Here is a 57,671-nt window from a genome sequence, read left to right as displayed (position 1 = left end):
AGACAGCATTTTTGTTCTTTTAAACAAGTTTGGCTGAATTTTATTTCAATTCAATATCGTATAACCACAGATGTTTATAGTTAAAATCGAAATAGTTGCAATTCAGATATAACCCATTGCTAGTTGAGGATTAAAGTTAGTTTTACCATCTAGATTTTTATATATATTATTTCCGATTGATAATTCATTTTGTGCAAAGACAGCATAAGTTATTGAATTTCTGAAAATTAATTCAAAATAAAATATAGTTAATGAAATAATTTCTCTTTTTAAAGATGGAATAATAAATTTTAAATATATTTGGTTGTTTGAATATCCTTGCATACGCATGTTAGTAATAATTTCCTCATCCAAGTTATCAACCGCTTCAACTAATTGTTTAGATTTTGAAGACATTTCATGAAGCCCTAAAATTATGATAATTAGGAAAAATGGAGAAGCAGTTAAAATTGGTAGAAAAACATAAAAATATACCACCGTAGGAATTAAGCGAATTAACGCATTAAAACCTCTTCAAAAAACTGAAAACCAAGCTTTATTTAGCCTAATTGATTGCAACCTTACAGAAATAAAAGTGAAAAATGTACAAATTGTAAGAGCCATGATTGTGAAACTAATAGACTCTCAAATCATTAAGAACGGATTAAAATTAAGATCTCAACTATTTAACTTAAATCCGCTAAAATCTGGGTGAAAGAAGGCATTGAAAAATAATTTTGTTTCTGAAAGATTAAAAAATCATATAGGTGTAGATGTAACTGTTCATATTGTAATTACAGTACAAATCAGAAAAATAGAAGTCATAATAAGTTTTCTGAAATTAATAGTTTTTGCAAGTCTTTGGTATTCGAGTGTCTTAAATTTATATTTTTGAATATACGATTTTGATTTAGTCTCGAATAAATAATTCTTAAATAAAATATTTATTATTTCTAGAAAAATTATAAAACCCATTAATACTAACAAAGGTATACCGAGTTGAGTAAAACGAATAGTTTTCTCTGAAGCATAGTTGATTAAGACACCAATTCCTGGTAAACTTAAAGCTCCCAGTATTGCTGCTCATCTTATATTTGATTCAAACGAAAAAATGAATAGCGCAAAAATTCTGTTATTTATTCTCGGTCAAATTTCCTTAATAAATGCTTTAAATTTCGTATTTCCTTGATTTATTGATAAATAGTATGGATTTAAATCTACGTTTTGTAATATTTCTATATAGTATTTGTGTAATCATAATCAAGTAAATCATAGGTACACAATCATTAAACTGATTTCATTTCGAAAAGTGTTGGTAATTAATAAAATAAATACAATTTCAGGTATCGCACGTAAAAATAAAATAGTTAGTTTAAAGACATAAGCAACGAATTTGTTTGTTACAGCTTTGAATGATAATACGGCTGTGATTATAGCAAGTGCAAATCCAGTGAATGTACCAGCAAGCGCCAATTTTATTGTTATTCATAAAGAGTAAAATGAATCTTTTCATAGATCTGTATAAATACCTGTAGCGCTCCCGTTGACAGTACTTTTATTACTGAAAATGAATAGTTTTCATAATTTTTTTAGAATTAAATCAGAATTTGTAAAGTTAATATTTTTAACTTGAAACGCGATTAAAGTGCATATTCCTGCGACAATTAAGAATATAGCTATACGTTTGAAAATTGGGTTAATTTTTCAACCAGTTGTTTTATCGCTATATGCGCTTATGTACTGATATTTGTAAAATTTTGATATTTTAGCTACTGAGTTTTTTGTACCGATTCTATTAGTTCTCATAGTTCAACATCATCAACTTTTTTGTTTAAAATAATATGTTTATTATTAATTGCTATTACTCGATCGAAATATTGTTTAATAAGACTTAAATCGTGTATATTGACAATCAAAGTTTTATTTTTGTGTTTTAGATTCAACAGTAAATCTAACACTTCTTTGCTTGTGTGGTTATCAAGGTTTGCTGTAGGCTCGTCAGCAAGAATTAAATCAACATCTCTAATCAATAATTTGGCAATTTCAACTCTTTGTTGTTGACCGCCACTCAAATCTGATACACGAGAAAAAGATTTATCAAGAATATTTAATTCATCTAGTGTTTGAAATATTTTAGTTTTTTGTTTTTTGTTTAGAATACCGAAGATTTGATAAAAGAAATTTGAATATTTAGTGTGAGAACGTCTTATATTCTCATAAACATTATCAGTATTTATAAGGTTTGGTTTTTGGGTTAAAAAACCAATTCTATCAATTATTTTTTTTCAATGTTTAATTGGTATTTTTGAAATCTCTTTTCCAAATAGTTTGATTTCACCACTCCGGGGTTTAATTGCTTTGACAAACATTTTAAATAGAGTTGATTTACCTGCTCCACTTGGACCAATAACAGCAATCATTTCTCCCTCATAAACATTTAAATTTATGTTTTGCAGAACATCTTCGGAATTTTTTTTATAAGTAAGATTGATATCTTTACATTCAATAATTTTGTTCATTAGTTAATTTCCGGTATATCATTAACTAAATCTTGAACACTCTCAGCTTGAACCTGCAATTTGACAAATTTTTGAAATAATTCGTTAGATAGCAGTTGGAATTTATTGTATCCAGTATAGATTCCGTATGTATTTTCTTGTACGGTAAGAGATGTAAGTGCCTTCGCAATTAATTCAACTTGTTTATCGTGTAGGCCTTTTCTTCCAAGAACTACATCATATGCAGCTGGATTGGTTAAGGTTAATGTTCTGATAACATCATTTTCCTGATCTTCATAGCTTTTATTTGATTTAAAGCCTTGAGGTTTGTAATAATTGTTTTTACCATTATTTTCAGTTCAGTTATACGAACCTTCATCATCGAAGGCAATATGAGGAACAATTTTTTCTCCTTTTGAATTTTGTGATTCTTTACCCAATTGTGATTTAGGCTTAGACCCTTTAAAAACATATTCAGAGTTTGAGTTTAAATATTCCAGTATTTCAGTAAGAGGTTTATTGAAATGACGAGCTAATAGTGCCGCTTGATATTTAAAACCGCCTGCGCTAGTGTTTTTGCTGTAAACAATACCGTGAGAAACAAATTTTTCTCAATTTCTATCTTCTCAATCTTTAGTAATTTCGGTTCGTTTAGCAAAATTTCCTGATATTAATATTGCACCGTGATAAACATATGTTAATTTATCTTTTGAATAGAATGTATCGTATTTCGAACCATCAAAATTGATTTTGTTTTGTTTAATTGCTTCTGGTCAGTCCGGATATTCAAAACCAGTGTTTTTTACTCAAACTTCATTATTTTTTATTGCCGCAATTCTTAGCGGATCTGTTGAAGTTCCGTCTTTATATAAATCGTTGTCTGAAGATTGTCAATTAAATTTTAATGTACTGGTTTGAGCTACCAATTTTGGATTATTATCATTCACAAATTTTCCGTCTTGTCAAAAGTTTTCTGAAAAAACTGTGTAATTTGCAATTAATAAATCATTTTTTTTATTATCGTTTTCAATGTCTTGAATGTATGTGCTTTTATCTTTGGTTTCAATGTTAAATTTAACATCTGGCAGATGTTTTGTGCTTTTATCTTTATTCTTTAATTCATTGAATCTTTTACTTAATAAATTCAAGAAATCGGTTTCTTTCTTAGTTTTTTGAAAACCTGGATTTATTCATGAATTAGTTATAGTAATCTCTGTATCTCACAATAAATCTAAGTTTTCTTTTGTTTTTTCGGTCGTTTTGTTATTGCAACTAGCAGACAACAATGTCGCTGTTGTCAAAGTAAGTGGTGCCGACGCACTCATTATTTTTTTAATAAATTTCATAAAAAATACTCCTTTGACAAGGAATCAAATTAAATAAGAACTTAGCCACGCATGAATTACCATGATCTGCTAATAGGTATGTTCTCAGCCACTTTCGTAGCACCCTTGTCAATTTAATTATAAACCAGTATAGTACAAATAAAGAAATATTTACACACGGGTGTTAACGTAAAATGTAAATTAGTGAAAAACGTGTGATTTTATTACAAATGATATGAACATCTATGATGTTAAATTAATAAGTATTATCTACATAAAAAAATCAAAGTTGATATAATATTAATATTAAAATATATATTTATAGGAGCAAGAATGTCATTTAACGAAAAAGATAAAGAAAAAGTATTAGACGAAAAAGAAGAATTAAACAAACCAATTATTGAAGAATTTGATGAAAATTATATTCCCGATGAAGAATTATTTGTTGCCTTCAAACAAGAAGAAAATACAGAAATTGAGGATGAAGAGGAAGAACAAATACCGCAAAATAAAGAAGATTATGTTGTTCAGAGCCAGATTATTGAAAAACCACTAGATGGTCTTCATCCAATTGATATTGACAAAGAAATGAAAAATTCATTCCTTGAGTATGCAATGAGTGTTATTGTTTCGCGTGCTTTGCCTGATGCTAGAGATGGTTTAAAACCTGTTCACCGTCGTATTTTATATGATATGAGTGAGTTGGGCATTACTCACGCTTCACAACATAGAAAAAGCGCACGTATTGTTGGTGACGTTCTTGGTAAATATCACCCACACGGTGATTCATCAGTTTATGATGCTATGGTTCGTATGGCGCAAGAGTTTTCTATGAGATATCCATTGGTTGATGGACATGGAAACTTTGGTTCAATTGACGGTGATGGTGCGGCTGCGATGCGTTATACTGAAGCAAGAATGAGTAAAGTTGCTTCTGAAATGTTGGATGGAATTAAAAAAGACACAGTTGATTTTGTGGACAACTATGATGCAAGCGAAAAAGAACCAGTTGTGTTACCAGCTCGCTTTCCAAACTTGTTAGTTACTGGTGGATCGGGTATTGCTGTCGGTATGGCAACTAACATCCCACCTCATAACTTAGGAGAAGCAATTGATGCAACTATAGCGCTAGCTAAGAATCCGGATTTATCAATAGAAGAGATGATGGAATTTTTACCTGGACCTGATTTTCCAACGGGTGCTATGATCTTAGGCAACGAAGGAATCAAGGAAGCATATACTACTGGTAAAGGTTCAATACCTATTCGTTCAATTGCTAAAATTGAAGAGTTTAAAAACGGAAAAAGCAGAATTATTGTTACTGAAATCCCTTATGAGATCAAAAAAACAGCAATCATTGAAAAAATCGCGGATTTAGTTAAAGATAAATCAATTGAAGGCATTGCAGATTTAAGAGACGAATCTAACCGTGAAGGTATTAGAATTGTTATAGACTTGAAGCGTAATATAAATCCACACATTTTGTTAAATAAACTTTATCGCCAAACAAATCTACAAGTTAATTACAATGTTAACTTTGTTGCTTTAGTGAGCGGTGAACCAAAACTATTGAATATTAAGCAAGCTATTGAAGTTTATTTAAAGCATCAAGAAGATGTCGTTACACGTAGATTAAAATTTGATCTTGAAAAAGCTAAAGACAGACTTCATGTTTTAGAAGGTTTAAAAATCGCTGTTGAAAATATCGATGAAGTAATTGCAATCATTAAAAAATCTAAGAATGACGCTGAAGCCCAACAAAGATTAGGCGAAAGATTTAATTTAAGCGAAAGACAAACAAAAGCTATTGTAGATATGCGTTTAGGCCGTTTGACTGGTTTGGCTATTGAAAATATGATTGAAGAAATGAATCAATTAATTGCCGAAATTACACGTATTGAAGAAATTTTGGCTTCACATGAAAAATTGGTTCAATTAATTATTGATGAATTAACTGAAGTTAAAATGAAATATGCTGACGAACGTAGATCGACAATCAACCTAGAAGCCGGTGGAAGAATAACAGATGAAGACTTAATTCCCGAAAGAGATATTGTTATTACAACATCTGCTAAAGGATATGTAAAAAGAATCGATCTTGAAGAATACAAAACTCAAAGAAGAGGTGGAGTTGGTATAACAACAATGAAAACCTATGACGACGATGATGTAGCTTCATTAATAACTTGTTCAACTCACACTGATTTATTGTTATTTTCAAACCATGCGAGGGTATATAGAATAAGAGCTCATGAAATACCTGAATTATCAAGACAATCTAAAGGAACTCCTTTTGTGAATTTAGTTCCAACTTTAAATGTTAAAGACAATGAAAAAATAGTTTCAATGTTACCTATAAATGACTATAACGAAAACGAATTTTTATTCACAGCAACAAAATATGGAATTATTAAAAAAACACCTTTAACACAATATCAAACTATTTATGCTAGTGGTAAATACGCATTTAGTTTGCGCGAGGGTGATGAATTAGTAAGAGCAATGATAGTTAAAGAGGATTCGTTAATTATGTTGGCTAATAATGACGATAGAATAGTTAAATTCCAATCCAAAGATTTTAGACCATTGTCTAGAACAGCATATGGCGTTAAAGGTATTAATTTAGAAGAAAATCAAGAAGTTGTTTCTGCTTCGAGTGATTTAGAAGGCGAATTAGTATTAACTATTGGGGCTGAAGGGTTTGGTAAATTAACTCATCATGATCAATTTAGACTTGTGAAACGTGGCGGAAAAGGTGTTAAAGGTATTAATTCTAAATTAGCCGGTAATATTGTCTTTTCACGTTTTGTTAACCCTCAGGATGAGTTACTAATTATTACGACAAGTGGCTTAACAATTAGGGTGCCTATTGAACAAATAAACATTAGCGGTCGTGCAAGCAAAGGTGTCAAACTTATTAATCTTAAAAATAAAGAAAATATACAAGCAGTAGAAGTGATTAAGGTTGACGATAAAATTGACGAGCAAGTATCTCTTAAAAAAGCTGAATTCATTAAAAAAGTTCTTGAACAAACACCGGAAGATGGAATAGATGATACTGATGATTCTGAAATTGATGAAGAAAGAGTCACCGCTGAAGAAATCGAATAATTTTAAAGAAGGACAAAGATGACTGACAAAAATGTTTTAAAGAAAGACAAATTATTACATATTAATAACAATTATGTTTTTTTAAATAAAACAGAAAAAGATCCAGTACGTCTTTGTTCTTTTTTGCTACTTGCTCAAGCTATTCATGAAAATATCAAACCTAAATCTAAGATTTTAATATCTTTGGAAGGTGAAACCAGAAATAAATATCTTACCAAGGTAGCAAAATTTTTGCAAAGTCACGGACACATTATTTATGAATACGATAAGCATAGTTCCGCCCCCATGATACTTGATGAATATGCAATGAAGGTCAATCCGCTTGATTATTTACTAAAATTGACAATTAATACAGAATTTAAGTACTTACAGGTAAATATTAAAGATTCAAAATTTGACGATTTAACTCCTGAAAAACAATCGGAAATTTATGAAATGTATGTTAACAATCACGAGTTTAATTTTGACTGGGATGTTAAACCATTTATAAAATTAAATTTTGACAAATACGTAAGCGAATTATGTTCAAAGAATGAAATTTTAAAACCTTTTGCTAACGTCAAGCAGCGATATAAATCGCTAAGTTTATTGACGCATAAAAATTTAACTTCATTGGTTTTAATGAGAAATTTATTGCAAAATTATGCTAACAATTTTAAAACAAGAAAAAGAAGTCATGGTCTAAAATGGGTTAAAGTCGTTTCTAAACTATTTAGAAAATCAATGATAAAAAGAAAGATTTCTAATATTTTTCATTTCGGCGATTCTTCCAAAATCAATGTTGGATTGTTATTGAATAATAGATTCAATTTTGCTGACTCTAATACACTTGCATTAATCTATTTAGACTTTTATTTAGAGGAATATAAACGAGTAAAAAAAGATATTTCAGACTTCAAAGTTATGATTCCACATAGTTCGACCTATGCGGTAAAAGATCTATTAAAACAATATGGAGTAGGTTGGACTTATTTTGACCATTCCAATTATAAATCTGTACTTAATGACAAAAATTATGTATTTGCGTACACTGAAAATAACTTTATTGCGAACCCAAAATATTCTCCTGAATTTAATAATTATTATTTCTTTATTTGTTTAATTTGAATGCTTAATTCCTATGCAAACCGAAACAATCTTTTAAGCTTTAAATATAATAAATTAGTAGAGAGTTTCGGTAGTATTAAGACTATTAAAAAACGTTATAAATTAGATTTCGAAGAAACAAAAAAGATAACTAATTTCATTTCAACTGCAATAATGAAGGACAAAAAAAATAAATCAAATCTATGATTCAATTTTGAGGCCATAGACAAATGAGACCATAATAAATATTTTTTTATAAAATTAACAACATCAAAAAAACACGAAGTAATTTTTTATTATGATTTTGATTCGAAAAAATTGTGTGTTGATATTATTATGTGCATGGTTTACAGATATAAAGACAATTATTCTTTCTTAGAACAATGTTCAATCGCGATAAAAATTAATTGAATATTGCATAAGTTTAAAAAATTACTTAGAAAATTACGGAAAACTACAAAAAATAATACTGAAAATGATGAGTAATAATTTTGATTATTTAATCTTTTATATATAATAAAAAAGCATATTACAGCCGGCAATCATAACTAAATGTTATAACACTTCAGTGGAGTTGAAAGTAGGGATGCTGAAAACCGAAATCATTAAAGTTTTATTAATTAGTTAGAGATTACCCCTTTTGATGTTTTATGCAGAAAGAGGAAAAAACATGAGATATACAGGTCCAGTTTTCAAAAAGGCTCGTCGTTACGGCTTTTCAATTCTTGAAACAGGAAAAGAGTTCTCAAAAGGTAAAAAGAGAACTTACGCACCAGGTCAACACGGCAACAAACGTGTAAAATTATCAGACTATGGTCTACACTTATACGAAAAACAAAAAGTTAAATTCGTATATGGCATGAGTGAAAAACAATTAAGAAAATTCTTTGAGAGAGCTGCAAAGATTAAAGGTGTTTTAGGTACAAACCTAATCCAACTTTTAGAAGTTCGTTTAGATAACCTAGTTTACCGTGCAGGTTTTGCAAATACAAGAAGACAAGCAAGACAATTAGTTGCGCATAACCACTTTACAGTTGATGGTAAAAAAGCAAACATTCCATCAATGACTATTAAAGTAGGACAAGTTATTGCTTTAAAAGAAAAATCACAAAAGAATTCACAAATTATTGCAAACTTAGCTGAAAAAACAACGGCTGCTTGAATTACCCTAAAAGGTTTTGAAGCTACTTTAGATCGTTTACCTGAAAGAACAGAAGTATTACCTGAAATTAAAGAAAACCTAGTTGTTGAGTTCTACTCAAAATAATTAACTAAGGTATAAGGAAGTATTATGAAAAAAGATATTCACCCACAATACAATGTTGTTAAAACAACATGTTCAACATGTAATACAGAATTCGAATTCGGTACAACAAAAACTTCAATTTCAGTAGACGTTTGTTCAGGATGTCACGTAGTTTACACAGGTGACAGAGCAAAAACAAAAGCAACCGGTATGATTGACAAATTTAATCAACGTCTTGCAAAATCAGTTAAAAAATAATCACTCATTAATAACATCGAGTAATCGATGTTTTTTTATTTTAATTAGATAGGCACTGGGAATTTTTTTAAAAAATTTTCAATTTTGTTAAAAAGAAATTTAGTTAGATGACTGCTTTATTTTATGTTTTTTTACTAAGACTCAAAAACAAGAAAAAGTAACGATAAATAATTTAGCAGTCGAATGCTAAATTTGCTAAAAAATGTTATAATTTTCATATGAATAATTTAGAACTAACAAACGATAAACAAAAGATTTTGAAATGTGTTGTAGATTTATATATTGAAACTGGTCAACCAGTTGGATCTTCAACATTAGTTACGCGGTTTAACCTGTCATTTTCAAGTGCAAAAGTTAGATATTTAATGAACAATTTAGAAAAAATGGGGTATCTCGAAAAGACTCATACTTCATCTGGACGTATTCCCTCGATAGAAGGTTATAAATTTTACGCAAAACATTTAATTACGCAAGACTCAAAATCATTAAGAGAAAAGATAAAGGATATATTCGCAAAAAGAAGAACTAGTGTAGATGAAACAGTTAAAGAAGCATGTAAAGTTATTTCGGATACGGTTGGTATAACATTAGTTACAAGTGAAACTAATGAATCATCTACTTTAAAAAGTATTCAATTGGTACCTCTAACTGAAAATCAAGCCACTATAGTTTTGGTTACTTCATTTGGTGAAGTCACACATAGAACTATTACTCTTGATTTAAACAGCACTGACATGAATGATTTGAGAATAGCTATTAGAATTTTCAAGGAACGTTTGATAGATGTCCCAATTTTGAAACTTCGTGAAACTGCGGACAGTTTAGCTCCAATTCTAGCCGGTCAAATTAAAAACTATGAATCAATATTGGAAAGTTTAGTTAATAATGTGTTTGACTTTGAATTGCAAAATAAAAATGTTGTCTACGGTAAAGATAAAATTATTTTGGCGGATGAAATATCTAGACAAGATTTAACTAAAATTCTGTATTTAATTGAAAATCAGTCAATTTGGAAAACTCTAGAGAGAGAAATTGATGACGATGCTAAATTAAAAATTGCTGTTAGAGATGACCATTGTTCAATAATTACAAAAAAACTTGAAACTGATGGAAAAATTAAGGAAATAAGTTTGGTTGGTTCAAACAGAATGGACTATCATAGAAGTTTAACTGCTATTAAGCTGTTAGAAGATTTAATTATAGATAGCGATAAAAATAAGGAGTAATTATGAGAGACAAAGATTTAAAAACAGGAACTATAATAAAAACTAATGTTAAAGTATTTGAAGGGAAGAAATTTATTAAAAAATTATCAAAACGTAATTATTTAATTAAATTAGGTGAAAGTTCAATAAATTCTCAAATAGATGAATCAATAATGAATACGGGATGAGCACCTCGTTACAAGATAATAGTCACTTTTGATGAAAATGCCAAGAGTGATTATGCAAAAAAAACGCTTACTTTTGATATAGAAAACCTATCATTTGAATCTAGCAAAAAATTCAAAAACGACAAAGAAAAAGAACAAAAATCAATGGAACTAGAAAATCTTAAAAAAGAATTGGTTGATTCTAAACTTGAATTCAAACTACTTGCTGACAAGTTTTTCGCATTAGAAGAAATCAATAATACATTGAAGGAAAAAATCAGAGAATTAAATAATAAAGTTAACGAAAACAAACGAATTACAGTACCTGAAGAAGAAATTAAAAGAATCAAAGAATATGCGCTTCAAAAATTCTTCGAAGATTTTACCAATCCTTTTGCCACTCTTAAACTTGCGATCGAATCTGGTTTAAATAGTACTGAGCACAGTGTAAAAACGTACGTTACTGGGTTTAAGATGGTTCTTGGAATGCTTGAATCCGTTTTCAACTCTCACGGACTTAAAACATTTTTACCAAAAGTCGGTGATATATTTGATCCGAATACTCAGAAACCGATTGATTTTGTAATTGATCCGGATGTAGAACCAAATACAATCAAAAGAGTCGACTGCGAAGCATATTTATTGAATGACCGTGTTATCAAGTATGCTTTAGTGGTTGTGAGCAAAAAAGAATAATTAAACAAGATAGTCTTGTTTTTTTATAATTTTGAAATGACTGTGTATAATAATATTATGTTTAAAAAAGCAAGCAAAGATGCGTGAGCTGTTGTTAAAAAAAGTAACATGTTCATGCTAGCTATTGGATTATTGATTGGAACGTCATTTAACGGAGTTGTTAAATCACTCGCTAATGATGTTATACTTCCCCCTATAGCAAAACTCACTGGAGCTGAAACTCTGGAAAAATGAAAAATTGGAGAAATTTTAATTGGGAAATTTTTAGCTGCTTTATTTGCTTTCATTATTGTAACATTAGTCATTTATTTATTATTGATGATTGTGTTCTTAATTAAGGCAGTAGTTGATTTCAAAAAAATACTAAAAATAAAAGACCAACCTCAACCAATTCCGGAACCAACCACAGAGCAATTAATTTTAGCTGAACTAAAAAAAATGAATGAAAATTTTGAGTCAGCAAAAACCAAGAAAGAGGATAAAGAATAGCTCGGGCTATTCTTTGTTGTTTATTTTAAGCAAAAATGTCATTTTTTTCCTTCATTTAATTATTGCCATAATTATGTGTTATATAAAACAGGAGGTGGAATGAAGTATCAATTTAAGAAAATTTCTATTGCTGAACAAGTTAATATTTACGGTGGTAGTATATTAGCAGTCGTTACTGCTGTAGCTCCGATTGTATTTGCAGGTATAAGTACAATAGCAAATGTAGTCAAAATGTTTATGTCATCATCAGGTGAAACAAAAGTTGGAAATAACTCGATTAAATGAAACGATAATAATCAAAAATCAGAATCTGCAACTCAATACAAAACAATTTATTTAAGTTATTAAGCCCAGGGGTAAAAAATGCTTTTATTTTAGTATTTTTGTACTATAATGACATTGTTACTTTTTGTAACCATTCTGAACGGGTCTTCAAGTATATTTATTATCACCCTTAAGATGAGCCACAAAAAACAGGAGATTAATAGACATGTTAGCTATTATTGAAACTGGAGGCAAGCAAATTTTAGTCAAAGAAGGACAAACAATTTTCATCGAAAAAATTGAAGGTGAAGAAGGTTCAGTTGTAAAATTTGACAAGGTTTTACTAGTTGGTGAAAAAATTGGTAAACCATATCTTGAAAAAGCATATGTTGAAGGAGTAATCCAAAAACAAGGCAAAAGCAAAAAAATCATCGTATACCGTCACAATGCTAAATCTACACACAAAAGAAAACTAGGACATCGTCAACCATATACACGTGTTGAAGTTAAAAAGATTGTAGGGTAATAGAAAATGGCAAAGACAAAAGCTGGTGGATCAACTAAAAACGGTCGTGACAGTCGCGGCCAAAGATTAGGCATCAAGCTAGGTGATGGTCAATTCTGTACAGCAGGGTCAATTATTTTCCGTCAAAGAGGAACAAAAATTTTCCCTGGTACTAATGCAGGTATTGGTAAAGATGACACAATTTATGCTTTAATTACAGGATACGTAAAATTTGAAAAACGTAGAAATCGTACATATGCCTCAGTATATGAAACAAGAGTTGTTACACCTAAAAACAACTAAATATAAAAAAACTGGTTTTCCGGTTTTTTTATATTCATTTAATTGAATTTTTATACAAATTATGAAGATTTTTTCCTTTTTTATAGATTTTAGAACTTTATGGCTTATAAACTATGGAGGTTAAAATGAATGAATTATTAGTATATCTTTCCTATGTAAATAAAGGAAACAATTATGAAATTTTTAAAGACTTAGTCAAAAAAAGAAAAGTGGGCGAAAGTCATATAAAGCAAGTTCTCAACATTTTAGAAAAAAATAATATTAAATATATAACTGTTTTTGACGACCAATACCCTGAAGAATTAAAACTTTTAAAATATTCTCCTTATGTGCTTTACTACAAAGGTAAATTAAGTTTATTGAACCGAAAAAAAATCACTTTAACAGGAGATTTGGATAATGAAAGAGTAAAATCTTTTATTAATAATTCCTTGAATAAATTCATGTCGGAGTTTGTGTTAGTTACTAGTGATTTTACTAAAATTGATCGTGAAATAGCACAACTATATCAGTCAACTAATAAAGGAGTAATACACGTTTTAGTTAGCGGTCATGATTTTATAGATATTAACGCAGAACTAAATAATTCTTTATATATTTCTCAATATCCGCCTTATGTTAATCCAAAATATATAAGATTTAAAGAAAGAAATATATTGATTGCCTCAATTAGCAAGTTTTTGGTAATCTATGGTGCAAAACAAGGGTCCGGGATAATTAATCTTGCAAATAATTTTGTAGATTTCAATAAAGAAGTTTATTGTTATCCAGGCTTAAACATCGATGAAGCAACAAATTTTTTAATAAAAAACGGCGCAAATTTAATTACGCATGTAGCTGATGTGATTGATTATTAATTTAAATTTAAAAATCCTAAAAATTCAAATCTGGTAAAAAATGTGTTTATTAATAGTGCAGAAAGTAAATAAAAACCTTATTTTAGCTTAATAATTAGACTTAAAAAGCGTTTTTTAGTATATAAAATTTAATTTACAAAAATAAATATAAAAGTTTTATTTGTAATTATAATATTCATATGAACGATCAAGGGAAAATTACTAAAAAATCTGAACCATTAGCGGTCAGAAAAGTTAATCAAAAAATTAAAGAATATAAAATGGGGGCTCACGCCTATAACCTTGAAAATCCTCACGAAAAAGATGTTAAACAAAAAAGAGTGCAACAATATTTCATTAGAACTTGCTTCATGTTTTTAGCAGCATTCATGTTTAACTTTGGAGCAGTAGTGTTTCTTCAACGTTCAGAAACCATTCCGTCAGGACTATCGGGTGTGCCAATGTTGATTTCGTTGATTTTTCATCAAACGAAACCATTTTTTGGTCTTATGTATTTAGCGTGCAATATTCCTTTGTTTTTTATTCTGTGAAAAAAAACAAAGTTATCATTTAATTTACACACATTAGAATTCATGATTTTTCAAACTTTAATCAACTTTGTGTTAACGGGCGGTAATGAGGGCAATACTGTTGCAGATTGATTTCATAATGTATTTAATGTTGCGCCGGGTTGAGAAAGAACTGTGTTAATCGATGGTGTAAATTATGAAAATCCGGTAACATGACCAATTTTAGCTAACGGGTTAATTGGTTCCCTGTTTGTTGGTATTGCTATTTCTCTGGCATGAAAATCGGGCGGTTCAACAGGCGGAACCGACATTGTTGCTTACTTTTTTTCAATGAAAAAACAAAAGAGTGTTGGAGGGATATTAACAATTGTATCGCTTGCCACATCAATCACATTTTTAATTATATTTGCATTCGCTCAACCGCACAATGAATCGATTGTTATAGTTTATAAAAAAATTGGGGATAATCATTATGTTACTTATATTAGTTCAGGCAAACGTGTAATAATCGGAATGAGAGAAATCACTTCATTTGTTTATATCGCAGCTGTTAACGGCTTAATATCTGTGCTTTATCCTAAATATAAAAAAGTGAATGTTGAAATTTCTTGTGTCAAATCATTTGACAAAGTTATGCAATATTTTAACGATATCAACTACTGACACTCTTATTCAATTTATGCGACAACAAGCGGATATTCTGGTGAAAAAGTTTACAAAATTAATACAACGATGTTGTTATTAGAAACTAAAAATATTATTCAAGATTTAAGAGTTATTGATCCTAAAATATGAATAAGCATTAAACCAATATTAAAAATTCACGGTAACTTCAATACACGTTTCGTTGATGATAATTAAAAGGCAGATTAAGCCTTTTTTTATTTAAAAAATGCGCTTGAAGCGCATTTTGGTATTTATTATTCACCATCTGGAATATCTAGTTCGATTTGTTCATCATCAACAAGTTTTTTAGCCTCTGCCAACTCTAGACTGAAGAATGTTGTAATTCCACGGTTTTGCATAGTTGCACCAAATAGAGAGTCAACTCTTGACATTGTTCCGTGACGGTGTGTAATAACTATAAATTGAGTTTTTTCTTTTAACTCTTGTAGATATTCAGCATATCTTACGACATTAGCTTCGTCAAGCGCCGCTTCAACCTCATCTAATATACACAATGGAAGTGGGCGAGCTTTTAGAATTCCGAATAGCAATGATATCGCAATTAGAGATTTTTCTCCACCAGAAAATAATTTAAGGTTCGCAATGTTTTTTCCTGGAGGTTGAGCTTTAATTTCAATACCTGATTCCAATATATCATTAGGGTCAGTTCAATATAATTCGGCGCGTCCACCACCAAGCATTGTGGCAAAAACTTCGTTGAATGGACCATTAACATCGTTAACAATGTTCACTAATCTAGTGGTAATAACTTTATCAATGTCAGCAATAGCATTTTCAAGAGTTTGTTTAGCTTCAGAAAGTTCCCTTTCTCCTTCGGCTAACTTATTGTATCTTGCTTCTTCTTCAATTAATGTTTCAAGAGATTCAATATTAACTGAACCTAATTTATCGATTTCTTCTCTTAGGGTTCAGACAAAGTCTTCTGCATCTTCTTGATTCATAACTAAATTGTATTGTTCCGCAGCGGCTTCAAATGTCATTTTATATTGACTTGCTAGACGCTCTCTTGATTGATCTAATAGCATCTTAGATTTATCTTTTTGAGTCAGTTTTTGAGCGAATGATTGAATTAATTTATTAAGAGTTGAACTATAGTCATTTTTAACAATGTTTAGTTGGTCTAAATCAATGGTTAAACTTCTAATTCTTTTTTCTTTTGCGTTTAATTCTGAAAGTAAAGTTACTTTACGAGTGTTTAAAAGTTCTACATCAGCTTTAGAATTTGCTAATGAAGATTCTTTTTCTTCGCTTAATTCAACAATTCGAGCGTTTAAATTCGATAATTTTAGATTTAACTCATCTAAAGTGAATTGTTCATTAACTTTTTTACTTTTTAAGGTTGAAATTTCATTTTGCAATGATGTTGCTAAATCAAAAGCTTGTTTTCTTTTGTTTTTAACTTCATTTAATTTAGTGATAGCCAGTTGTATTTGAGCATTTAATCCTGGAATAAGTTTTTTTAGTTCTTCAATTTTTTCTTCGAATCCTAATAAGCTTTGTGTTTGAACTTTTGCTCCACCAACAATAACACCTCCGGCTCTTATTGTATCGCCTTCTAACGTTACAATCATATAACGACGTTCAAGTATGTTTGAAATTTTATTGGCTTGCTCGATGTCAGATGCTACGATAACATTGCCAAGTAAGAATTTTTTAAGTATTTCGTACTCAGGAGCAGAATATACCAATTCAGATGCTACGGCAACGAAACCGGGATGACCTTGAACTGCAAGCAAATGATCGTCTCTAACAGATTTTGGTTGAATTGATGAAAGAGGGATAAAAGTTGCACGACCACCATCGTTTTGTTTTAAGAAGTTAACAGCTTTAACAGCGGTTTCGGATTTATCGACAACTAAATGTTGTGCTGCGCTGCTTAAAATAACATCAATAGCACGCAAGTATTCATTATCAACTTTAATTAAATCAGCAACAGTACCCTTTAAAGGTTTTCCAAAGTATGTTTTATTTTCCAAAATAGTCTTGGTTCCTTTATAAAGCATCGTGTTTCCTTCGCGTTGTTGTTCTAAAACGTGAAGATGAGTTCTTACCTTAACTAGGTCGCTATCCTTTTTATTTTTTTGAATGTTCAATAATCCAACTTCTTCATCAAGTTTTGCGATTTCTACGTTATTTTCTTGATATCTTAAATTTAACACTTCCATTTGTCTTTCAATATTTTTAATATTTCCAGTGTGTTGTGTTGCTAATTTTTGAAAAGCTTTAATTCTCTCTTCGACGCTTACTTCGATTTCGCCTTGAGCAATCAATCTTTCACGAGCGGTTTCCTTTGCTAAGACTAAGTCAATGTTACGAAGTCTTTCTTCAACTTCTTTTAATTCTTTGCTTAATAGATCAGCATTTTTTTGTTCTTCAATTCTAAATCCAGTATTTTGTGAAATTTTAGCTTCGGCTTCCTTGATTCTTTCTTCAAGGTCAATTTTGGTTTCAGAAACTCCTTCAAGCTCTTGAGTTAGGCTTTCATATGTTGCACCGTAAGTTTTAATATTATGAACTAATAAACCAACTTCAACTTCTTTTAATTCTTCTGTTTTAGCAATATAAATTTTTGCCTTCTCGGCTTGTTTTCTTAAAGGTATTAGTTTTCTTTCGATTTCAGCAATAACTAATGTTATTTGATCCAAACCTTCTTGAGTTTTTGCTAACTTGCTTAAAGCTTCTTTTTTCTTGAATTTATACTTTGAAACTCCGGCAGCTTCTTCAAAAATTGCTTTACGTTGTTCTGGTGTTGATTGAGCAATATCTGAAACTGTCCCTTGAGAAATAATAGCTAAAGAAGATTTTCCAATTCCTGATTCCATAGCTATTTCCAATATGTCTTTTTGACGACATTCTTCACCGTTTAAATAATATTTATTTGTGCCGTTACCTCTTTCAAGAACACGGGATATTGTAAATATTTCATGAGGTATTGAATTTTGACCATCTTTATTATCAAATGTTAATGTAACTTCTGCACGATCCAGTGGCTTTGCGGTTTGAGAACCTTGGAAGATAACATCATCCATTTTATCTCCCCGTAATTCTTTAGCACTTCTTTCCCCAAGAACCCATCTTATTGCGTCATTAATATTAGATTTACCAGAACCATTAGGACCAACGATTCCAGCCACTCCTCCATCAAATCTTAAAGAAATTGGATCGGCAAACGATTTAAACCCGTGGGCTTCAACTTTTATTAATTTCATTTTTCCTCCGTTTTGAATAATTCAAGGTTATTCATCAGTATTAGCAAGTTTTGATAATGCATTTTTAGCAGCTTGCTCTTCTGCTTCCAACTTGTTTTTACCTTCACCTTCACCATAAATGTTGTTATCATGTATAGCTTTTGAGTGAAAAGAATTTGAATCATTTTGAGTTGTATTATAAGTCACTGAATTTCTCGAAAATGATTGGATGTATTCTTGGAATAATGTTTTAGAGTCTTTGAGATTAGACTCATCTATTTTTGTTTTAAATAATGTTTGCTGTAAAAAACTATTTACTTTTTGCAGACCTTGATCTAAAAATAATGCTCCTATAAACGATTCAAAGATATCCGCTCCAACTTTTACTGATTTTAGAATTTCTTCGTGCATTAATCCAGGTCCGGTTAGAAGAAATTGTTTAAGGTTTAATTTTTCGCTTAAATTATTGAGACTTTTAGTTGATACTAATTTAGTTCTCATTAGTGATAAATTTCCAGGGTTACTATTTTCATATTCTCTATATAAATATATTGAGGATAAGAATTGTAGAATTGAATCTCCTAAAAATTCCATACTTTGATAATCTTCGAGTTGTTTATTTTTATTGGTTTTGGCATAGCTTGGGTGGGTAAAAGCAACAGCATAATATGACATTTTTTTAGGTAAAATTGAATATTTGTTTAAAAATGCAAAAAATTCTTCTGTAGCTTTTTTATTCATTTAAATCCTTTACAGATTCTTTTACCTTGGTTAGAACATCATTTTCTAACGCAATTTTAATTTGATTCAATGCTCCGGTGTATGCTTTATCATCACTACTACCATGTGATTTTATTGCGACACCATTTACTCCAACAACTCATGCAGCCCCAACATTTCTGTAGTCTAATGTTTCTGCAACGTCATTGAATGCGTTTTTTGCTAGCATGTAGCCTAATTTTCTTATTGGTGAAGCCAATATCTTGCTTTTTAATAATGATTTAAAACTTAAAATTGCTCCCTCAAGACTTTTTAAGACTAAATTACCACCATAGCCATCAATAACCGCAACGTCACAAACCGCATTCAGTATTTCGCGTGGCTCTCTAAAACCAATGTAATTTATTGTTTTGGATTCATTTAACATTAAATGCGCTTGCCGAATGATTTCCAAACCTTTATTATCCTCGGTACCAATATTTATCAAACTGACACGAGGTGTTTTAATTTGCAACATAATTTTTGCGAAAACATTCGCAATGTTGGCTCACTCAACTAAATATTCAGGTTTAGTATCTATATTTGCACCGACATCTAACATTAAGAATTTTCTTCCCGTTATAGTAGGCATTATCGGCATAAATGCTGCTCTTGACACGTTTTCTAAACGTTTTAGTTTAAATGTATTTAAAGCTAGATACAAACCGCTATTGCCTGAACTTAAAACAGCATCAGCTTTATTATCTTTAACTAATTCAATAGCGATATTCATTGATGTTTCTTCGTGGAGCGAAGCTCTGATATTTTCAGGATTTAAAGCAATTTTATCATTGTCTATTATTGAGATATTTTGGGGTTTTTCTTTAATGCCAGGTACATCAATGTTTCGAATTTCATTTTTGGGCCCAACTAAAATAATTTCAAAATTTGGGTTTTGTAAAGCAAATTGATACGACGCGACAACGCCGGCTTTTATTCCATTATCATTGCCGTTTATATCAAATGCTATCGTATATTTTTTAGTTTTATCAGCCATAATTATTCAAATCCTATAATGAAGTGGTAATTTGGTTGTGCTCCATTTACGATTTCTACCTCTACATCATAACGGCTTTCGATAAAGTTTTGAATTTCGTTCGCATCCATTTCAGAGATGTCATTCCCATAATAAATAGTTATTAATTCATGATCTGGTTTAATTGTTTTCTTTAGTAAGTCTTTAGTTGCCTCAATGTATGAGGGTTGACAAGTCACAATTTTATGATCTGTTAAACCAATAAAATGTCCTTCTTTAATCTTTACATTGTTTAGTTTTGTTGTTCTTGTGGCTTGTGTTATTTCACCAGTTTGAACAGTTTTGATAGCTTCAGTTAATAAATCTAGGTTTTCTTCTGCGCTTGATTCGTGATTGAAGTTTAACATCGCACTTATGCCTTGAAGTTGGCTTCTTGATTGAATAATATAAACATTTTTATTATTAATTATTTTACCGGCTTGTTCAGCTGCTAGGAATATATTTGAGTTGTTAGGTAGAACAAAAACATTTTTAGCATTAACTGAATTAATCGCATCAACAATATCTTGAGCAGATGGGTTTTGCGTTTGACCGCTTTCAACAATTGCATCACAACCTAATTCCTTCATTCTTGAAATAATTCCATTACCTAGGTTACATGAAATAATTGCGCATTCTTTTTCGTCCTCATCACTTGAACTGATAATTACGTTTTTATTTCTTGCTTGCTCAGCTTGTAAGCTCATATTCTCTGATTTAATTTTGATGAATTCCCCATATTTTTGACCAAAATTCAATAATTCACCAGGTTTTAATGTGTGGCCATGAACTTTTACAATTTCGTTATCTTGTACAACAACTAAACTTGTAGCAATTTTGCCAACAGATTTTTCGAATTGAGTTTTTTTGAATTCGTCTACTTCATTTAATTCAATAATAAACTCTGTACAATAACCGAATTCACCTTCGTATACTTCACCATTTTGAATAAACGAATCTGATGATGAATTATTTTCTACGATTTGAACTGGTTGTCCTTTTAAGAATGAATTCATTCCAGCGATTATTGAGTAAAAACCTTCTCCGCCAGAGTCGGTTACGCCAACCTCACGTAAAATTTTTAATTTATTAGGTGTGTTATCACATGATTTTCTTGCAAATTTTTCTGCTAATTCAAAAAATACCTCGAATGTTGTTTTCTTGTCTACAATTTTTTCTAGCTCTTCGGTCGTTTCTCTAATTACGGTTAAAATTGTACCTTCAATTGGTTTTAACACTGAACCATATGCTTTTTCGGTAGCTTTTTTAAATCCATTTAGCAGTCCTTCGACATCAACGTTTGTTTTGCCTTCGAACGCCATTGAGAATCCTTTGAAAATTTGACTTAAAATAACTCCCGAGTTTCCACGAGCACCAAATAACATACTTTTACTAAATTTTTGAGAAACTAATCCCAAATCATTTGAATCGCGGTTAATACCATCTATTGCTGATTTAACTGTCGATGACATATTTGTCCCTGTATCTCCATCTGGGACCGGGAAGACATTCAAGGCATCGATTTTATTTTTATTATTTATTAAGTTGTTTGCACCTGATAAACACAGATCATAGAAAATTTTACCGTCTAATTTATTAATCATTATTTAGACCTCCTATAAAAATATTTAGTTTTCCTAATTTTTGGTTATTCTTTCTAAGAGCAAATCTTAGCAAAGAATGTATTGATGACACAATATTTTTGCAATTACTATTTTTAATTAATGTTATAGTTGCGGTAAAATCCCATGTCGTATCATATTGATTTATTATGACGCATTCAGAACATTGATTCGTCTCATCTTGCTTGCATTGAATACTATAGACACCCGGCGTAGATTCCAAAATATCTATAAAAATCTTGCTGACTTCTGATTTATTCACGTCGCCTCCGTTTTATTAAATTAATATCTTAGCTTTAGAGTTGAATCTTAATTTAAAACTAAGTTTTTATATTATATAATTAATTTAATTAATTGGAGAAAATTATGGCCGAAACAATCGAAAAAGTTATTGTAGTTAATATTTCGGATTCTCCAACAGGTTCATTAGACGGACTTGTTGATTTTTTTGGTCCCGATGGTCCAATCAGGCTATTGGCAAAAGGGATTAATAAACCGGAATCAAAAAACAGAGCTAATTTATTATTGGGTTCGTGTGTGGAAATTGAATATTTTAAAGCGAGACAAAAAGGTTCAATCGGAAGGCTAAAAAAATCAACAACATTATACTCACTAGATTATTCAAATAACTTGAACTTAGTCTTTTTAACTAGATGTTTAAAAATCGTAAAATCAATAAAATCCAAATCTTTAGCAGTTTATAATGCATATTTTCAAATTATTCACCGACTAGGTGAAGGATTAAACAGGAGATTATTGTTATTTATTCTTGCACAATCACTGAATTATTATGGTATTGCCCCAATAACGACAAAGTGTTGTGTGTGCTCTAGTTCATTTAATTTATGTGATTTTAGCTATTATCAAGGTGGTTTTTTATGTTCGAAACACAGTGTAAAACCAAGATGAAACAAAGAACTAAAATCAATTTATTATTTGTTTAGTGACCTAGAAAAATTCTTAGCTATATCAAACGATGCAATAGTAAATTATTTATATGGTGAATTATTAGATCATTTGCATAATAACGGGATTTCTATTAATTTTTAAAGAAATTAATTTTACTAATACACAGATTTTCTAGTAAAAAAATAAAATCATGAAACTCGATTACTGAATTATTTTTGTGTTAATGTTTCCTTATTTAATGTTTTATATATTACCTATTAATTGATTAAAAGGTATAATATAAAAACTTAATTAAATATAGAAATAAAAGGAGATATTTATGAAAATAGGATCTAGTTCGGTTGCTATTGAAGCAATCAAAAAACACAAGAATATTATCATTTTTCATCATGTTCGTCCTGATGGGGATTGTTTAGGTTCTCAACACGGATTAGCACAAATGATTAAAGATAATTTTCCTGACAAAAATGTTTTTACACCTGGCGATAATAATGATACATACAATTTTATGAATTATCAATTTGACCCTGTGGAAATTATTGATTTCAACGATTCGTTAGCAATTGTTGTTGATGCGTCAAGTTCAGATCGTATTCAAAACGGTGATTTATTATTAACTGATAAATTTACTGCTAAATTAAGAATTGATCATCACCCAAACGGCAGTGATGTTGAATATGATTATCTTTTCGTTGATGAACACTATGTTGCGGCAGCGGAACAAGTAGCACAAATTGCTTTCGATGCAGGTTGAAAAGTTAGTGAAAAAGCTGCTAAACATACATTTTTAGGAATAGTTACTGATTCTGGTAGATTCATGTATGCAGACACATCACCTAGAACGTATAGATTGGCCGCATTCCTACAAGAACAAGGAGGAATTGACCCTTCTCAATTACACAGAGAACTAGCAAGAAGAACTGTAAAGGATATTAAATATTCTGGATACATTCTTTCTAATTTTAAAAAACAAGGAAGAGTACTTTATTTCTTAGCAACTAAAGCTGTTCAAGAAGAATTTGGTTTCAATGATCTTAAAGCTGCAGTTTCAGTAAATGAATTAGCAAATATAGAAGATAACGCATGTTGAGCATTTTTTGTAGAACAATCAGACGGTTCAGTTCGTTGTAGATTGCGTTCAAATGGACCATTAGTTAATGAAGTCGCTAATAAATATGAAGGTGGTGGACATGCCAATGCTGCCGGATGTACAATAAAATCATTTGATGAAGTCGACCAAGTAGTTCGTGAATTAAATGATGCAATTACAAGATGGGAGGCTAAATAGTGAAAATGCAAAATACTGGCAGATGACAAGATGCCGCAAAAAAAATTGAGGAATATGACTCAATCGTAATTTTTCATCACGTTCGTCCTGATGGGGACTGTTTAGGAAGTCAGTTTGGCCTTAGAGAATTATTGAGAGAAAATTACCCTAATAAAAAAGTTTATGCTATTGGAAATTCAAACGGTTTATTCAGTAATTTTTTGAATTTAGATTTTGATGAAATTCCGTCAGATGAAATTTTGAAAAAATCACTTGGTGTTGTTGTAGATGCAAACCAAAAGGAAAGAATTTTTAATCGTGAAGTTTTGGACAAAAATTTATTTGCTGAAACATTAAGAATTGACCATCATCCAAATGAAGACGATTTAGATAAAGTTACTGTTTGATTAGAAGAAAACAGAATCGCGGCTGCAGAAATGATTGCTGAATTAGCATTTCAAATGAAGTGAAAAATTACAGAAAAAGCCGCAAATTTTGTCTTTCTTGGAATAGTTACTGATTCAGGTAGATTTCAGTTCTCTGATACATCTGCAAGAACTCACGAATTAGTTGCGCACCTATATAAAAATAATTTAAATGCAGAAAAAATATTTTTAGGACTTGCACAAACAACTTTGGAAGACTTAAAAGTTCAATCAGCTTTAATGTCATCATTAAAAACCAAAGGTCAAGTTGCATATATTCAAGTTGATTACAAAACAACATTGGGTTTAGGAAAAAAACCTAACGATATGGCTCGTCCAAATATGATAGGTAATATTAAGGGATACCCAATTTGAGTATCATTTAATGAAGAAGAAAGCGGCATGATTCGTTGTGAATACCGTTCAAACGGACCAATTGTTAGAAACGTAGCTTTAAAATGAGGCGGCGGCGGACATGACCGTGCTTCAGGTTCGATGATTTCAACCTTTGATGATGTTGAAAAAGTTATCGATGACTGTAATGAAGAAGTATTACGTTGACAAAAAGAAAATAAATAGGAGTTATTATGGCAAAATTTAATCGTATTTTTATGATTGTTACAGACGGTTTAGGAATTGGTCCTGATCGCGATCAAACAGCATTTGGTGATAAAGGGGCTAACACCATTTTATCCGCTTCAAAAAGCGCAATGTTTTTCATAGATAATTGAAAAAAACTTGGTATTGGTAACGTAACCACATTGGAAGGAAATTACCATGTACGTAAACCATTGGCATACATGTCAAGAATTCAAGAAGTTTCAAATGCTAAAGATACTTTAGCAGGACACTGAGAAATGATGGGTATCAAAACATTAGTGCCATTCCCAACATTCACCGAAAATGGATTTCCAGAAGACTTGGTTGCTGAATTATCAAAAGCATTTGATGGACGCAAAATTATTTGTAACAGAAGTGGCTCTGGAACAGAAATCATTGATGAATTTGCTCAAGAACAAAAAGAAACCGGAGCAATTATTATTTATACTTCAATGGACTCAGTTTTACAAATTGCTGCTCATGAAGAATGAATCGGATTAGACAATTTATACCGTTATGGTAAAGCTGCCAGAGAAATTTGTTCATCTAGACCAGAATGAAATGTTGGTAGAATTATTGTTAGACCTTTTATTACAGATGAAAACGGAAAATACAAGAGAACATTCAATCGCCACGACTACGCAAACCAACCACGTGAATTGATTCTAAATGATTTACAAAGAGCTGGTGTTGATGTTGTTGCTGTTGGTAAAATTAATGATATTTTTGTTGGCCAAGGCGTTTCAAGAGCTATTCACTCAGATGGGGATGCTCATGCAATGGATATAACAATTGAAGAAGCAATGAAAGACACAGTAGACAAATTTGTTTTCACAAACTTAGTTCAATTTGACTCACACTATGGACACCGTAGAGATGTAGATGGTTATGCTTCAAACATTGCTTTATTAGACTCAAAAATCGGTGCTTTAATTAATGCAATGAAAGAAGACGATTTATTGATTATGACATCTGACCATGGGAATGATCCATTATATCCTGGATTCAACCACACAAGAGAAATGCTACCTTTAACTATATTCTCTAAATCATTTAAATCTCCAAAAGTGTTAAAAGATGTTGAAGGATTAGGAACAACCGGTAACATAGTCGCAAGAAACTGAAATTGTCCAATTGTTACCGAAACAGGTGATGATATCTTTGATCAATTAGTTTAATTAAATTTTCTTTAAACACGTGCAAAACGTGTTTTTTGTTTATTATACAGAGTGGTTTTCGTGATAAAATACTCCCAACAAGGAGGAATATGAATAAAACTATTTATTTAGCTGGGGGTTGTTTTTGGGGGATTGAGGCCTATTTTTCAAGAGTACCCGGAGTAATAGATTCAGTTTCTGGATATGCAAACGGATTAGATAAAAATGCAACATATAAAAATTTAAAAAATACATTACATGCTGAAACTGTGAAAGTTGTCTACGACTCAAATTCAGTATCTTTGGGAGAATTATTACTGCATTTTTTTAGATTGATAGATCCTGAATCTTTGAATAAACAAGGAAATGACATTGGTACACAGTATCGAACCGGAGTGTATTACACCGAAGGGGAAGATATTACAATTATCGAAAAAATATTTGCACTAAAAAGAAGAATATTTAAGAATTTTTGTGTTGAACTAGCACCACTAAAACATTTTATTTTAGCAGAAGATTATCACCAAGATTATTTGGAAAAAAATCCTGGCGGTTATTGCCATGTGAATTTAAACACAGATTATAATCTTGATGACAATGAAAATAAAATCTTGAAACAAATAAACAATGAGCTTGCTTTATCCGAATTAAGCTTTGAAGTTTTAAAAAATAACGCAACAGAAAGACCTCATACATCAGAATTGAATAAAGAATATAGACGAGGCATTTATGTTGAACAAATTAGCGGTGAAGCATTATTCTCGTCAAGCGATAAATTTGACGCAGGCTGTGGCTGGCCTAGTTTTTCTAAACCCATTTCAAAAGGAAGTGTTGAATATTTAGAAGATAATTCGCATAATATGGTGCGTACAGAGGTAAGATCTGGTGAAGGAAACAATCATCTTGGCCACGTGTTCAATGATGGCCCAAAAGACAAAGGCGGATTAAGATATTGCATTAATGGTGCAGCATTAAAATTTATTCCATATGAAGAAATGGACGAAGCGGGATATTCAGAATATAAAAAATATTGTGAATAAAAACAAAAACCGGTGTGTTATTCCCGGTTTTTTAAATTCAACAGATTATTTCTATAATCTCTATAATTATCAAGTGTTCCATATTTTTTAATATGAATTCTGTCCTCAATTACTGTAGTTAAAAATATAAGGGCATTAAAAATCAATAACATAATAACCAACATTGTTCGACCAACTACCAATGAAATATAGTAATTATGCGCTTCAGCAATTGTCATATTTTTTGCTAATGAATAAGATTTTTCATCAAAACCAAAGACCATTAAGAAGTCAGCAATTGGCACAATTGTTTGAGCCAACATTGCCAGTCCGACAAAAATCACCGTGACATAGGCAAAGAAATTGAAAAAGCGTTGTTTGTGTTTTATTTCTACTTTATTGGTTTTTTTATTTTTTATTGCCCCAAGTATCGCAAATGCGATAAAAACAAAAGTAAATACAGTTATTCAGTTTGCTATTAAATCTGTAAAAGCATACAATCTGGACATTGCCTTAAATGAGTCACTACTATAAATTAAGTAAGACTCATTAACCGGAAGATATAATTGAGCACCGATAATAGTGAATATAATATTTGAACCCAAACCGATTATTAATGAGTATATTACGCCAAAAACTGGTTTGTTTGGATTTAGTTTTCCAATAGATTTTTTTCAAAATGGTAATTCACCCTCGGCTAGTAGTGATTCAATAAATCTTGGCATCCACATTGCGAAACCATTTATTATCCCCATAACACCAATTGCAATTGTAATATTGATTAAACCAAAAATAATTCGACCGGTGGTTACGCCCATTAAGTTCTCAATATAACTTCTCATATTGGTAAACGACCCACCATTAATTGACATTGAAATAGCAATTGCTACATAAATAATTGTTACAACAATTAATCCCAATGATAAAGCTAATGAAGTTTTTTCAGGTCGTTTCATTTCACTCTGCATTCCGGCTGCAATATAAAAACCATCATAAGCAAAAAAAATTGCTCCAACTGATAGAAATACCCCGATAAATCCTCCTAAACCACCATACTGAATAAATGTGCTACCCGTTTTAATATTAAATTCATGCTGTTTAATTCCTAAACTTATTTCGCTTACACCGCCTTTGCCAGTAAAAGCAAGAGTAAAACCAATTAGGGTAATAAAAACCAGCGGTAAAAATTTAATACATAGAACAACGATATTGTGTGCACTACCGATTTTTGAATTTAACCCAGGGAGTAATAAGAAATATAACCCCATTAATGTTGTGATTGAAAGTCATATAAGCCAGTCATAATTCGTACCAAAGGTTAAAGCTTGTTTATTTGCTAATGCTCCAGCCCCGTCTTGAATTGCCATTATTACATACACAGGCATATAAAAAAATGTTAATGGTAAAGTTAGATAAACCATGAAATTTTTGCTTGCTTTATAAACTCATCTTGAATTAAAAATTCTATTTCATCCTATTATTGATAAATTATCATTTTTAATTCCCGCTATTTCTGTGAGTGCTAAAGCCATTGAAATAACTGCAAATGAAGCAATAATTCAACATACAATGGCTAAAATTAATGAACCTCTCGAATTTTGTAAGACTTCTTCAGATTTAAAGAAAATTCCGGCCCCAATTGAACTGCCCATTACAATCATCATTGAACTAAAAAAACTAATTTTTTTCTTAGTTGATGTTTTAGTGTATGTTTGTTTATTACTTACTTTGTTCATTGAGCACCTCGCATATTAGTTTGAATTATACCAAAAACGATTTTTTTGAAGTTAGGTTATTTTTAAACGATATTTTTTACTTTTATGACTATAAATTCAATATTTTGGGTAAAAAAAAGAATAATTTATTTCCTATATTTATATTTGGTATTTATATTAGAGTATAATAATTAAATATATATAAGGAAGGTTAATATGATTAAAAAGATTAAAGGCACAAGAGATTTATCTCCAGCTGAAATGAATATCCAAGAATTCATAAGAGCAACATTTATTAAGGTTGTTAGAAATTACAATTTCAACTTAATCGATACACCAATTATTGAACAAGCTCAATTATATAAACGTTCGGTAGCGGGAAGCGACATCGTTAAGAAAGAAATGTATGAATTTAAAGACAAAGGTGATAGAGAAATTGCATTAAGACCCGAAGGGACTGCTGGTTTCGTAAGAGCTTTAATTGAAAACAAGTGATATGCAACTTTAAAAACCACTAAGTTTGCATATTTTGGTCAAATGTTTAGATATGAGCAACCACAGAAAGGACGCCAGAGACAATTTTATCAAGCTGGCGTTGAATCGATTGGGGAAGCTAACGTTTACACAGATGCTGAATTAATTATTTTAGCGCATTCTATATTGCAAATTTTAGGATTGAGTTTCATACTGAAAATTAATTCAATCGGTGACTTTGAATCGAGAAATAATTATCAAAAGGAATTAAAAAAATATTTAGAGCAATATCAAGACCAATTAACGGAAGACTCTAAAGCTCGTTTAGAAGGTAATGTTTTAAGAATTCTAGATGACAAGGTTGATGGAAATAAAGACTTTGTTAAAAAAGCGCCAAAAATTAATAAATTTTTATCTGAATCAAGTAAAAATCAATTCCAAAAGTTGGTTCAAATATTGGATGAAGCAGGAATTAACTACCAGATTGATTACTCATTAGTAAGAGGTCTTGATTATTATGATGAAACTGTTTACGAATTCGTTTCTACTGCTCAGAATACCGGGAGTCAATCGACGTTGATTGGTGGAGGTAGATATTCTAATTTAATTAAAGAATTAGATGGACCAGATTTATGCGCTAGCGGTTGAGGGTTTGGTGTTGATAGAACTGCTGAAATTTTAACTGAGCAAAATTTAGAAATCAATAATGATGATGTTGAAGTTGTAGATATTTTGATTGCTTCAACACAGGAAAAATACTTAACCCCTTTATTTTGTTTATCAAACGAATTAAGATCCTATGGCATCAAAATTGAATACTTAAAAGATGTTTCAAAAAGTAAAAAGATTTTTGATAAAGCCAAAAAATTAGGCGCAAAATATGTTATTTTTGACGATTTGTTCGATAATAATGAACTAATTGTTGTAAAACACATTGAGACAAATGACAGGATTTACTTTTCATTAACAGAAGAAGGATTTGTGGATTTACTAGATTTCCTAGCCGAATCTGGATTGCAAAGTGTACAAGACTTAGAATTATTTCTTGAATAAATACATAGGAGAAACAAATGAGTAATAAAGCAAGCCAAAATATAGAAACATGAAAAAACGATTTACTTGACTTAACATACAGAAATAAAGCGTTGAATTATTCACTAAAGACATCAAAAACGCAATCGAAATTAGAAGTTATTTGTCCAGACTTAAAAACAATATTAGATTACGTTGGTTCTGAGAAGATAGAAATCGCTAATTTAAGTTTTGATTCTGAGTTTAATGAACAGCAAAAAAACTTAAAAATAGTTAAATTAGATGATGTGATAGACAAAATTGGCGCTTGCAAACCCAATACTCTTTATTCAAACGTTGACTACGAAGACCAAGCAATAATATTGAAAAAGATTAACAAAAAATATCTAGATTTTATTGATCAATATTCAATTAATACATTGTTTTTAAGTTTTGGTCTTTTAAAGTGAAGCGAAGCAGAAAATAATACTTCTATTTCCGGGTTTGTTTATTCACCCTTAATGTTTCTTCAAGCAAATTTGAAATCAAAGAATTTAAAAAATCAAACACAGTATCATGTGCTTTTTGATGATGAATTTACTTTAACTCCAAATTTAGCACTAATCAGAAAACTTTCAGTTATTTATGGTATTAATATAGATATTAATGCTATTGATAACTGTGAAAATAATTACGCTAAGTACAATAATTTTGTTGAACAACTAACAACTAATTTTAGAAGTAATGATTGGCAAATAGATAACCGCATATTTTTAGATACTTTCAGTTTTTCAAAAATCAATATGTATGTCGATTTAGATGAAAATGAAGATAAAATAGTTGAAAATGAATTTATTAAGGCACTTTCAAATGAAGAAAATGATGGCATCAATGATTTTGATATTATCAATGAAGACAATGTTGAAACTAAAATCGATATTAATGAATACTATCATGTTCTTGATTCTGACTCATCACAGGAAGTTGCAATTCAATCTGCAATTCAAGGAGAAAGTTTCATTTTGCAGGGTCCTCCAGGAACTGGGAAGTCACACACAATTACAAATATCATTACTGAATTATTAGCCAGAAACAAAAAAGTTCTATTTGTGTCAGAGAAAAAAGCGGCTTTGGATGTTGTTTATAATAACTTGAAAAAAATACAATTAAACGATTATGTTATTCCTATTCATAGTTTAGATTTAGATAAAAAAGCAATTTTGAAGGATTTGGATGACACTCTTGAAAAAGGTAAACTGAATTATCAAGTTGCAAGTGATCCAATATCTAAATTTACTAATGATTATCTAGCCATAGTAGAGAGACTTAAAAAATATGGCTGAGAACTTTTAAAATTAAGAGCGCCTTTAAATAAAAGCTTATATAAAATGATTGGAAATTTTTATAAATTCGATAAGGTTTCAAATCTACAATTCAATATCAATAATTTTCTAAATATTGATTCTGAAAAGCTAGATGAATTAAAAATTAATATTAAAGAAATACAAGATTACATCAATCATTTTGATAAAAACCCAATTTTGAATGTCTGATGAGGGCTAAAATTAACTAGGTTAAGCGAAATCGAAAAAGAAAACTTCTTTTCACTAATTGAAATTATTGGTCGAAACATTGATGTTGTATATTCTGACTTGACAAATAATCATAAATTTATTACGTTTAATGATGTCTCTTATATTAAGAATATCAAATTTCTTTTTGAATTATTCACTCATTTAATGAGTATACAAGGAAAAATTGATACATCTGTATTTCAAATAAACAATTATGACAATGAAATAGCTCAATATTCAAATATGACTTTAAATCTAGAACAAAAAATTAAATTATTAGAGAAAAACAAGAATATTTTTAGAGAATCAATTATTTCGGAAAATATACTTGAATTTGAAACAATTTTTAACAAGTATCATAACAAGTCATACAGATTCTTAGTTTCTAAGTGGCATAAAGCTAAGAAAATTATCAAAAAACATTTCTTGACCAAAGATAAATCAGTCATTGAAAATGTTCTACCCGATTTAATTGAATTAAAAAGATGTGAAAATAATTTTTGGAGTTCTTATAATAATTCTAATTTCAAACCCAAAAACAAAAATTTACAATATTTACAATCTATATATAAAATGATTGTCTTTGCTTCAAAAACTAAACTTTTTTCTGCAATTTCTGATTTTTCAATAGATATACAAAAAATGGTTTATATTTTTAATGAAGACATACGCTATAGAAATGAATTATTGAACAGTTTAAACAAATTGAAAAAGTTTCAAGATGATTTCAAGAGAATTTCAGATGTTTTTGACGAAAATATTGCTAATTTCGATTCATTAAGTAAAAATGATTTAAAAATAAAATTATCTCAATTTGCTGTTTATAAAGACGATTTTACTTCAATGTTATCCCTTGTATCTTCAATCAATAATATCAAGAAATATTCGTTAGATGATTTTGTTGAAAAAGTGTTAAATGGCAATTACAGAAAAAATCTTTTTGAAATATTTATGAAAAGATTTTACAAAATATTAATAGATCATTTTATTAATGAGTGCTTTGTTGATTTTAATGGTTCTAAACTTGAAACCTTAAGAGATAATTTTATAAATGTTGAAGCGAATGTTCAACAATTAGCAAGAGCGAAAATTATTGCAAATTTAAACAACAATATTCCAAATGCTTCAGGTTTGGGTTCCAAAAATCTTGAGGTTAAAATATTGAAGTCTGAAGTAAATAAATCAAGAAATAGAATGTCCTTTAAAAAATTGTTTGAAAAAATACCAAATTTAATGTTGCAATTAAAACCTTGTTTAATGATGTCTCCCTTATCTGTTAGTGCTTATTTAAAAGATAGTGATATTTTGTTTGATACAGTAATTTTTGATGAGGCATCACAAGTCAGACCGGAAACCGCTATTGGTGCAATTAGCCGCGCAAAACAAGTTATTATTGTGGGTGATTCAGAACAATTGCCGCCAACTAATTTCTTTAACACAATAGATCAAAACGATTATATTGATGTTGATGATGAAAATGATATCTCGGTTAAAGGTTTTGATTCAATCCTTGATATGTCTAATATTGTTTTAAAAACCATTAAATTAAGATGACACTATCGCTCACTTTATGAAAATTTAATTTATCCTTCAAACAAGGAAATATATCACGATTTAATAACATTCCCTTCATTAACCGAACCAGGTAAATACGAATCAATTAATAAAATCAAAGTTGAAGGCGTGTTAGTCGACCGTAAAAATGAAGTGGAAGCTGATAAAACTGTTGAAATTATCAAAGATATCATTGATACATACGGTTCTAATGTTACACTAGGTGTTGTGACCTTTAATACCGAACAACAGTTATTGTTAGAACGAAAAATCGAGAAATTTAAGCAATCTAATCCAATGTATAGTAGCTTTTTTGATCGGGATAAAGAAGACCCATTTTTTGTTAAAAATATTGAAACTGTTCAAGGCGATGAAAGAGAATTCGTTATCATAAATTCAGTTTACGGTCCTGATGAAAATGACAAGATTTCTATGAGATTTGGTCCTATTAATCACGATAATGGCTATAAGCGTTTAAATGTTGCTTTTACACGTGCAAAAAGAGGTATAGTTATTATTACTTCATTGGACGCTAGTGATATCGATTTAAATAGAACCGACTCAAGAGGCGTTAAATTTCTTAAAAAATATTTAGAAATCGCAGAATATGGTATCGACAAAACTGTTGATTACGTAAATGATTTTAATTCTTTTGATTCGCCTTTTGAAGAAGAGGTTTATAGAGAATTAACTAATGCCGGATATAAATTAAAAACTCAGGTCGGGTGTTCAGGATTTAGAATTGACTTAGCTGTTGTTGACCCAACAAACCCAAATAGATTTATCCTTGGTATTGAATGCGACGGAGCAACATATCACTCTTCTAAAACGTCTCGTGATAGAGATAGATTAAGACAACAAGTTCTTAATGGTCGCGGTTGACACATTCATAGAATTTGATCTACCAGTTGATTTACAAATAAAAAAGCAGAACTCAATGCTATATTAAAAAAATTGAGTGACATTAAGAATGGTAAAGATTATACATATAATATTCTGTCTAAAAACTCGGAAATTGCCTCGAATTCATTTTTGAACGTGACCGAGAAACAAAACCTAGAATTAAATTTTGATGTACTTCCCGAGTTCAATAACGAGCAAATATCTGAAATAGTTAGAAATTATCACATTTCAAACTTCGCATCTTCAATAAATCTTTCCCATGCACTAATAAGAATTGTTGAAGATTTATTGGTTAAATATCAAGTTATACACTCGTCTATAGTCAAGAGAATATTGACTTTCTTGTGCAATCGTCAATCATTTACTTCATTTGTAAAAAGATTTTATGATTCATTCCTTAGATACTCAAATGATATAGCACATTTGAATGGAGAATTCTTCATACATTCCAACCTAAACTATGAAAACATCACCTTCAAAAAAGGCGAGACTCAAAGATCACGCGAGACCGTTTACTATTATGAATATGTTCATTTGGTAAAAACTATATTGCAAATGGTTAATTCTATTGAAAAAGATTCATTAATTAGAATTATAAATGAGCAATTAGGTTACAAATCTCTAAATTTAAAAAACAAAGAATATTTTAATAAAATCTTAGAAGATTTAGTTGATAACAACATTATTACCAATCAAGACGATGTTTATCATCTTAATTAATAAAAAAATCACTCCGGATGACGCACATGTCTCGGTGTGATTTTTTATGCGGCATAAAGCAAGAAAATCGCATAGGTTTATGCGTTACTATTCAGGATTGTTAGTACCATTTCGTGCACAAACGGATATTTCGCGTTTCCAATCGTGTTTAAAATTTATTTAAATTTAATTTCCACTAATAAAATTTGAACGAACCCGACCAAGTCAAATTATTAGGATGATATATTATTCGCTTTGCTTTAGAAAGACATTAGAAAATTGCGACGATTTATAAACAAATATACTATTAATGAAATATAAATAAATTGTGTTTTTTGAATCTTGCTGGTATAAACACGACTTTATTTTATAATTCCAACAAATTTGTGATAATTATTTTTTATAATTTATTTCATTTCATAATGGTAATGTTTCCAATCTTACAAAAATGTGGATATTTTGCAAATTTTTATGAGTTAAACAAAAAAATGCACCTAAATGCATTTTAATTATAATCGCCATCTCATTCGAACTCATATTCAAATATTCTAACGGTATCCCCTTGTTGGATGCCCTTTTTAATAAGATCATCTCAAACACCTATTTTCTTTAAAATGTTATTAAATCTAAGTAGGTTGTCATAACTTACTAATGGGATTTTATCGTATAGTTTCTGGATTCTTGGTCCAGAAATTTCGAAATATCCTGCGTAAGGGTTGATAATTTTATATTCCTCTTCAAGTGAGATTTCGACGACTTCGTCCTCTTGAACTTCTTCGATTGGTTTTAATTTGTTAGCTTCAATTAAGTTTCATAATTCTTTCTTAACTTCGTCTAAATTATTCATGTCTAAAGCTGAAATTTGAACTATTTTAACATTTGGGTATTTTGCAACAAATTTTTCGTAATGTTCTTTAAATTGCGGTAGATCATTTTTATTTGCAATTACCAATTGAACTTTGTTTTCTAAATGTAAGCTATAGCTTTTTAGTTCTTCATTAATTGTTTCGAAATCTTCAATCGGATCTTTATATTCGCTACCAAAATCAATGATGTGAGCAATAACGCGACATCTTTCAATGTGTTTTAAGAATTGAATCCCCAATCCACGACCTTGAGATGCTCCTTCAATTAATCCTGGCAAATCAGCTACAACAAATGAATTATCGTAGTATTTAACCATACCTAATTGAGGAACTAAAGTTGTAAATTCATAGTCGGCAATTTTTGCTTTTGCATTTGAAATTGCTGAAAGCAAGGTACTTTTTCCAGCGGATGGTTTTCCAACAACTCCGACATCTGACATTATTTTTAAAATGATATGAGCATCGAATTTTTCGCCACGTGTACCATTTTCACAAATTCTAGGAGCGGTATTACGTGGTGATTTAAATTTCATATTACCACGACCACCTTGACCACCTCTAGCTACTAAGTATTCTTTAGGTTCGATAATATCAGCAACTACCTTGCCATTATTATAAACGACTGTACCGATTGGAACGGGAACGTATTTATCTTTTCCCGCGGCTCCATATAAATTTTTTGGTCCACCGTTGACTCCGTCATCAGCAGTTATTTTTTTGTTTCCATAAAGAGATAAAAGTGTATTTTTTCCAAGGTCACCAACGAAATAAATATTTCCGCCACGACCACCATCGCCGCCGTCTGGTCCTCCCTTGTCAACGTGTGCTTCTCTTCTAAATGAAATCATTCCGTCGCCGCCTTTTCCAGCAACTAATTGAATTTTAATTTCATCAATAAATCTAGCCATTTATTACCCCCTTACTTCAAAATAAATATATAAATTATGTTTTATTCTTTTGATGAGTTAAATTTAGATAAATAATCTAATATCGCAATACCTAAACCATGTTCCTGAACTGATCTGGTTACATATTTTGCTTTTTCTTTAACTATGTCTTTTGAATTATCCATTGCGTATGAATAATTGAAACGTTTAAACATTGAAAAATCGTTTTCTGAGTCCCCAATAACCATAACGTCATTGTTTGAGTAGTTTTTGAATATATTTTCTAACATTCATAAAATCGCTCTACCTTTTGATGCTCCGTAAGGTAAGATTTCAAGGTTCATATGTGTTTTTATTAATTTAACATCTAAACCTTTTAATAATTTGATTAATTCATCAACATTTTCGGTTGTTTCAAAATAAACTTCAATTTTCGAAACGTTTTTAATGTCTTGTCCTTCATATAATTCAAATTGGTCAAATGTTTCATATCTAAAGTAAATTCTGTTTAAAAACTCTTTATCTTCTTCTTTAAAAATATAAAAAGCATCTGAACTTCAGCCGGCTGCTGAAACTTTATGTTCTCTAAAAATATCAAAGATTTTTTTAACAACTTTTGGGTTAATGAATTCTTCTCTTACGAATTTGTAACGCTTAAAATCGTAAATTTGAACACCACTTGAACCGATTATGTAATCAGCATTAACAAGTTTTGCAAGTTTGAACATCTTAGGACAAATTGGGTTTCCAGTTGCGATATTGAAACTTAACTCGTTGTTTTTAATTATGTTTAAATTGTAGTTTGAGACGTAACCATTGCTTGTGTAGATTGTTCCGTCAACATCACTAAATACTATTGGTTTCTTTTTCATAAAAGCCCCTTTCTGCTAAATGCTAATAAATAATACATTATTTTTAAAATTTGGATAATTTTTCATTCTAATAAGTAATATTTAAGATTAAAATAGAAACGTTTCCGGTTTTTACCGAATTATTTAACTTATTTTTACTAATCAAAAATACTATTTATATATAAAGTGGTAAAATTAGTATATAAGTTTTACTTATATTAAAATAAGAAAGACGTGTACTATATAAATCACACTTTATCAGGTTTAACATCGCTTTCAAATCATAAAATTAGAAGGAGAAAATATGACACCACACATTAACGCCAAAAAAGGCGAAATTGCTAAAACAGTTTTAATGCCCGGAGATCCATTGAGAGCAAAATTTATTGCTGAAACATTTTTGGAACCAGGTTATAAATTAGTTAACACTGTTAGAAATATGTTTATTTACACAGGAAAATACAACGGTAAGGAAGTTTCTATTGCTGGATCGGGTATGGGTTGTCCATCAATCGGGATTTATAGCTATGAATTATTTGCATTTTACGATGTAGAAGAAATTATTAGAATTGGTTCAGCAGGCGCTTACGTTGCTGACTTACCTCTATATCAAACATTTTTAGCTACTGAAGCTTACGCTGATAGTGACCACTTCAGAAGATTAGTTTTAGGAGATGAATTTGCGTCTAATTTAGCATTACCATCTGCTCAACTAAATGATGAATTGAGAGCTTCAGCTAAAGCTCAAGGTATTGATTTAGCTGAAGGACGTGTTCACTCATCAGACGTTTTCTACTCAACTTTAACTGTTGAAGACAGAATTAATCAAACTAAGTCGGCATGTGTTGAAATGGAATCATTAGCATTATTTACTAATGCTGAAAAATTAGGTAAAAAAGCTGCTTGTTTATTAACCATTTCTGACAACTTGGTTACACATGAAGAAACATCACCTGCTGAAAGACAAACTGCATTTACTAATATGATGAAAGTAGCTTTAGGAGTAGCAAAATAATATGCGTATAGTCGATTTAATCGAAAAAAAAAGACTAAATAAAAGTCTTACAAAAGAAGAGATAAACTATTTAATTTCTTCGTATGTTTCTGGTGAAACACCAGATTACCAAATGGCAGCATTTATTATGGCTGTTATGTTTAATGGAATGGCTAAAGAAGAAATTGCCGAATTCACACGTGTTATGATGCTTTCAGGAGATGTTATTGACTTAAGTTCAATTCCAGGAATCAAAGTTGACAAACACTCAACTGGTGGAGTTGGGGACAAGACAACTTTAGCTGTAGCCCCAATTGTTGCTGCTTGTGGTGCACCAGTTGCTAAAATGTCAGGTAGAGGTTTAGGACACACAGGTGGTACTTTAGATAAATTAGAATCAATCCCTGGTTTCAGATTCGAATTAACTGAAGCAGAATTTATTAAACAAGTTAAAAAATACGGTATTGCAGTTATCGGACAAACTGGTCAATTAGTACCGGCTGACAAAAAACTTTATGCATTAAGAGATGTTGTTAACTGCGTACAGTCAATTCCATTAATCGCTTCATCAATTATGTCTAAAAAATTAGCTACTGGTTCAGATGCAATATTACTAGATGTTAAATGTGGTAATGGTGCGTTTATGAAAAATGAAGAAGAAGCAATTGATTTGGCTAAAACAATGATTTCAATTGGTAAAGAGCTTAATGTTGATGTTAGAGCTGAAATAACTAACATGAACAGACCAATTGGTAGAGAAATCGGAAACAAAAATGAAGTTCTTGAAGCTATCTGAACATTACAAGGTAAGGGACCTCACGACTTCAATGAATTGGTTAAATCTTCTTGTGCAACCATTCTTTTACAATCTAAAATTTGTACAGATTACGAAGAAGCTAAAGCGAGAGTTCAAGAAGTTATTGACAATGGAAAAGCTTTGGAAAAATTCTATGAATTTGTAACTATTCAAGGAGGAAATGCTGAAATCCTAAAAAATGCATCAGCTTTCTGAAAACCTAAATACAAACACGAAGTTATTGCTCAAAATGAAGGTTACCTAGAAATTTTTGATTCATTAACTTTTGGTGTTGTTGCAATGAAATTAGGGGCTGGACGTGCCAGAAAAGAAGATTCAATCGACTTTGAAGCAGGAATAACATTAAATAAAAAAACAAATGAAGTTGTTAAAAAAGGTGATGTTTTATTCACTCTATACTCTTCAAACCCAATTGACTTGAAACTTGTCGAAGAATTATCTTCAGCATATAAATTTAACGATAAACAAGTTGAAAACAAAATTATATTGGCTAAATTAAGCTAATTTAGGAGAAAAAAATGAACTACAATCAAATGATAGATCACACATATTTAAAAGCTGATGCCACACAAAAAGACATTGACAACCTAATTGCAGATGCAATTAAATACAATTTTAAAACTATTTGCGTTAACTCATCATGAGTACCTTACGCTAAATCAAAATTAGCCAACACCGGTGTTGGTATTACATCAGTAATTGGCTTCCCATTAGGGGCTTGTTTAACTAATGTTAAAGCTTTTGAAGCACAAGAGGCTATCAAAGCTGGTGCAGATGAAATTGACATGGTTATTCACATTGGTAAAATGAAAGAAGGCCAATACGAATATGTTCTAAACGACATTAAAGAAGTTAAAAAAGCTTGCGGCAAAAACACATTAAAAGTTATTGTTGAAACAGCTTTATTAACTAAAGAAGAAATTGAAGAAGTTACAAGAATCGTTATGAAATCAGGTGCTGAATTCATTAAAACTTCAACAGGATTTTCAACACGTGGGGCTTCATTAGAAGATGTAAAAATTATGAAATCTATCTGCGGAGATACTTTATTAATCAAAGCAGCTGGTGGAATCAGTAACAAAGCTGATATGATTGCAATGGTTGAAGCTGGAGCAAATAGATTCGGTACAAGTCGTTCAATTGCTATTGTTGAAGGTAAGGATTCTAACGAAGGTTACTAATTACTTTTTAATAGGGCGCAATACCCTATTTTTTTTATACTCTTTTTAACTAATTTACCGTTATTTGAATGCTTCTGGTAATAAAAATAAGGCAGTGCCTTATTTAGTATTCTGTAATTATTGGGAATTCCTGGGTTAATTTTTTAATTTCATTAATAATATTTTTCGTTTTAATTTTGTCCGATAAAATTGTGTCGTGTTCAGTCAAGATTGTATCAATAATTGAAGCTAATTTAAATCATTTTGTAAATTTTCTTGAAGTCATTGCTGCAACACCAATTCTTATACCTGATGAAACCATTGGACTTAATTCATCATTTGGTATAGTATTTTTATTGACTGTGATATTAAATTTACCAAGTAAGATTTCTGCATCTTTACCAGTAATTTTATAGCTTTTATAAACATTGATGGTAAACAAATGATTCTCAGTTTTTCCTGATACTATTTCTATATTTTTATTTGTAAATCACTCACTGAAATCTTTGGCATTTTTGATAATTTGACGCCCATATTCTTTGAACTCTGGTTTCAGTGCTTCACCAAAAGCAACGGCTTTTCCGGCAATAGCATGAAATAGAGGACCACCTTGATAACCTGGAAAAACTCATCTATCAATCTTTTTAGCTATTTCTTCATTATTAGTCATAATGATTGCACCACGCGCTCCTCTTAATGTTTTGTGGGTGGTTGATGTAATTATATCTGCATAACCAACAGGAGAAGGGTGGACACCAGCAATTATCAGTCCCGAGATATGAGCTATATCCGCCATTAGTTTTGCTCCGCAAGCGTCGGCTATTTCTTTAAATTTTTTGAAATCAACGATTCTAGGATATGCAGAATAACCACATATAATGACCGCCGGTTTTTCTTTGATTGCTAGTTCTTTAATTTTATCGTAATCTAAAACGCCGTTATTGTCGACTTCGTAAGGTATTGATTCATAAAAAATACCACTAAAACTAATCTTATATCCGTGTGTTAGGTGTCCACCCGAATTTAATGAAAGTCCCATTATCTTATCGCCTGGTTTTGCAACCGATGCTAATGCTGCAGCATTTGCAACCGAGCCCGAATAAGGCTGGACATTTGCAAATTTAACACCGAATAATTTTTTTAGTCGTTCAATTGCTAGCGATTCAACTACATCAACATTTTCACACCCACCATAATATCTTCTTCCGGGATAACCTTCACCATATTTATTTGTTAAAACACTTCCCACGGCTTTTAAAACATCATTGGAAACATAGTTTTCAGAAGCTATTAACTCAATATGTTCATTTTGTCGTTTAACTTCATTGTTGATTGCTTTTTGTATGATTTTGTCGTTTAATACTATTTTTTTGTACATGTGCACCCCTTAATTATATTGATTATTAATTTGGTCAATGATATTGCTTTCTGCAGTTATTCTTATTGTTATTTTATTGCATTCATCTGTAACGAATTTGTCAATCTGTTCAATCTCGAAAACATTGTATTTTGAATTGATTTCGTCAATTTTATTCCCTATATTTTCTTTCTTACCTAATTCAAATGTGATATCTAATGTTTTTAATGGACTTGAATCATATTCATTGAAAATTAATTGAGTATTTAATTTAACATCTTTGAATTCTGCAACTCATAAATCGTCTTTTGCGTATCTAGCGTGAATCTTACCAATTCAACCAATCATTTCATTGTTAAGTATTATTTTTGCAGATACATTTGGATGAATATACTCATTATCTATAAATGGGACAAAAACAAGATTTGGCGTTTTTAAATAATTAACAATATCTTGTTTTAACTCTGTAAAACTTTTAATATTTGTTACTAAACCTATTACGTATTTATTATTGTTAATCATTCCTTTTTCAAAAATGTTAATTTTATCAATTTTACGTTTTATGTTATAGTTAGCAACCTGTAACATTGAAGTGATTATTGAGTTTCTAATAACTTCTCTTTCTTTTGAAACAAATGTTTGTAATTTAATTGTATTTTCAAAACTAAATGGATTTAAGTAGTTATTTAAAATGCTATCCAATGTAAAGGTTCTAACTTCTTTATAACCCATTGCCTGAAGTAATGATTTTGAAATATCTCTTTTATCAACTTTGAAAGGAATCAAATACGGTGCAAGCGGTTTGAAATTTGTGTAGCCATAAAATCTGAAATATTCTTCAATAATATCTTCGAATGTTTGAATATCTTTACGATAGTTTGGTGCGACTATTCTATTTTTATCCATTCTAAAACCTATTAGTTTTAGTTTTTTCTCCACATCTTCAAATACTTTTAGGCCACCTAAATCTGTGTTGGCATAAAGTGCCAATTTTTTACGATTTTGTAAAACACTATTGCCCAATCTTGATTTAGGTAATCCAATAACATTACTAAATGGGTGTTTATCTACAAAAGCTTTATATTGAAGATATTTCATTCCAAAACGTAAGATATGAGCATTAACACCACGACCACCTTGAATCGATGAAGCAGAATCAATTTTTACTTCTTTGGCTCCATGACGAACTTTTTTTGAATCGAAAACACCAATTTCGAACGCGATGTGAGTTGTGTCATTTTTTACAGAGGTTTCGGAGCAACCTATTACGCATGCTAAAGAAATTAACTTGTTTTCGTCGAAAATAGCCAGTGTGTCATTGACTTCTATTTCTTTATCACCAAGTATTTTAACCTTACCAGTATAATTTTGACAAGTAAGTTTATTACCAATTTTGTCTTTGTCATATGCATGTGTCGGTGCCCCAGTGTAAAGCAATGTTAAATTAGAAATATCTACAGCTCAAATATTCTTCGCCTCAACTCCGTGTTTTGCCAAAAATAGCATATCTAATAGGTTTGTATTAGTTTTATATGTTTTACATTCCATAAAAGCCAAATAATCTGCCCGATGTTTAGATGAAGAAATCTTAGTTTTATATTTATTAATTATTTTTTTGTTATCTCAATCGAATCATTTAAATTCGGTATTGTAATATGCCGCCAATTCACGGGCTAACACATAATATGAATTAGCATCAGAACGATTAGCGGGTGTTGTAATATCAATAATGTAGTCGTCCAATCCAAAGTATTCGACAGGATCTATGTCTAATGGCAATGGTTGTTCAAGCATCATTAAATCTTCTTCTTTAAAAGGTAATTTAGATATATCAAACCCTAACTCATTAAAGTTTGAAAGCATACCTTGTGATTCTATCCCGGCTATTTTTTTAGTACCAAAAACGACGCCCCCTTTAGAAGCTCCTTCAACAAATGCGGTAGTATAACAACCGACTTTCGCATTTTTCGCGTTTGTTTGTATTGTGATTTGTTTATTATCCGCAAGTTCCAATTCTACAACAGTTAAATTTTTAGAATTTGGGTTTGCATATACGTTTATAACTTTGGCAAATTTAACTCCTTCAACATCACTAAGTGGTGCAATTGATTCGACTTCATATCCAAGATTATTAATGGCTTTTTCAACTGTCAAATCTAGTTTTTTATTTGGCAAAAATTTATTTAATTCTTTTAATGTTACTATCATGATTTTCCTTTCGCAAACTAAAATCAATTGGTTTGGTTAATTTTTGATTTACTTTTTTATAGAAATTAAAATCTTTAAAACTATTTGTTGAGCGTGAATATGATAAAGGCGACGGATGAGAACAAGCAATAATTTGGTCTCGGCTAATTAATTTTAAATCAATAAATTCCTTAACAAAATCTTGTGCCTGTTTCCCTCATAAACCAAATAGTACCTTTGGATTAAATCCAATAACATATTTAATTAAATTCTTAACAAATATGTCTCATCCTAGAGCTGAATGTGAATTTGGAGTTTTACTTCTGACACTCAAAGTTGTGTTTATTAGTAAAATTCCTTGCTTAGCTCACGATTCGAGTGAATAGGTTTCAATAATTGAATTTGGATAATCTTTAATTAGTTCTTTAAGCATATTATTTAAACTACGAGGGCATTTGTTTTGTCTTGTACTAAATGCGAGACCATCAGCTTGTCCAGCCAGATAGTATGGGTCTTGACCTAAAATAATCAATTTAGTATCTTCTGGTTCAAAGAATTTTAATGCTCTAAATCTATCTTTTTCAGCTGGATAGATTTCGTAATTTATTTCTTCTTGTCTAAGTTTGGATTGAAGTTCTATAAAGTAGTTTTTCTTTTTCTCAATATTTAGAAAAGTATCAAATTTATTTTTCGGCATTAAATTGGTTGAGTGTTCTTAAATCGTTTGTATAGAACTCCCGAATATCTTTAATTCCATATTTAACCATTGCTATTCTTTCGATTCCTACACCGGCTGCAAACCCATTATATTTTTTGTTATCATAACCAGCTAATTTCATTACATTTGGGTGCAACATTCCAGCACCTAAAACTTCAATTCAACGATTTTTGTAAAAAATATCAACTTCAACACTTGGTTCTGTAAATGGAAAAAAGCTAGGTCTTAATCTTAATTCTAATTCTTCTTCAAAAACATAACTCAATAGAGATTTTAGAGTTCAAATAAGATTAGGGAAGCTTACATTACCAACGCTCACAAAATCTAGTTGAGTGAATTGATGTGAGTGAGTTGCATCATCTTCATCATTACGGTAAACTTTTCCGATTGCGAAGTTATTCAGTGGTTTATTTGCATTTTTTTCTAGTTCCGCAGCACTAATTCCGGTATTGTGTGTTCTCAGTAATGTTGTTGGGTTCAAATATAGTGAGTCATGCATTGCTCTTGCTGGGTGGTCGGATGGCATATTTAATTTTTCAAAGTTGTAGTAATCAGAACAAATTTCACCTGCTGTAGATTCAAAATATCCATTTTGGATAAATCAATCACGCATTCTATTTTCAATAATTGTGATAGGGTGCAATGAGCCAGGTGTTATAGTAGGTTGAGTAACGTCAATAAATGTATTATTAACTAAGTTGTCTATTCTTTTGTCTTCTAATTTTTTTTCAGCTTCTTGAAATAATTGTTCATAATCTGATTTGATTTTGTTAATTTGTTGACCGATTTCTCTTTTTTTATCGTTTGGAGCTGTTTTTAATTTAATTTGTAACTGAGCTAATTCTCCTTCTTTTCCATAGATTTTGTTTTTGGCTATTTTAAGCTCTTCAAATGTATTAATTTCTTCAATATTAATTTTCATCTTTTTTGTCCTTTCAATTTGCTATTAGATTATAGTAATCAGTGGTTTTTTTATTATCGTTTTCACTTAGAGTAAAAAACTTCATATTTTCAATTTTTTTAGGTAAATAAGTTTGGTTAACTCAAGAATTTGGGTAATCATGTGGATATTTATAATCAATTCCGTAGCCAAGTTTAGATGCGGAAGTAAAATGCGAATCTTTCAAATGTTTAGGTACTTCAAAAATATTACCCTCTTCAATAAAATTAATCATTTTGTTCATTGCTTTGTATGTAGATGAACTTTTTGGGGAAAGTGCCAATTGGGTTATTAAATAGAAAATTGGTATGTTGGCTTCTGGAAACCCTAAACGCTCAACGGCATTTAAAGCTGCTTCAACACGTAATGAAGCATTAGGGTCTGCAAGACCAATGTCTTCATACGCTACAGCAGTTAAACGTCTAAATAGGCCCTGATAATCACCGCTCTTTAAAATTATTGCCCCTCAATATAATGCCGCATCAACATCAGAACCTCGTAATGACTTATGAAATGCTGATAAATGATCGTAGTGCGCGTTTGAGTCTTTATCGACATAAAAATTTATGTTGGGTATTAATGTCTTAATAATATCTTCGCTAATTTCTTGACCGTTGCTTAATGTTGCGAGCATTTGTAAATTATTCAAACAAAACCGATAATCTCCGGTCGAATACCTAATTAAACATAAAATATTATCATCGTTAATGTTTAATTCTGGGTAGTTTTGTTTAATAACCACTTTTAACGCTTCAAAAACGTCATGTTCATCTAATTTATTGAACTGTAAAATCTGCATTCGACTTCTTAATGCTGGGTTGACTCTAAAATAAGGATTTTCAGTTGTTGTTGCGTAAATTATCACTTTATCAAATTCAAGATAAGAAAGTAAGATATCTTGCAAGTTTTTGGTTAATCTATGGATTTCATCAATGATAACTATGTCATTATTATTTATCATTGTAATTAATTCATTTTTGTTATCTACACTAGCATTAAATAAAGCATATTTTAAACCTAAATCATTAGCTAAAGCAATAGCTGTCGAGGTTTTACCAACACCTGATTCACCAAAAAAAATGTAACTTGTATACATATTGCTTTCAACAACTTTTTTTAGTAAATTAACAATATTTTTTTGACCTACTATGTCATTTAGGGTTTTGGGTCTTAATTCATTAGCTAAATTATTCATAATAATATTTTAAGTTATAAAAAAATTAAAAATAATAAAAATTAAAAATTCCTAAAACAAAATAAAAAATAAGCCGACTTAGGCTTAATTTATTTTAATCTTCATATTTGAAAGCAACGAGAATAAAACACGAAAAATTATTGGTATTACAAAGGTTACTGTCAAATAAACTATGAAATAAAGGCTAATTATATGAACAAATACAAAATTAACAATTAGTAATGTTGCGATAATTAATAATGTTGAAATAGGGATTATGTTAGCTAAAATTTTTTTACCAAAAGAAATTTTTTCATTAGTTTTTGGTGTTGTAACAAACTTTGCTTTTATACCAAAAATTGTAATAAACGCTTTAATTCAACAGTCAACTAGAAGAGATGTGTACATGATAAATGTTATGACAGGGTAAAAAATAATTTGAAATGGTACTAATCATTTTCTTTTAGATACTATTGCAATATGAATAAATACCGGGATTAGCGACGCAATAAAAGATCCAGTAATAAGTAAAATGATAAAAATGTTATACTTGAAGCCAAAATAAAAGTTTAAGTCTATATTTGAAGCTACACTAAAAACATTAGAAATAATTTGAAATATTAAAATTAATAAGTTAAAAACTAAAAATAATACGTTTGAAAGAGAAATGTTTGAAAGAATTTGAAACATACTGAATATATTGTTGTGGCGACCTATTTTTCTAATAAATACTCTGAATCACAGGTCATGATCTCCACTTACAAATTTTAGTTGTCTTACACGGAATGCATTGAAGCTAACTGGGAATTCCTCGGTATTTACTAACTCGGAAGCAAAAATAGTTTGAAATTTATTACTTTTTGCGACAATAGAGGTTGCTATGTCCTCGATTACGATTTCTGGAATCTTGAAATCCATGGTTGATAAGGTCTCGTTAGAAATCATGGCACCGTGCCCATATAAAAAAGAGTGACCAATAAAATTATAATATTCATTTATTATTGGAAGTTTTCAAGGAATGCAACGAGACAATAAATTTTGAAATTGTGTTTGAGGAGTATCTGATTTATGATTTCCTTGTACTATACCTAAGTTAGAATAGTAATAGAAGTATTGTAGACATCGTTCTACGAAGTCAAAACATAATTTTTCATCAGAATCCAATCAAACATAATAGTCAAATTGATTTTTGTACAATGATAGAAAGTTGTTTATATTTCCAGCTTTAAACCCTTTTTTAATTTCACGTCTTATAACCGTGATGTTTAGATGTTGATTTTGTTGTATAAACGAATCAATCATTGAAATATATTTTGATTTTTTCGAGTCATCTAATATAAAAAAATGGATGTTTTTGTAAGATTGATTTATCGATTCCAACACGGCTTCTGACGAAAAATCATCCTTAGTAGGATAAAGCAATGCTATCTTGGCATCTGCTACAGAGGTGACATCAATTTTTCTTATTTTATTTTTTGTTTTTCTAAAGGATAGGAAAAAAGCAAGCCCTAAGAAAAATCTCATAAGAAACGTTGCGAATAAGTCAATGGTAAAAATATTCAACAACATCAGAAATGAAAATAGTACAATCAATCTTCAATCTGATGGTAAATCACTAATCAGAGCGTTATAATTTGCTAGTTTGTATACAATTAATCAGCTAAGTGATAGTGAACTCGCGAATACCAGTATTCTTAAAATGATAGATAGAATAAAATGCTTTTTTCTATTTAATCTGTAGGATTTATATTGAATGTTGTTTTCATCAGTTAATTTCATAGAATAATTTTACACTATTTGATTTTTATTGTAACGAAGTGAAAAGCTAAATATTAATTTTTTCCCCTATTTTTAGTTGGAGTATAATTTATTTAATTGATTTTATATTTTATTAATTGTGAGGCAAATTTATGGAAATTTACATTTTTATGTTAGTAGTATTTAATAATGGCGATTAGGAGATAATATGAAAAAAATAAAATTATTGTCTGTTTTGATAACAACACAAATAATATTTTCTAGTTTTGTTGCATCTACGTGTGCAAACAATAAAAATGTAAAAATAGATAATAAAAAATCTACATCTAGTGTAGAAGTTCAAACTGATATTATCAGTAAAAACATAAATGTAAATAATTTGGGTAATAATATTTTTAATGTTGATTATAGTTTCAAAAAATCAAATGAATATAACATTGCATTTTTGACGGGTACAATGCCTGTGTTGATTTTTCAAACAAGTCTCATTTTAAATGATCCAAATTTTAAATACATCCACCATGTTAAACAAAGCCAAGGAAATGATGAAATACCATCATATATTTGAGTTGATAGGAATCTAAGTTTAAATTATGATTATTTCCCAAAAAATGAGTATTTAAACCCTTTTGTTTCTAAAGAAGATCACATTAATTATGATACTTCAAAACATATAGTTAGTAAATACGATAATGGAATTGAAAAAACTTTATTGCTTACAAGAAGTATTTTAGACAAAAACCCGGAGGCAAAAATAAATTTCTACATCAACGATTATAATTCATATCTATATTTCTTATTTATTACCTTAAGTAACGTAAAAAATTATCATTTTTATCTTCTTACCGATGGCAGTTTTACGGAAGTTAATACACTGAAGATATTTAATAATCATAAACCAGATAATACATTACTAGAATACAAAGAATATATAAAGAATCTTACTGAACAAGTTCTGCGAACTAAATCTATAAATTATTGAACTTGAACCCCCTTTAATGTAAAATTTCAAGGTCAAATTAGTCCATTTGGTTTAAAGATGTACGATTCCAAAAATGTATCAATGATTGCAAATAAATATACTTTTTCTAAATTGGTCGATAATAGTAATATAACAGATGAATTCAAATTGTTTACTAATAACGTTATTTTGCCTAATATAACCGACAATAATTTAGGAAAGGCTTTTAGTGAAATTTCTAAGTCTAATGAAAAAATAACTTTAATGAAAAATAATTACAATTTATCAAACTCATTGTATGAAGAAAATTTCGATCCTGAAAATTCTTTAATTATTTTAGGAACTCACAACAAATTCGAAAAAGGCTTGTTTTTGTACTCAGAAGTGCTAAAAATATTATTTCCACAATACAAAATTTATTATAAAGGACACCCAGCAACACCGAGTGTACATTATCCGACAAAAGTTATCAAATTCAAAAATATGGAAATAAATGATATTAATTCATCAATTCCAGCAGAATTACTGTTTAGTTTTAACAATAAATTAAATGCAGCGGGTTGAACCACTACTACTTTTAATAGTGATGATGTTAAATACATTAAAGCTGTTTTCAATTTGGATCCAAACAATAAATTAAATAATGATAAAAGAGTTGACTATTCCCTACTTTACATCAATAAAAAAGAAACCAATCATAATGCAAAATATGATAATAAATTTGACAGCGATGAAGCTATTATTGTATTACCAATAAATAAAATAAACAAAGATTTTGATTACGCCGTTTACGATTCTGTTAAGAAACGACTAGTTAAATACAATTTTAAATAATAAAATGTCCACTTTTAATTAAAAGTGGACATTTTATTATTTTGCGTCTTCTTCCTTAAAGCCTTGATCTTCTTGTTTTTGCATTTCGGCATTTATCATTTCGAATGCCTTGTCAATTTCATCTAGTTTTTGTTTTAAGGTTTCGTAATCCTTAGATTCTAATAATTTTTCTAGTTCTGAAATTTTTTCTTCCGATATTTTTCTTTGTTCTTCGTTGATTTTATCTTTGTTTTCTTCTAAAGATTGCTTCATTTTAGAAACTAATGATTCAGCACGGACAATTGTTTCAATTTCTTGGGTGCGTTTTTCGTCGGCTTCTCTATTTGCTTCAGCATCTTTAACCATTTTATCTACTTCTTCATCACTTAATTTTGATGAATTTTTGATTACTTTACTTTCTTGTTTACCAGATTTTAGGTCTTTAGCAGAAACTGTGGTAATACCATTGGCATCAATAGTAAATGATACCTCAATTTGGGCTGTTCCACGTGGTGCTGGTTCAATACCATCTAAGTTGAACATACCTAATGATTTACAGTCATTTGCTAATTTTCTTTCACCTTGTACTACATGAATTGTAACTGCTGTTTGATTATCAGCGGCTGTGGTAAAGGTTTTGGTTTTAGTAATAGGAATTCTCGTATTACGTTCTATTAATGAAGCAACGATACCGTGTTCTGTTTCGATTCCAAGAGTCAAAGGTGTAACATCAACTAATAAGATATCACTTATATCTCCGGCTAAAACTGCACCTTGAATTGCAGCTCCCATTGCAACAACTTCATCAGGGTTTACAGATTTATTTGGTTTTTTACCTAGTTTTGTTTCAACTAGTGTTTGAACGGCGGGCATTCTTGTTGAACCCCCAACAAGTAAAACATCACTAATTTCAGACAATGATATTTTAGCATCACTAAGTGCTCTGTCAATAGGTGCTTTACATCTTTCTAATAACGATGCGGTCATTTGTTCAAATTCACTACGTTTTAATTCAGCTTCAACGTTAATTGGGGCTTGCCCTTCAATGAAAATTAAGAAAGGTAGTGAAATATGAGCAACCATTGATGAAGATAAATCTATTTTTGCTTTTTCAGCAGCTTGTTTTAAACGAGCCATTGCCATTTTATTTTCCGTAACATCATAATTGTGTTCTTTTTTGATTTTGTTAACTAATCAATTAACGATAGCATGATCTCAATCATCTCCACCTAATTCGTTATCTCCGGCGGTTGATAATACTTCGAATGTACCGTCTGCTAATTCCAAAATAGAAACGTCAAATGTACCACCACCAAGGTCGAAAACAAGAACTTTCTTTTCTTCATCGGTCTTATCTAGACCAAAACTTAATGCAGCAGCAGTAGGTTCATTAATTATTCTTAATACTTCTAGACCCGCAATTTTACCTGCTAATTTTGTTGATTCACGTTGTGCGTTATTGAAGTATGCTGGAACAGTTATAACTGCTTTTTCTACTTTGTGCCCAATTTTTTCTTCTGCGTATTTTTTTAAATTAGATAGAATCATTGCTGAAATTTCCTCGGGTTTGTACTCTTTTCCGTTTGCTTTAACGGTTTGTTTTGTACCCATTAATCTCTTAATTGATGCTATTGTGTCAGGGTTAGTTTCAATTTGATTCTTTGCGTTTTCACCAACGATTGTTTCTCCATCTTTAAATGAAACAACTGAAGGTGTTGTTCTTTTACCATTAAGGTTTTCTAAAACTACTGGCGTTCCATTATCTACGATAGAAACAACAGAGTTAGTAGTACCTAAGTCGATACCAATAATTACTTCTTTTGCCATAATTAAAATTCCTTTCAATTTATTTTGTCGAATATATTTACATAATTATTTTACCACAAATTAGCAGTCTTATATTTTAAGTGCTAATTTTTTTTGCTTTTTTTCAAAAAAGTCTATGTTTAAGTACAATTAGTAAAATAATTACTCAAGATGCATATCATATTAATAAAGAAACTTCGCTAATTTCTATGTTTAGGATTAAAATTGGAGAAAGTTTTACGGCTAAATTTATAGCTAAATCTAAAGATTCATATATAAACGATAAAAATTGTGGACTAAACCAAAAAAGCACAGAACCCAAGTACGCAAATTCTATTAAAGGAGTAAATAAAATTACTCATATCATTCCTAAAAGATTAATTGATTTATTAAATTTTATATTAAATAGTAGTGTAAAAACGGAAATCAAAAATGAAACTAATAAATATTTGAAAAAAACATTTTTTCGGTTCCTAATTATTTTTAAATTATTAATTAACATAATTATTGATGTAACTGAGTAAGTCAAAATGAAAGAATAATTATATATAAGATAAAAATTAATGTAAAAAGTTATTAACGAAGATGTGGCTAAACCGATTCATTTATTCTTTTTAAAAATTTTAAATATATACATTATGAACGCTCTTAGAGGGGGTATAAAATTAGGTATTAAACACAAATAATAAAATGAAATTATTAATGATAATACCTTTACTCAAACTTGCATTTTTTTATTTTTAATTTTATTGATAAATATTGTAAATATTTTATAAATTAAATCGAAGTGAATTCCGGATATAACTAACAAGTGGATTATGTTCAATTTAATTGCGTTTTGTTTTATGTCATTCACATTGTCATTAGAACCAAAAATTATTAATTTTCAATATTTTTGAAATAGTATTGGTTGATTTTTACAGTAATTATTTATTAAATTTTCAATAGATAATTTTGGTTTTTTTACTTCTAAGACAATTGGTTTCTCCAATAAAAAATCTATATTCTGTTTATTAAAAAAGTCATTATATTTTTCCTCGTTTATTCTTGGAATGCCTTTTATTTCTACGGTGTTGCCGGCATATAGGTTTTCGGCCGTGTTAAATTTATTTTGATAAAACAGCAAATTGACATTTTTGTAACTTATTATTGTGTATTTTTCTGAAGTTTTAACGATACGAGCATTGAATGTAATTTGCTCATTTATAGTAATATTTTCATTATTATTTCAGCGAGCAAAATGCAATAAATAAATTATTACTAATAGAACAGCTAATAAAAATAACTTCTTGCTAATGATTAGTAGATAAATAGAAGATAAGCTTAAAATTATTAATCATAAATACCTTAAGTAAAACGAAGTTATTGATAAATGTAAAAAAATAGGAATCATAAAACTGATTATTCATGATGCTATAGGATTATGATAGTTTTTAATTTTTTGATGCTTGCGGGCCCAATACCCTTTAATGATGCAATTTTTTCTCAAGTTGGTTTACCGATCTTGTTCTTATTGTTTATGATAATTAATGCAATTTTTCCTTTTATTCCCCTTTCAATCAGTTGTTCTACTGTATTCAATCTATCCCAGTGAATTTTATTTGACGTAGATTTTTTATATGGTATTTCAATGGTTGAGGATTTGTCGACATGACTATCAATTGGAACTTTTGACAAATCACTATCATTTGTAATGCCAGCAATTTTTAAAATATCAATAAATTTGGTTCCTACATCTATTTCGTATTCTCCGGGATTATTTACTGCGCCTTTCACATTTACAATAATGGTTTTTTTCTTAGATTCATTCACCTTTATTACCCTTTGGTCGTTTACTAAAGAGATTGTTAAAGCTCCGAAAAATAATAAAATCACCCCAAGTAAATATTTCGTAATTCTCTTTTTTCTCATACTTTTAATTAGGTAAAAATCAAATCAGTCCCGGAAAAAAGGAAATAATTATCATTTATTGAGTAAAAAAATAAAAAATAAGCCTACGCTTATTTCTAGAATACTAATTCTTTAGCAATACCTTTATCGTGGAATACATATTGTGTATCATTTCTAAATACCACATCGACTAATTCGGGATAATCAATAAAAGGATTGCGATTTCTTTGGTGTTTGTAAATTCCATTATTTCTGTCTAAATCAAACTGAGTGATTGAATCTCTATCGTTTCATTCTAATAATTCATTTAAAAAGTGTGCTTTAATTTTATTATTATTTGAACTATCAAATAATCTGCTTGCAACACCCTTTTGAGTTATATTTCTATCATTATATGTTAGATAAAAATACAAAATAGCTCTAGCCACATCACCTTTGAACTCATTAATCACTTCGGTTACATATCCACCATCAACGCCAGTTCCAACCTTAGTTCCATTAATTGATGTTCAACCGCTTTTTACATTTCCGTATGGGTAATTGCTATGTTTGCCATTAACGTGAATATCTGTTGGCCAAACGTGGTGAGCATCATTTCTCATTGGAGATTCTTTACCAAATCAGGATTGAGCAATGATATGTTCGCGGTTTCATCCGCCTCCCTCGCCTGCAGCAGTTGTTCCATTGTTATTAAACGAATAAGTATACTTATCATTTCCATTTGGAATTTCTTCATACATATCAAGTAACGAACCATCTTTTTCATAATATTTATCGACAAATGCATCGCGATATGTTCTGTGCAAATCTCCATATTCACCAGTGGAATTACGGTGTTGACGTTGTAGTTGCATTAAGGCATCAATTAGTTGTTGACCACTTTTGCCCTCTAAAGAACTATAAAATTTGTCATGTGAATCATATTTAATTGACGTTGCTTTAGTGATTGAAGGAGCAACTAAATCAGGATATTGATCGCTAAATTTACCAATAATTTTAATATCAGTTAACTTTTCATTTAAAGAACCATTAATTTTTTCTTTATTTTTTGAAAGGTTAACGTTCGTTTGGGGTGTTGCGTTGTCCAGCAAAACTCCGTTTTTTATTTTAAATTTTGTTTCATAAACATTTTCGGAAATAAGACTTGGAGCGTTTTTTCCTTTATAATATCTTGCTTTATATTTTAAAGTTAATACATTTCCGTCAATATTAAATGCGATTTCATCGCTGGGGTTTTTTTCGTCGCTGTCTATGCTACAAAATTGAAAACTTGTATTTGAAGGATTTTGTTTTAAAACAAAAAGTTTTTTTGCTTGATTTCATTCTGTCCCGCCTTTAGGTCTGTCTGGCGAAACGATTATCGCTTTAGATGAGTAAGAATAAAATAATTTTTGACCTTGTAATTCCTTAAGCACATCTGTATCTGATGATTCTAATTTAAAGATGTTATCAACATTCATTGCTCAATTTGCAAATTCAGAATCAATTTTACTTAACTTAACTTCATATTTATTTGTTTCGGTTTGATTGGTTTTACCGCTAATTATTGATTTTTCATTTTGATTATCCTGTTTTTGACAAGCTGCGGATACAACTGCTAAAGCAGCTGATGAAAAACCTACTAGCGGCAATAGTATAAATTTATTTAATTTTTTCATATAATAATTCCTTTATGCATTAGCATCAAAAAAATAATGGGACTCGAAATGAGATTTTATAAATATTTTGATATATTTGCTTCTAAATTATACATTTATGGATTTATATAGTTTCATTTTTTAAGTATTGCCATAATATTTTAATAAATTTCCATATTTTTTCCATATTTTTACATGAGTCCGTTAAATAACGTGTTTTGGGCGAAGGCAATATTTTTAAAGAGACAAACTTATAATATCGTTTTAAACAATATCAAATAATTTCCAAAATTGTAAAATTGGTGATTACTTAAATTGTTATTTTTTATGTGTTCGACCTTTTCTTGAATATTTAATTTTGTGAATTTGTATTTCTGAGCAATTTTGCGTATAACCCAAAATGCAATACAGCTCTTTTGATTAATTGTTTTAACAACTCGCTGTATGGTTGGTGGCAATGATTTATTTTATTTTTTTGTTTATGCAAATAAATACCTTAGGATACGTCATACGTAAACTTTTGATTTGAAAAGTACTTGTAATCGTTTTGGTAAGCTAAACAAACTTACGCACAATGCACTTTTGCTTTTATTTTGTTTTCTTGTTTATTGCTGTTTTTATATTTAAAATAGTAAGCACAATATTTGTAAATTAGACATTTCAAAATTAATATCTAATAAATAATAGTGTTGTTGAATAGTCTTATAATACTTAAAATGACTAATTATTTATTTGCAATGGTGTCTTCTCTGTGCGCAATGCATGTATAATAAGGATAGAAATGGAGATAAAATGAAAGTAAATTTTAAATCAAAACTTGTCGAGCTCTTAGGTAAACAAATTAATGTGGGAGATAAATTTCCAACTTTTAAAGCTGTTAATTTAGATTTAAGTGACTTTAATTTTGATGATTTACCAAAATCAAAGAAATTAGTTATTTCAATACCTTCAATTGATACGGGCGTTTGTGAAATGGAAACTACAAAGTTTATGAATTATTTTAAAAATTTAGATTACCCTGTGTTGGCAATTTCTTATGACTTACCATTCGCTTTTGTTCGTTGATGCACTGCTCGTGATAATAAAAAAGTTATTCCGCTTAGCGAATTTAGATATAATGATTTTGGTCTTAAAACTGGAACAAAATTAGACGAAGTTGGTTTATTGACTAGGGCCGTATTCGTCTTGGATGAAAATAACGAAGTATTACATGTTGAGTATGTTAAAGAAGTTAGTAATGAACCTAATTACGAAAAAGTTTACGAATTTTTTAAATAGTTAAACACTAATTTTTTAATCAGCGCTTTCGCGCTGTTTTTTATTTTTTATTCGAACCATTAATTATTAATTCGATAATAATTCGAATTAGGAATTGACAATAATTTATTTAGCAAAGTTTATTTGATAAAGAAATAATTAAAACATTAATAAGGTACAATATTAAATTTAATATTAATATATTATAAAAACTAGAAGTTCTTGTTATAAAAAAAATATAAAAAAATTTTGTAAAAATCTAAACTATATTAAAATAATAATCACTAGCATATGTTAGTTAAATTACCTGACGAAAATGACCGAAAAAAATTAAAAAAATATTTGGTTTTTATTTGAAAGCGTGATATTATTATTAAGCGTTTTATAAATAACGCATTGTTCTTTGAAAACTAGATATATAAACATGACGAAGTCAATTTTTTCGAGAGTTTGATCCTGGCTCAGGATGAACGCTGGCTGTGTGCCTAATACATGCATGTCGAGCGAAGTACTTTTGTACTT

Annotated in this window: 45 protein-coding genes and 1 rRNA gene (1 of these 46 running past the window's edge); 25 read left to right on the top strand and 21 right to left on the bottom strand. The window is 29.9% G+C overall.

Annotated features, from left to right (window positions below):
• The 3 genes in view from NW238_RS03045 to cypl are tightly spaced (each overlapping or abutting the next) and all read right to left on the bottom strand, a layout consistent with a single transcriptional unit that may run on beyond the window.
• Positions 1 to 1,785, bottom strand: the 5' portion of a protein-coding gene (locus tag NW238_RS03045; protein ID WP_258451788.1) for a PhnE/PtxC family ABC transporter permease. The gene continues 6 nt to the left of window position 1, outside the view; the window shows 1,785 of its 1,791 coding nt (coding positions 1-1,785); its start codon is at positions 1,783 to 1,785; the stop codon falls past the left edge of the window.
• Entirely contained in the window at positions 1,749 to 2,498 is a 750-nt protein-coding gene (locus NW238_RS03040) for a phosphonate ABC transporter ATP-binding protein (RefSeq protein WP_216505593.1), read from the bottom strand. Before NW238_RS03040 ends, NW238_RS03045 begins: the two co-directional genes overlap by 37 nt.
• Positions 2,498 to 3,823 carry an ABC transporter thiamine pyrophosphate-binding lipoprotein p37/Cypl gene (gene cypl / locus NW238_RS03035; protein ID WP_216505594.1) on the bottom strand — a complete coding sequence of 442 codons (1,326 nt, stop codon included), beginning with the start codon at positions 3,821 to 3,823 and terminating at the stop codon, positions 2,498 to 2,500. Before cypl ends, NW238_RS03040 begins: the two co-directional genes overlap by 1 nt.
• A 312-nt stretch (positions 3,824 to 4,135) precedes the next feature.
• Between cypl and gyrA the strand changes: the two genes are divergently transcribed.
• From gyrA to NW238_RS02975, 12 genes are all read left to right on the top strand, one after another.
• Positions 4,136 to 6,913, top strand: coding sequence for a DNA gyrase subunit A (gene gyrA / locus NW238_RS03030; RefSeq protein WP_216505595.1), 2,778 nt, complete (start codon positions 4,136 to 4,138; stop codon positions 6,911 to 6,913).
• Between the two features lie 18 nt (positions 6,914 to 6,931).
• Positions 6,932 to 8,485: an MAG5620 family putative phospho-sugar mutase gene (locus tag NW238_RS03025; RefSeq protein WP_216505596.1), complete on the top strand. Its 1,554-nt coding sequence runs from the start codon at positions 6,932 to 6,934 to the stop codon at positions 8,483 to 8,485.
• 184 nt (positions 8,486 to 8,669) lie between these two features.
• Positions 8,670 to 9,266 carry a 30S ribosomal protein S4 gene (gene rpsD / locus NW238_RS03020; RefSeq protein ID WP_216505597.1) on the top strand — a complete coding sequence of 199 codons (597 nt, stop codon included), beginning with the start codon at positions 8,670 to 8,672 and terminating at the stop codon, positions 9,264 to 9,266.
• Between the two features lie 24 nt (positions 9,267 to 9,290).
• Entirely contained in the window at positions 9,291 to 9,503 is a 213-nt protein-coding gene (gene rpmE, locus NW238_RS03015; protein ID WP_216505598.1) for a 50S ribosomal protein L31, read from the top strand.
• A gap of 218 nt (positions 9,504 to 9,721) precedes the next feature.
• On the top strand, positions 9,722 to 10,729 hold the full coding sequence (gene hrcA / locus NW238_RS03010) for a heat-inducible transcriptional repressor HrcA (RefSeq protein ID WP_216505599.1): 1,008 nt from the start codon (positions 9,722 to 9,724) through the stop codon (positions 10,727 to 10,729).
• 2 nt (positions 10,730 to 10,731) lie between these two features.
• A complete protein-coding gene (locus NW238_RS03005) occupies positions 10,732 to 11,571 on the top strand; it encodes a nucleotide exchange factor GrpE (protein ID WP_216505600.1) in 840 nt (279 codons plus the stop codon).
• A gap of 57 nt (positions 11,572 to 11,628) precedes the next feature.
• On the top strand, positions 11,629 to 12,060 hold the full coding sequence (locus tag NW238_RS03000) for a large conductance mechanosensitive channel protein MscL (RefSeq protein WP_216505601.1): 432 nt from the start codon (positions 11,629 to 11,631) through the stop codon (positions 12,058 to 12,060).
• Between the two features lie 99 nt (positions 12,061 to 12,159).
• Positions 12,160 to 12,408 carry a hypothetical protein gene (locus NW238_RS02995; RefSeq protein ID WP_216505602.1) on the top strand — a complete coding sequence of 83 codons (249 nt, stop codon included), beginning with the start codon at positions 12,160 to 12,162 and terminating at the stop codon, positions 12,406 to 12,408.
• A 142-nt stretch (positions 12,409 to 12,550) separates the two neighbouring features.
• The gene (gene rplU, locus NW238_RS02990; protein ID WP_171111059.1) at positions 12,551 to 12,850 is read left to right on the top strand and encodes a 50S ribosomal protein L21; all 300 of its coding nucleotides are present in this window, start codon (positions 12,551 to 12,553) and stop codon (positions 12,848 to 12,850) included.
• Between the two features lie 6 nt (positions 12,851 to 12,856).
• Positions 12,857 to 13,132 (top strand): 50S ribosomal protein L27, encoded by a 276-nt coding sequence (rpmA, locus tag NW238_RS02985; RefSeq protein WP_216505603.1) that lies wholly within the window; start codon positions 12,857 to 12,859, stop codon positions 13,130 to 13,132.
• Between the two features lie 125 nt (positions 13,133 to 13,257).
• Positions 13,258 to 13,989 carry a DNA-processing protein DprA gene (locus NW238_RS02980; protein ID WP_216567894.1) on the top strand — a complete coding sequence of 244 codons (732 nt, stop codon included), beginning with the start codon at positions 13,258 to 13,260 and terminating at the stop codon, positions 13,987 to 13,989.
• Between the two features lie 179 nt (positions 13,990 to 14,168).
• Positions 14,169 to 15,359 carry a YitT family protein gene (locus tag NW238_RS02975; protein WP_216505605.1) on the top strand — a complete coding sequence of 397 codons (1,191 nt, stop codon included), beginning with the start codon at positions 14,169 to 14,171 and terminating at the stop codon, positions 15,357 to 15,359.
• A 59-nt stretch (positions 15,360 to 15,418) separates the two neighbouring features.
• Here NW238_RS02975 and NW238_RS02970 read toward each other — a convergent pair whose 3' ends face one another.
• The 5 genes from NW238_RS02970 to NW238_RS02950 are packed head-to-tail and all read right to left on the bottom strand — an operon-like array spanning position 15,419 to position 22,031.
• Complete coding sequence (locus tag NW238_RS02970) at positions 15,419 to 18,394, bottom strand: SMC hinge domain-related protein (RefSeq protein ID WP_216505606.1); 2,976 nt, start codon at positions 18,392 to 18,394, stop codon at positions 15,419 to 15,421.
• 27 nt (positions 18,395 to 18,421) lie between these two features.
• Positions 18,422 to 19,114, bottom strand: a complete 693-nt coding sequence (gene rnc, locus NW238_RS02965) for a ribonuclease III (protein WP_216505607.1) — start codon at positions 19,112 to 19,114, stop codon at positions 18,422 to 18,424.
• Positions 19,107 to 20,129, bottom strand: a complete 1,023-nt coding sequence (plsX, locus tag NW238_RS02960) for a phosphate acyltransferase PlsX (protein WP_216505608.1) — start codon at positions 20,127 to 20,129, stop codon at positions 19,107 to 19,109. The genes rnc and plsX overlap by 8 nt, the downstream gene beginning before the upstream one ends.
• Positions 20,130 to 20,131: 2 nt before the next feature.
• Positions 20,132 to 21,751 (bottom strand): DAK2 domain-containing protein, encoded by a 1,620-nt coding sequence (gene fakA / locus NW238_RS02955; RefSeq protein ID WP_216505609.1) that lies wholly within the window; start codon positions 21,749 to 21,751, stop codon positions 20,132 to 20,134.
• Positions 21,744 to 22,031, bottom strand: coding sequence for a hypothetical protein (locus tag NW238_RS02950; protein ID WP_258451787.1), 288 nt, complete (start codon positions 22,029 to 22,031; stop codon positions 21,744 to 21,746). The genes fakA and NW238_RS02950 overlap by 8 nt, the downstream gene beginning before the upstream one ends.
• A 104-nt stretch (positions 22,032 to 22,135) precedes the next feature.
• Here NW238_RS02950 and recO point away from each other — a divergent pair, with 104 nt between their 5' ends.
• The 5 genes from recO to msrB all read left to right on the top strand — a co-directional run bounded on the left by recO (position 22,136) and on the right by msrB (position 27,167).
• On the top strand, positions 22,136 to 22,819 hold the full coding sequence (recO, locus tag NW238_RS02945) for a DNA repair protein RecO (protein ID WP_216505611.1): 684 nt from the start codon (positions 22,136 to 22,138) through the stop codon (positions 22,817 to 22,819).
• 178 nt (positions 22,820 to 22,997) lie between these two features.
• The gene (nrnA, locus tag NW238_RS02940) at positions 22,998 to 23,966 is read left to right on the top strand and encodes a bifunctional oligoribonuclease/PAP phosphatase NrnA (protein ID WP_216505612.1); all 969 of its coding nucleotides are present in this window, start codon (positions 22,998 to 23,000) and stop codon (positions 23,964 to 23,966) included.
• Between the two features lie 5 nt (positions 23,967 to 23,971).
• Positions 23,972 to 24,949 carry a bifunctional oligoribonuclease/PAP phosphatase NrnA gene (nrnA, locus tag NW238_RS02935; RefSeq protein ID WP_216505613.1) on the top strand — a complete coding sequence of 326 codons (978 nt, stop codon included), beginning with the start codon at positions 23,972 to 23,974 and terminating at the stop codon, positions 24,947 to 24,949.
• Positions 24,950 to 24,957: 8 nt separating this feature from the next.
• Positions 24,958 to 26,148, top strand: a complete 1,191-nt coding sequence (locus NW238_RS02930) for a phosphopentomutase (protein WP_216505614.1) — start codon at positions 24,958 to 24,960, stop codon at positions 26,146 to 26,148.
• An 89-nt stretch (positions 26,149 to 26,237) separates the two neighbouring features.
• A complete protein-coding gene (gene msrB / locus NW238_RS02925) occupies positions 26,238 to 27,167 on the top strand; it encodes a peptide-methionine (R)-S-oxide reductase MsrB (RefSeq protein ID WP_216505615.1) in 930 nt (309 codons plus the stop codon).
• A 17-nt stretch (positions 27,168 to 27,184) separates the two neighbouring features.
• On the opposite strand, the gene NW238_RS02920 is transcribed toward msrB, so the two are convergent.
• Positions 27,185 to 28,882: an APC family permease gene (locus NW238_RS02920; protein WP_216505616.1), complete on the bottom strand. Its 1,698-nt coding sequence runs from the start codon at positions 28,880 to 28,882 to the stop codon at positions 27,185 to 27,187.
• 195 nt (positions 28,883 to 29,077) lie between these two features.
• Here NW238_RS02920 and hisS point away from each other — a divergent pair, with 195 nt between their 5' ends.
• Positions 29,078 to 30,388 carry a histidine--tRNA ligase gene (gene hisS, locus NW238_RS02915; protein ID WP_216505617.1) on the top strand — a complete coding sequence of 437 codons (1,311 nt, stop codon included), beginning with the start codon at positions 29,078 to 29,080 and terminating at the stop codon, positions 30,386 to 30,388.
• A 17-nt stretch (positions 30,389 to 30,405) separates the two neighbouring features.
• Positions 30,406 to 35,097, top strand: coding sequence for a PDDEXK-like endonuclease domain-containing protein (locus tag NW238_RS02910; protein WP_258451786.1), 4,692 nt, complete (start codon positions 30,406 to 30,408; stop codon positions 35,095 to 35,097).
• Positions 35,098 to 35,581: 484 nt separating this feature from the next.
• On the opposite strand, the gene obgE is transcribed toward NW238_RS02910, so the two are convergent.
• Positions 35,582 to 36,850, bottom strand: a complete 1,269-nt coding sequence (gene obgE / locus NW238_RS02905) for a GTPase ObgE (protein WP_216505619.1) — start codon at positions 36,848 to 36,850, stop codon at positions 35,582 to 35,584.
• Positions 36,851 to 36,891: 41 nt separating this feature from the next.
• Positions 36,892 to 37,701, bottom strand: a complete 810-nt coding sequence (locus NW238_RS02900) for a Cof-type HAD-IIB family hydrolase (protein WP_216505620.1) — start codon at positions 37,699 to 37,701, stop codon at positions 36,892 to 36,894.
• 283 nt (positions 37,702 to 37,984) lie between these two features.
• On the opposite strand from NW238_RS02900, the gene deoD reads away from it, so the two are divergent.
• From deoD to deoC, 3 genes are read left to right on the top strand one after another with little or no spacing between them, the layout of a single operon-like run.
• On the top strand, positions 37,985 to 38,695 hold the full coding sequence (gene deoD, locus NW238_RS02895; protein ID WP_216505621.1) for a purine-nucleoside phosphorylase: 711 nt from the start codon (positions 37,985 to 37,987) through the stop codon (positions 38,693 to 38,695).
• A 1-nt stretch (position 38,696) separates the two neighbouring features.
• A complete protein-coding gene (locus tag NW238_RS02890; RefSeq protein WP_216505622.1) occupies positions 38,697 to 39,995 on the top strand; it encodes a pyrimidine-nucleoside phosphorylase in 1,299 nt (432 codons plus the stop codon).
• A 14-nt stretch (positions 39,996 to 40,009) separates the two neighbouring features.
• Positions 40,010 to 40,672 carry a deoxyribose-phosphate aldolase gene (gene deoC, locus NW238_RS02885; RefSeq protein WP_216505623.1) on the top strand — a complete coding sequence of 221 codons (663 nt, stop codon included), beginning with the start codon at positions 40,010 to 40,012 and terminating at the stop codon, positions 40,670 to 40,672.
• A gap of 103 nt (positions 40,673 to 40,775) precedes the next feature.
• On the opposite strand, the gene glyA is transcribed toward deoC, so the two are convergent.
• The 6 genes from glyA to NW238_RS02855 form a co-directional block, all read right to left on the bottom strand.
• Complete coding sequence (gene glyA / locus NW238_RS02880) at positions 40,776 to 42,029, bottom strand: serine hydroxymethyltransferase (protein ID WP_258451783.1); 1,254 nt, start codon at positions 42,027 to 42,029, stop codon at positions 40,776 to 40,778.
• Positions 42,030 to 42,038: 9 nt separating this feature from the next.
• Positions 42,039 to 44,216, bottom strand: a complete 2,178-nt coding sequence (locus NW238_RS02875) for a phenylalanine--tRNA ligase subunit beta (protein ID WP_258451782.1) — start codon at positions 44,214 to 44,216, stop codon at positions 42,039 to 42,041.
• Positions 44,188 to 44,892 carry a uracil-DNA glycosylase gene (locus tag NW238_RS02870; protein WP_216505626.1) on the bottom strand — a complete coding sequence of 235 codons (705 nt, stop codon included), beginning with the start codon at positions 44,890 to 44,892 and terminating at the stop codon, positions 44,188 to 44,190. The genes NW238_RS02875 and NW238_RS02870 overlap by 29 nt, the downstream gene beginning before the upstream one ends.
• The gene (pheS, locus tag NW238_RS02865) at positions 44,879 to 45,835 is read right to left on the bottom strand and encodes a phenylalanine--tRNA ligase subunit alpha (protein WP_216505627.1); all 957 of its coding nucleotides are present in this window, start codon (positions 45,833 to 45,835) and stop codon (positions 44,879 to 44,881) included. Before pheS ends, NW238_RS02870 begins: the two co-directional genes overlap by 14 nt.
• On the bottom strand, positions 45,825 to 47,048 hold the full coding sequence (locus tag NW238_RS02860) for a replication-associated recombination protein A (RefSeq protein ID WP_258451781.1): 1,224 nt from the start codon (positions 47,046 to 47,048) through the stop codon (positions 45,825 to 45,827). The genes pheS and NW238_RS02860 overlap by 11 nt, the downstream gene beginning before the upstream one ends.
• An 84-nt stretch (positions 47,049 to 47,132) precedes the next feature.
• A complete protein-coding gene (locus tag NW238_RS02855; RefSeq protein ID WP_216505629.1) occupies positions 47,133 to 48,806 on the bottom strand; it encodes a glycosyltransferase family 2 protein in 1,674 nt (557 codons plus the stop codon).
• Positions 48,807 to 48,993: 187 nt separating this feature from the next.
• Between NW238_RS02855 and NW238_RS02850 the strand changes: the two genes are divergently transcribed.
• Positions 48,994 to 50,580, top strand: a complete 1,587-nt coding sequence (locus NW238_RS02850) for a hypothetical protein (RefSeq protein ID WP_258451780.1) — start codon at positions 48,994 to 48,996, stop codon at positions 50,578 to 50,580.
• Positions 50,581 to 50,616: 36 nt separating this feature from the next.
• On the opposite strand, the gene dnaK is transcribed toward NW238_RS02850, so the two are convergent.
• The 4 genes from dnaK to NW238_RS02830 all read right to left on the bottom strand — a co-directional run bounded on the left by dnaK (position 50,617) and on the right by NW238_RS02830 (position 55,913).
• On the bottom strand, positions 50,617 to 52,386 hold the full coding sequence (gene dnaK / locus NW238_RS02845) for a molecular chaperone DnaK (RefSeq protein WP_216505631.1): 1,770 nt from the start codon (positions 52,384 to 52,386) through the stop codon (positions 50,617 to 50,619).
• 76 nt (positions 52,387 to 52,462) lie between these two features.
• Entirely contained in the window at positions 52,463 to 53,854 is a 1,392-nt protein-coding gene (locus NW238_RS03630; protein ID WP_373422556.1) for an MAG0480 family ComEC-like protein, read from the bottom strand.
• Positions 53,779 to 54,276 carry an MAG0490 family ComEA-like DNA-binding protein gene (locus NW238_RS02835; protein ID WP_216505633.1) on the bottom strand — a complete coding sequence of 166 codons (498 nt, stop codon included), beginning with the start codon at positions 54,274 to 54,276 and terminating at the stop codon, positions 53,779 to 53,781. The genes NW238_RS03630 and NW238_RS02835 overlap by 76 nt, the downstream gene beginning before the upstream one ends.
• A 95-nt stretch (positions 54,277 to 54,371) precedes the next feature.
• A complete protein-coding gene (locus NW238_RS02830) occupies positions 54,372 to 55,913 on the bottom strand; it encodes an endonuclease (protein ID WP_258451779.1) in 1,542 nt (513 codons plus the stop codon).
• A 771-nt stretch (positions 55,914 to 56,684) separates the two neighbouring features.
• Between NW238_RS02830 and tpx the strand changes: the two genes are divergently transcribed.
• Positions 56,685 to 57,170: a thiol peroxidase gene (gene tpx, locus NW238_RS02825; RefSeq protein WP_216505635.1), complete on the top strand. Its 486-nt coding sequence runs from the start codon at positions 56,685 to 56,687 to the stop codon at positions 57,168 to 57,170.
• A 417-nt stretch (positions 57,171 to 57,587) separates the two neighbouring features.
• Positions 57,588 to 57,671: ribosomal RNA gene (locus NW238_RS02820) — 16S ribosomal RNA — on the top strand; the annotation flags it as partial.

The sequence above is a fragment of the Mycoplasma zalophidermidis genome, assembly GCF_024742155.1.
In the GTDB taxonomy this organism is placed as follows: Bacteria; Bacillota_I; Bacilli_A; order Mycoplasmatales; family Metamycoplasmataceae; genus Mycoplasmopsis; species Mycoplasmopsis zalophidermidis.
The sequence above is the reverse complement of the archived record's forward strand: the minus strand, read 5'-3'. Positions and strand labels throughout refer to the sequence as shown.